The 57,671-nt window shown below is 69.4% G+C and carries 45 protein-coding genes and 3 pseudogenes (1 of these 48 running past the window's edge); 25 read left to right on the forward strand and 23 right to left on the reverse strand.

What is annotated here, in order from left to right:
- The 4 genes and pseudogenes from Adu01nite_RS45265 to Adu01nite_RS45280 all read right to left on the reverse strand — a co-directional run.
- Positions 1-2,799 (reverse strand): annotated as a pseudogene (locus Adu01nite_RS45265) (hypothetical protein); the annotation flags it as partial.
- Positions 2,800-3,112: 313 nt separating this feature from the next.
- A complete protein-coding gene (locus Adu01nite_RS45270) occupies positions 3,113-4,123 on the reverse strand; it encodes an IS3 family transposase (protein ID WP_379138524.1) in 1,011 nt (336 codons plus the stop codon).
- A complete protein-coding gene (locus Adu01nite_RS45275) occupies positions 4,117-4,557 on the reverse strand; it encodes a hypothetical protein (protein WP_203735594.1) in 441 nt (146 codons plus the stop codon). The genes Adu01nite_RS45270 and Adu01nite_RS45275 overlap by 7 nt, the downstream gene beginning before the upstream one ends.
- 27 nt (positions 4,558-4,584) lie before the next feature.
- Entirely contained in the window at positions 4,585-4,974 is a 390-nt protein-coding gene (locus tag Adu01nite_RS45280; protein WP_203735595.1) for a Het-E N-terminal domain-containing protein, read from the reverse strand.
- A gap of 152 nt (positions 4,975-5,126) precedes the next feature.
- Here Adu01nite_RS45280 and Adu01nite_RS45285 point away from each other — a divergent pair, with 152 nt between their 5' ends.
- The gene (locus tag Adu01nite_RS45285) at positions 5,127-5,564 is read left to right on the forward strand and encodes an HNH/ENDO VII family nuclease (RefSeq protein WP_203735596.1); all 438 of its coding nucleotides are present in this window, start codon (positions 5,127-5,129) and stop codon (positions 5,562-5,564) included.
- Complete coding sequence (locus Adu01nite_RS45290) at positions 5,561-6,046, forward strand: SMI1/KNR4 family protein (protein ID WP_203735597.1); 486 nt, start codon at positions 5,561-5,563, stop codon at positions 6,044-6,046. The genes Adu01nite_RS45285 and Adu01nite_RS45290 overlap by 4 nt, the downstream gene beginning before the upstream one ends.
- A gap of 124 nt (positions 6,047-6,170) precedes the next feature.
- On the opposite strand, the pseudogene Adu01nite_RS45295 reads toward Adu01nite_RS45290, so the two are convergent.
- A pseudogene (locus Adu01nite_RS45295) lies at positions 6,171-6,689 on the reverse strand (transposase); the annotation flags it as partial.
- A gap of 318 nt (positions 6,690-7,007) precedes the next feature.
- Between Adu01nite_RS45295 and Adu01nite_RS45300 the strand changes: the two are divergent.
- Entirely contained in the window at positions 7,008-7,439 is a 432-nt protein-coding gene (locus Adu01nite_RS45300) for a hypothetical protein (RefSeq protein WP_203735599.1), read from the forward strand.
- 17 nt (positions 7,440-7,456) lie between these two features.
- Positions 7,457-8,356: a hypothetical protein gene (locus Adu01nite_RS45305; protein WP_203735600.1), complete on the forward strand. Its 900-nt coding sequence runs from the start codon at positions 7,457-7,459 to the stop codon at positions 8,354-8,356.
- A 356-nt stretch (positions 8,357-8,712) separates the two neighbouring features.
- On the opposite strand, the gene Adu01nite_RS49035 is transcribed toward Adu01nite_RS45305, so the two are convergent.
- From Adu01nite_RS49035 to Adu01nite_RS45360, 11 genes are all read right to left on the reverse strand, one after another.
- Positions 8,713-8,964, reverse strand: coding sequence for a ferredoxin (locus Adu01nite_RS49035; RefSeq protein WP_203735601.1), 252 nt, complete (start codon positions 8,962-8,964; stop codon positions 8,713-8,715).
- Positions 8,961-10,274 (reverse strand): NADH-ubiquinone oxidoreductase-F iron-sulfur binding region domain-containing protein, encoded by a 1,314-nt coding sequence (locus Adu01nite_RS45315; protein WP_203735602.1) that lies wholly within the window; start codon positions 10,272-10,274, stop codon positions 8,961-8,963. The genes Adu01nite_RS49035 and Adu01nite_RS45315 overlap by 4 nt, the downstream gene beginning before the upstream one ends.
- Positions 10,271-10,960, reverse strand: a complete 690-nt coding sequence (locus Adu01nite_RS45320; protein ID WP_203735603.1) for a ferric reductase-like transmembrane domain-containing protein — start codon at positions 10,958-10,960, stop codon at positions 10,271-10,273. Before Adu01nite_RS45320 ends, Adu01nite_RS45315 begins: the two co-directional genes overlap by 4 nt.
- A complete protein-coding gene (locus tag Adu01nite_RS45325) occupies positions 10,950-11,909 on the reverse strand; it encodes an FAD:protein FMN transferase (RefSeq protein ID WP_203735604.1) in 960 nt (319 codons plus the stop codon). Before Adu01nite_RS45325 ends, Adu01nite_RS45320 begins: the two co-directional genes overlap by 11 nt.
- Positions 11,906-12,277, reverse strand: a complete 372-nt coding sequence (locus tag Adu01nite_RS45330) for a hypothetical protein (RefSeq protein WP_203735605.1) — start codon at positions 12,275-12,277, stop codon at positions 11,906-11,908. Before Adu01nite_RS45330 ends, Adu01nite_RS45325 begins: the two co-directional genes overlap by 4 nt.
- Complete coding sequence (locus Adu01nite_RS45335; RefSeq protein WP_203735606.1) at positions 12,270-12,680, reverse strand: hypothetical protein; 411 nt, start codon at positions 12,678-12,680, stop codon at positions 12,270-12,272. The genes Adu01nite_RS45330 and Adu01nite_RS45335 overlap by 8 nt, the downstream gene beginning before the upstream one ends.
- Positions 12,681-12,802: 122 nt before the next feature.
- Entirely contained in the window at positions 12,803-13,468 is a 666-nt protein-coding gene (locus Adu01nite_RS45340; RefSeq protein ID WP_203735607.1) for a response regulator transcription factor, read from the reverse strand.
- The gene (locus tag Adu01nite_RS45345) at positions 13,465-14,967 is read right to left on the reverse strand and encodes a sensor histidine kinase (protein WP_203735608.1); all 1,503 of its coding nucleotides are present in this window, start codon (positions 14,965-14,967) and stop codon (positions 13,465-13,467) included. Before Adu01nite_RS45345 ends, Adu01nite_RS45340 begins: the two co-directional genes overlap by 4 nt.
- On the reverse strand, positions 14,964-15,290 hold the full coding sequence (locus Adu01nite_RS45350) for a hypothetical protein (RefSeq protein WP_203735609.1): 327 nt from the start codon (positions 15,288-15,290) through the stop codon (positions 14,964-14,966). Before Adu01nite_RS45350 ends, Adu01nite_RS45345 begins: the two co-directional genes overlap by 4 nt.
- A 331-nt stretch (positions 15,291-15,621) precedes the next feature.
- Entirely contained in the window at positions 15,622-16,692 is a 1,071-nt protein-coding gene (locus Adu01nite_RS45355) for a sensor histidine kinase (protein WP_203735610.1), read from the reverse strand.
- Positions 16,664-17,332 (reverse strand): response regulator transcription factor, encoded by a 669-nt coding sequence (locus Adu01nite_RS45360; RefSeq protein WP_203735611.1) that lies wholly within the window; start codon positions 17,330-17,332, stop codon positions 16,664-16,666. The genes Adu01nite_RS45355 and Adu01nite_RS45360 overlap by 29 nt, the downstream gene beginning before the upstream one ends.
- Before the next feature lie 309 nt (positions 17,333-17,641).
- Between Adu01nite_RS45360 and Adu01nite_RS45365 the strand changes: the two genes are divergently transcribed.
- From Adu01nite_RS45365 to Adu01nite_RS45395, 7 genes are all read left to right on the forward strand, one after another.
- Positions 17,642-22,789, forward strand: a complete 5,148-nt coding sequence (locus Adu01nite_RS45365; RefSeq protein WP_203735612.1) for a hypothetical protein — start codon at positions 17,642-17,644, stop codon at positions 22,787-22,789.
- Between the two features lie 85 nt (positions 22,790-22,874).
- Positions 22,875-24,131, forward strand: a complete 1,257-nt coding sequence (locus Adu01nite_RS45370) for a multicopper oxidase domain-containing protein (RefSeq protein WP_203735613.1) — start codon at positions 22,875-22,877, stop codon at positions 24,129-24,131.
- 11 nt (positions 24,132-24,142) lie between these two features.
- Positions 24,143-25,477, forward strand: coding sequence for a multicopper oxidase domain-containing protein (locus Adu01nite_RS45375; RefSeq protein ID WP_203735614.1), 1,335 nt, complete (start codon positions 24,143-24,145; stop codon positions 25,475-25,477).
- Between the two features lie 20 nt (positions 25,478-25,497).
- Positions 25,498-28,479 carry a multicopper oxidase domain-containing protein gene (locus Adu01nite_RS45380; protein WP_203735615.1) on the forward strand — a complete coding sequence of 994 codons (2,982 nt, stop codon included), beginning with the start codon at positions 25,498-25,500 and terminating at the stop codon, positions 28,477-28,479.
- A gap of 57 nt (positions 28,480-28,536) precedes the next feature.
- Positions 28,537-28,998, forward strand: coding sequence for a hypothetical protein (locus Adu01nite_RS45385; RefSeq protein ID WP_203735616.1), 462 nt, complete (start codon positions 28,537-28,539; stop codon positions 28,996-28,998).
- On the forward strand, positions 28,995-30,773 hold the full coding sequence (locus Adu01nite_RS45390) for a copper resistance CopC/CopD family protein (protein WP_203735617.1): 1,779 nt from the start codon (positions 28,995-28,997) through the stop codon (positions 30,771-30,773). Before Adu01nite_RS45385 ends, Adu01nite_RS45390 begins: the two co-directional genes overlap by 4 nt.
- Before the next feature lie 608 nt (positions 30,774-31,381).
- Entirely contained in the window at positions 31,382-33,541 is a 2,160-nt protein-coding gene (locus tag Adu01nite_RS45395; RefSeq protein ID WP_203735618.1) for a PAS domain-containing sensor histidine kinase, read from the forward strand.
- Positions 33,542-33,669: 128 nt separating this feature from the next.
- On the opposite strand, the gene Adu01nite_RS45400 is transcribed toward Adu01nite_RS45395, so the two are convergent.
- The gene (locus Adu01nite_RS45400) at positions 33,670-34,026 is read right to left on the reverse strand and encodes a hypothetical protein (protein ID WP_203735619.1); all 357 of its coding nucleotides are present in this window, start codon (positions 34,024-34,026) and stop codon (positions 33,670-33,672) included.
- A 139-nt stretch (positions 34,027-34,165) separates the two neighbouring features.
- Here Adu01nite_RS45400 and Adu01nite_RS45405 point away from each other — a divergent pair.
- The 8 genes and pseudogenes from Adu01nite_RS45405 to Adu01nite_RS45435 all read left to right on the forward strand — a co-directional run.
- Positions 34,166-34,600 (forward strand): annotated as a pseudogene (locus Adu01nite_RS45405) (beta-L-arabinofuranosidase domain-containing protein); the annotation flags it as partial.
- Between the two features lie 555 nt (positions 34,601-35,155).
- Complete coding sequence (locus tag Adu01nite_RS45410; protein ID WP_203735620.1) at positions 35,156-36,742, forward strand: tetratricopeptide repeat-containing diguanylate cyclase; 1,587 nt, start codon at positions 35,156-35,158, stop codon at positions 36,740-36,742.
- Between the two features lie 147 nt (positions 36,743-36,889).
- Complete coding sequence (locus tag Adu01nite_RS49210; protein WP_379132838.1) at positions 36,890-37,150, forward strand: NADPH-dependent FMN reductase family protein; 261 nt, start codon at positions 36,890-36,892, stop codon at positions 37,148-37,150.
- Between the two features lie 371 nt (positions 37,151-37,521).
- Positions 37,522-38,586 (forward strand): FIST signal transduction protein, encoded by a 1,065-nt coding sequence (locus Adu01nite_RS45415; protein WP_203735621.1) that lies wholly within the window; start codon positions 37,522-37,524, stop codon positions 38,584-38,586.
- 51 nt (positions 38,587-38,637) lie between these two features.
- A complete protein-coding gene (locus Adu01nite_RS45420; RefSeq protein ID WP_203735622.1) occupies positions 38,638-40,083 on the forward strand; it encodes a GGDEF domain-containing protein in 1,446 nt (481 codons plus the stop codon).
- A 147-nt stretch (positions 40,084-40,230) separates the two neighbouring features.
- The gene (locus Adu01nite_RS45425; protein ID WP_203735623.1) at positions 40,231-41,475 is read left to right on the forward strand and encodes a fibronectin type III domain-containing protein; all 1,245 of its coding nucleotides are present in this window, start codon (positions 40,231-40,233) and stop codon (positions 41,473-41,475) included.
- Between the two features lie 120 nt (positions 41,476-41,595).
- Positions 41,596-43,620, forward strand: coding sequence for a S53 family peptidase (locus Adu01nite_RS45430; RefSeq protein WP_203735624.1), 2,025 nt, complete (start codon positions 41,596-41,598; stop codon positions 43,618-43,620).
- A 197-nt stretch (positions 43,621-43,817) separates the two neighbouring features.
- Positions 43,818-44,288 (forward strand): SRPBCC family protein, encoded by a 471-nt coding sequence (locus Adu01nite_RS45435; RefSeq protein ID WP_203735625.1) that lies wholly within the window; start codon positions 43,818-43,820, stop codon positions 44,286-44,288.
- 669 nt (positions 44,289-44,957) lie between these two features.
- On the opposite strand, the gene Adu01nite_RS45440 is transcribed toward Adu01nite_RS45435, so the two are convergent.
- Positions 44,958-45,404, reverse strand: a complete 447-nt coding sequence (locus Adu01nite_RS45440) for an Hsp20/alpha crystallin family protein (RefSeq protein ID WP_203735626.1) — start codon at positions 45,402-45,404, stop codon at positions 44,958-44,960.
- Between the two features lie 128 nt (positions 45,405-45,532).
- Here Adu01nite_RS45440 and Adu01nite_RS45445 point away from each other — a divergent pair, with 128 nt between their 5' ends.
- A complete protein-coding gene (locus Adu01nite_RS45445; protein ID WP_203735627.1) occupies positions 45,533-46,039 on the forward strand; it encodes a hypothetical protein in 507 nt (168 codons plus the stop codon).
- Here the strand turns inward: Adu01nite_RS45445 and Adu01nite_RS45450 are convergent.
- The 3 genes from Adu01nite_RS45450 to Adu01nite_RS45460 all read right to left on the reverse strand — a co-directional run bounded on the left by Adu01nite_RS45450 (position 45,978) and on the right by Adu01nite_RS45460 (position 49,632).
- Entirely contained in the window at positions 45,978-48,035 is a 2,058-nt protein-coding gene (locus tag Adu01nite_RS45450) for a hypothetical protein (protein ID WP_203735628.1), read from the reverse strand. The two genes, Adu01nite_RS45445 and Adu01nite_RS45450, sit on opposite strands and share 62 nt — an antisense overlap.
- 3 nt (positions 48,036-48,038) lie before the next feature.
- Positions 48,039-48,653: a TetR/AcrR family transcriptional regulator gene (locus Adu01nite_RS45455; protein WP_203735629.1), complete on the reverse strand. Its 615-nt coding sequence runs from the start codon at positions 48,651-48,653 to the stop codon at positions 48,039-48,041.
- A 223-nt stretch (positions 48,654-48,876) separates the two neighbouring features.
- Positions 48,877-49,632 (reverse strand): thioesterase II family protein, encoded by a 756-nt coding sequence (locus tag Adu01nite_RS45460; protein ID WP_203735630.1) that lies wholly within the window; start codon positions 49,630-49,632, stop codon positions 48,877-48,879.
- Between the two features lie 174 nt (positions 49,633-49,806).
- Here Adu01nite_RS45460 and Adu01nite_RS45465 point away from each other — a divergent pair, with 174 nt between their 5' ends.
- From Adu01nite_RS45465 to Adu01nite_RS45480, 4 genes are read left to right on the forward strand one after another with little or no spacing between them, the layout of a single operon-like run.
- Positions 49,807-50,946, forward strand: a complete 1,140-nt coding sequence (locus Adu01nite_RS45465; protein WP_203735631.1) for an acyl-CoA dehydrogenase family protein — start codon at positions 49,807-49,809, stop codon at positions 50,944-50,946.
- 24 nt (positions 50,947-50,970) lie between these two features.
- Positions 50,971-52,017 carry a ketoacyl-ACP synthase III family protein gene (locus Adu01nite_RS45470; RefSeq protein WP_203735632.1) on the forward strand — a complete coding sequence of 349 codons (1,047 nt, stop codon included), beginning with the start codon at positions 50,971-50,973 and terminating at the stop codon, positions 52,015-52,017.
- The gene (locus Adu01nite_RS45475; RefSeq protein WP_203735633.1) at positions 52,002-53,510 is read left to right on the forward strand and encodes an amino acid adenylation domain-containing protein; all 1,509 of its coding nucleotides are present in this window, start codon (positions 52,002-52,004) and stop codon (positions 53,508-53,510) included. Before Adu01nite_RS45470 ends, Adu01nite_RS45475 begins: the two co-directional genes overlap by 16 nt.
- Positions 53,507-53,785, forward strand: coding sequence for an acyl carrier protein (locus tag Adu01nite_RS45480; protein WP_203735634.1), 279 nt, complete (start codon positions 53,507-53,509; stop codon positions 53,783-53,785). Before Adu01nite_RS45475 ends, Adu01nite_RS45480 begins: the two co-directional genes overlap by 4 nt.
- A gap of 45 nt (positions 53,786-53,830) precedes the next feature.
- On the opposite strand, the gene Adu01nite_RS45485 is transcribed toward Adu01nite_RS45480, so the two are convergent.
- Together Adu01nite_RS45485 and Adu01nite_RS45490 are read right to left on the reverse strand one after the other, a co-directional pair.
- Entirely contained in the window at positions 53,831-54,319 is a 489-nt protein-coding gene (locus tag Adu01nite_RS45485) for a nuclear transport factor 2 family protein (protein ID WP_203735635.1), read from the reverse strand.
- Positions 54,306-54,782: a nuclear transport factor 2 family protein gene (locus Adu01nite_RS45490; RefSeq protein ID WP_203735636.1), complete on the reverse strand. Its 477-nt coding sequence runs from the start codon at positions 54,780-54,782 to the stop codon at positions 54,306-54,308. Before Adu01nite_RS45490 ends, Adu01nite_RS45485 begins: the two co-directional genes overlap by 14 nt.
- Positions 54,783-55,072: 290 nt before the next feature.
- On the opposite strand from Adu01nite_RS45490, the gene Adu01nite_RS45495 reads away from it, so the two are divergent.
- Positions 55,073-57,671: part of a type I polyketide synthase coding region (locus tag Adu01nite_RS45495; protein ID WP_203735637.1), annotated on the forward strand (this coding region is incomplete at its 3' end). 5,643 nt of the annotated region lie beyond the right edge of the window; the window shows 2,599 of its 8,242 annotated nt.

Below are 57,671 nucleotides of genomic sequence, written 5' to 3' on the forward strand. Positions count from 1 at the left end.
ATCGAGCGCCACGTCGCGTTCACCTGATTGGGTCACCGAGATGGCGAGGTCGATCTGCGCCTCTGCGCGGACATCCGGTCCTTTGATCAGTTGCGCGGCCGTGGCGGCCGCGTGGTGGGCGCCGGCCCGGGTGGACGCTCGGACGAACGCGGCCAGTTTGAAGTCGGACCGCAACCACTCGGGGATGGCCTGGTAAGCCTCCACGGCTCGGTTGGCCACGGCCTGGGCACGTTCGGTGTCGCCGGCCTCGACAAGCACGGACAGCAGAGGGACCAGCAGCGCGACTCGTCCGGCGGGATCACCGGCGGATCGAACGACTGCCTCGGCGCGCTCCGCGAGTTCGGTCGCGGTTTGAAGGTCACCGCGCTTGGCCAGGCGATAACCCCAAGCGGCGAGCGCGGAGGCGTGACTTGCGCGGTCCTGGATGGCGTTCACAAGGTCGGCGATCTGCTCGTCGGCGTTCGGGCCTGTGAGGGTTCCGACGATTCTGCCGAGGGCCGAGTCTCTGCCCGATGAGCCGGAGAAGGATCCCAGCAGTGCACGGGCATGCTCAAGGTCACCGGCTCCGGCGGCGACTTTGACTAGGTCGAGGAGAGCGGTGTCGCGATGCGACGGGGCCGCGACTGCATCTGTGACCGCTAATGCACGTTCTCTGTCGCCTGCCGTGTACCAAGCCGCCGCAGTGGGACCTACCAGTCTGATCTGTTGCTCGAGCGTGATCTGATGATCGTCCAACGCCGCATTGAGTGTCATCTCGGCGATCTGTGCGAGCTTCGCCAGGTCACTTTGGTCGAGGATCTCTGCGAGTCGTGGAGCGATACTCGTCAACTTGTCGATGCGGTTGAGTCGGTTTTCCAACGCCGATGCTTCTTTGGCAGCGAGCGCGGCGAACCGTTTGGCCCGATCGCCGTCTCCCGAGTCGTCGGCCTCCTCCGCGAGAAACGCGAGAGCGATGGGCCGGTCGTTACCTTTCGGGATGTTGTCGACCTCAGTCTCCGCCCGGCTGGCCAGCCGGGCGGCCAAGCCGGCGTTGCCAGCCCGGGCGGCCATCTTCATTAGCACAGCGAACACTTGCGCCCGCCAGTAAGGCATGGGAACTTGTTCGGCCAACGCCTCGGCCTGTGCGAGGTCCTCGCCGCGGATCGCTGCCGCGATAGCGACCTCACCGTATGCTCGGGCTTGCCAGAAGGGTTGCTGCGCTGTCTGCGTGAGGTTGATGGCCCGGTCGTAGTCGCCGCCTTCGGCGATCTTGCGCACTACCGCACAGATTGCCTTGTCCGGCTCTTCGGCGGCCACGTATAGGCGTGATGGGATCATGGCAACCAGCACCTCGGCCCGCAAATGATGCCCAGCGGCGGCCACCTCGGGTGCCAGCAGAATCAGCGCGACTGCGCGGCGGTTGCCGTCCTCGGGGATCGAACGGATCAGTGCCTCGGCCCGGTCGAGGTTGCCGACGGCGGCCCACAGCCTCGGAAGGCTCAGTGGCATCTTCGCGTTGCGTTCCTCGAGGTCCGCTCGGTGCAGCGCAAGCTGGCACATCGCCGGGAGGTCTGGTTCTGTGAAGGCGAGCAGTGCCTCCTGTGCCTGGACGGTCTCGTCGAGTGCAACTGCGTCGCCGCCTGTGTGGTCGAGCATGCGGTCGTGGCGGTCGGCATCGGTGGCGTACCGCACCATACGCGCGACGTCGCTGTGCGTTATCCGGAAGTATCCGCGCAGGAGGTAGTCCGGTGTCCCGGCCGGCCAGCCCAGTCGGCGGTAATGCTCGGCCCATTCGTGCAGGCGTTGTTGATAGTCGTGCAGGCGAGTCCCGAGCAACCTCGTCGCGGTTGGGTGCAGGTCCTCGTGAGCGAGTACGTAGGTGGCGTCGACGCGTCTGAAGGTCCGGCCGGTGAAGCTGGACAGGTGATCCGTGACGAGCCATTCCTCTTCGTTGATCAGTTCTGTCAGATCGCGTATCGATAAACCACTCCCGGCGGCTGCCACGAAGCCGAGGATGTCGCGCTCGACGCCGCCGGTGGTGACAATCCGCTTCAAATCCCGCTCGGCATCGGCGCGAACGATGTCAGCGTCCGCCGACTGCTGGAGATCCCAGATTCGGCAACTGGCACGTAAGGGATGATCATCAGGGACGTCTTGCGGGAGTGGCGGATCGGGCCGGCTCGACACCACAATTTTCAATTGGGATGGCGGCCGACGAGGTAGGGTTCCCGCGATGCTGTAGGAATCGGGTGCCACGGTCACGCCGCGATCTTCGTCGAGCCCGTCCACGAGCAGAACGAGCCGTTCACCGGACTGCCGACATGCTGCCGCCGCCGCGGACAGCATCCCAGTCAGGTGTGCCTCCTGCGTCGAGTCGGTGAGACCAGGCGGGAGGCCTCGATACTCGAGTAGTTCGGCAAGCTGCATCAGGACGTTGTCGATGAACGCCTTTCGGTCGTTTTGTCGGTGGTGCCGTGCCGTGATGAAGAAGGACACGACCTTGATGCCGGGCGGCGGATGCAGGGCGAACCACGACAATAGTGCCGATTTGCCCGCCCACGCTGATGCGCGCCACCACCCGTAGGCGTGCTCCGCATCATTGGCGCAGAATGCGGCCAAGTCGGCCAATTCGGCGTCGCGGCCGATCAACGTCGAGGGAGCGATTTGTCGTACTTGTTCTAGGTACGAGGAACGAACGACCGGCGGTGTATAACCGAAGCGGTTGAGCTGCACGTTGTTTGAACCAACCTGCAGGCCCTGCGCGCCACTGGCATTAAGCCAAGTCGTCCCGCTGTCTGTCGCTTCGAGTGCATCATCCATCTTCTGAATGAAGGTAGCCGATAGGCTGGCCTGATCTCCACGTCCGCGTCGCTATGGCGCGCGGCCGGCCGTGGCTCGTTCTGCTCGGTATCTGTGCTGGCCCGAGCGAGGCGGCCGACTGCGGCACGATACCGATCCGGCGGGCGGATGACATCGAGGTTCCTCGGCGAAGTAGTTGTACTGGCTGCCGTAACTGCCAGCGAACACACCCCACGCCCTGCCGGCAACGACGCCGGTCCGAGTCGAAGTCAGGAGAAGGTGTTGTGCTGGGTGTTGTGGTCACCGACCTGGACGCCCTTCGGTATTTGTCAAGTCAAATTGAGACGGTTTGTGCCTGAGTTGTTGGCTGGTTGATCCAGGCCTGCTCCGGGAGTTGGGGTGCGTGGGGCCGGCGGGTGAACCGGGCGGGGTGTTGCGTGTAGGCGGCGTCCAAAGTGGTCTGGCGGTGTTTGCGGATCTGGTCGGCGGTGCCGTAGTGCACCGACGCCGGGGTGTGCCAGCCGATCCCGGAGTGGCGGTGTTCGTGGTTGTAGGCGGTGAAGAATGTGTCGCAGAAGGCGCGGGCGTCGGCGATAGATCCGAACCGGTCTGGGAAGTCGGGCATGTATTTCATTGTTTTGAATTGGGCTTCGGAGTACGGGTTGTCGTTCGACGTTCTCGGCCGGGAATGCGACCGTAGGACACCGAGGTCGACCAGCATCTCTGACACCGGTTTCGAGGTCATGGCGCCGCCGCGGTCAGCGTGGATGGTATGCGGCTCGATTCCGTTGCCGGTAACCGCCGTGGCCAGGAAATCGCGGGCGACGATCGCGTCCTCGGCTGCGGCGACCAGCCAGCCGGTCACGTAACGCGAGTAAATATCGATAATGACATAGCATTTGAACCAGACGCCTTTCACCGGGCCTTTCAACGCGGTGATGTCCCACGACCACACCTGCGACGGGCCGGTCGCTACCAGCTCCGGACGGACCCGCGGCGGGTGCGTGGCCTGCCGGCGACGTTCCCGGCTCTGCCCCGCCGCCCGCGCTATCCGATACATCGTGGACATCGAGCACCAGTACCGGCCCGCATCGAGCTCCCGCGCCCAGACCTGCGGGATCGCCAGATCGGCGTAGGCGGGCGCGTTGAGCACGGCCAGGACCTGCACACGTTCCGCAGAACTCAAGGTCTGCGGTGGCGGGGTCCGCGGCAGCCACGGCCCGTGCCGCGGCCCGACCGGTTTCACCCGCCGGTAGTAGGTCGCCCGCGACGTTCCGGTCAGCGTGCACGCCCGCTGCACCGATATTTCGGCCACGCGTAAGTCCTCGAACGCTGTGCTCAGGATTTCTTCGGCGGATTCTGATCGTCCGCGCTCCCGGACAGTTCCTCCAAGAGCGCGTGTGCTTTTCCCATGATGTCCAAGGCCATGCGGGTCTTCTTCAAATCCGCCTGTAACTTCTCGTTCTGCCGACGCAGCCGCTCCAACTCCAGCTGCTCACTGCTCTTCTTCCTGGCCCGCCCGGGCCCGGATGCTCCGGAACCTGTCTCCCACCCGTCAGGCTTCCCGAGCAGGCCGGCATCACGCGCCCGCGCCCATTCGATGATGTGGGACGAATACAGGCCCTCCCGCCGCAGCATTGAGCCTTTCTCCCCATTCGGGGTGCTCTCGTACTCGGCAACCATCGCGAGTTTGTACGCCGGGCTGAACGCACGACGCGACGGCTTCGGCGCCGGATCAGACCCGCCCGCCGACGACTGCTTGCCAGATGAAGTGGACACGCTCACCAGGATCTCCGATCCCCGCCCTCAAGCCAGCACCCCACTCACACGAGGTGTCTCAAACGATCTTGGCGGAGAGGGCTTCGCCTCCCGCACGTCGACGTGGTAGCTAACAGCCGACGACCTCGCCAGGTCGGACAGCTCCAACAGCCGGTAGGCGGCTGCAATGATGTGCTCGTCGCGGTCGGCGCCGATCGCGGTCAGAGCGTCACCGATCTGAGTCAGCCAAACGCCGGGCTCTGCCCCCTCCTGATCGGCCTCCAACGCCTGCAACACCGCGCGGTCACCGCCGAGGCGACGTTTGAGTAGATCCTTCAACCCGGTGTAGGCGTCTTTCACAGCCGCCGAAGCCGTATCCGTCATGCCGGCACCTGCGCCAGCAGCCAGTGCCGTCGTGATCACGTCCACCGTCGACATGGTCCGCTCCCGCTCATCGATGAAGTCTCATTTTGGCTGACCCACACCAGCCGATCACGGGCGAGAATTTCTCATGTTCGGCGTCACTCCCGAGATGATCTCAGGGCGGAGGGCCATCGGCCGACCACAACGATGGCGACCGCCAGAGCCAGGTGTGGTGGGAAGAGGACGGATGCACCGTCCTCGGCCTCAAGCGCTACGGCAACCAACTGCCTTCAGCAACCGCCTGGGACTGCGGGGATAGCTTCTGGTCGCGAACCGAATACAATGGCCAGCGAATTTATCAGCGAGACGATCTGGTGAATCCCTCCTACTTTTCTCCAGTCGACAAATATGGGCGGAGCAACCTCAAAAGAATGCAGCAAGGGTTGGCGCCGATTGGTCCGGATGGTAAGCCGCTGAATCTACATCACATGCTTCAGACGCAGGACGGGCCTATCGCCGAGGTGACGCATTCGATGCACTTTGGGAGCTATAATCAGCTGCATTGGAAGGCGGGTACCAAGATCCCCAGCGGCATAGATCGAGATGCCTTCAATGCATGGAAATCCCAATACTGGAAAGACAGAGCGGCAGGATTTGGCGGATGACAACTGCGATCGAGGCCAGTGAAGGTCTGATAGAACTGGTTCGCGGCAACGACGACATCGCGAGCCATGCAGATGGCTGCGACATAGAGACAGTAGCCGCCGCTGAGCGGGAATTGGGCGTCGCATTTCCTCCATCGTACCGGCGGATGATCGAAGAGTTCGGAACCTGGGATATTGCTGGCGAAGAGTTCCTCGGCGTGTATCAGACGCCTGCCTTTGGGCAGAAATTGCTGGGTTCCGTAACTGAGACCATGGATGCTCGCGGTCAGTATGGAATGCCATTTGAATTGATTGTAGTTATGTTCGACGGAATGGGTGGATTGGTAGTCCTGGACGCCTCAAAAGCTGATCAGGAGGGCGAGTATCCGGTCCTTGTGTGGAATCCTGGTATCGCGGACCGTCAAAGCATGGAGAGGCTCGGTGATAATTTTGGATCCTTCGCTCTGCTTCTGTGCCAACGAGCCTTGACTCGTTGGCGATAAGCTAGTTGAGGTCGAAATTGAGCTTTAACTATGCACCGAATTCTCAGTGGCTGAACGCCCGTCGGTGACCTCAGCATCGATCCACCGACGCGGTTGAGGCCGAACGTTGGTGAATGGTGGCGGTGTCCAGGACCCGTTGGCGGGCAACGGCTGCCGCGTCGGCGTGGCCGTAGTGGACCGAGGCCGGGGTGTGCAGGCCGATGCCGGTGTGGTGATGTTCGTGGTTGTACCAGGTGAAGAACGTGTCGCAGAACGCGCGGGCGTCTTGGATCGAGCCGAACCGGCCCGGGAACGACGGGTGGTACTTCACCGTTTTGAACGCCGCTTCGGAGTACGGGTTGTCGTTGGAGACGTGCGGGCGCGAATGCGAACGCAGCACATGCAGGTCAGCGATCAGGTCAGCGACTTTCTTCGAGGTCATCGACGTGCCCTGGTCGGCGTGCACGACCTGCGGGACGCCGTGGACCGCGAACACGCCGGTGATGAAGTCCTCGGCCAGTGCCGCGGACTCGGTCGTAGCGACCTTGTATCCGACGATGTACCGGCTGAAGATGTCGATCATCACGTAGGCGTCGTAGTAGACACCCCGAGTAGGGCCGGGCAGTTTCGTGATGTCCGTGCGCCACGAGCGCAGAGAGCGAGGTAGTCGATGTTGACGTAGGAGACCTCGGTCGATGCGTGCTGCGCAGATGATGAAGGATTTGGCCCTTCGGAGCCGCCCTGCGGGGGGAGGCTTCAAACCGCCTCGTGCTGCGTTGGTTGATGACCGTCGTGGTGAGCGTCGAGGAAAAGGCGTACTTGATGCGTCAGGTAGGGATCGAGAAGGTGAGCGCAAGCGAATCGCTGCTGACGTGTCGTTAACTAAAATAAATGGCCCAGAACTACAGAATATTTGACCCCAAAATGTCTCATTTGACTTGACAGATACCGGGGCAGCGACTCTTTGACCGGGGAGCTGGCAATGAAGATTGAGAATCTGCTGGCTGGTGTTCAGAGTCAGGCCTGGGCAGTGTTGCTGAGAGACTGGGACCGGTGGTTGCGCGCCGGGAATCATCCGGAGACCACTCGGTACAACTATGTGCTCGCTGCTTCGCAGCTGACTGAGTCTACGCGGCCAGCGCTGAACGTTTCGTACTGTCTCTCGATGCTGGGCGGCCTGGCGGTCTCCATGCCCATCCGCGCCAGCAGCGCGTCCAGGAAGCCCCGGGACGGGCACACGTTCACGCTCGACCTCGAACCGAGTGACAAGCTCACCGATCTGTCCGTACGGGCGACCGGCAAGCGCGCCCATCTCCTCTCAGAGTTGTTCGGCCAAGCCGGCGCTGGGCGCACACGGCCGATGAGCCTGGCCAGGATGGGCTGGCTCCGGCCGGCGCCCCGGCCGCGACGATAACCATTACAGTCGCATTCGTGAGCGCAGATCAGGGTCTTGTCCGGGTGTCCGATTCGTTCGGCGTACGCCGTACCCGAGCCGGATCGATCCTCGCGGATGACGGGACAAACTATCAGGTCAAGTGGGATGACACCGATGAGGAAGAGCTTGTCCCACGGGGCGCCGGCGTTCACGTCGCGACGAGGGGTTCGCTGCGTTTCCTGGCTCTGTCCGACTCCCGGCTGTTCCACGCCGTCTTCGCCCAAGAGCCCCTCGCGGTGGTTCTCCACCTGTTGGCCGAGTCGTCCGTCCCGCTGAAGGTGCGAGAGATCCGGGAGCGTCTGGCCGAGCTCGGTCTCCGGAACGAGACCTGGGCCCGGCACGGGCCCCGCGCGCTGGCGGTTCTGCCCAAGTGGCCAAATGTCGTCCGACGGCAGAAGGGCGACACTCTGGCCTACGCCTGGGTGGGGGACGACCTTCCCGAACTCCCGTCAGAGGCCGAGCCTGACCCGGAGCCGGCACCTACGCCCGCGCCTGTGTCGAAGCCCTCTCCTTCTCCCGCCAAGCCGATCGCGGCTGCGACACCGGCCGAACCGGCGGTGCCGTCCGCCGAGCGCCTTCGGCGCCAGATGAGCGCCGCGCGGAACCTCGGCGAGGTCGCTCGCCTGCTCACGCTCCCGAGAGAGTTCGTGGCTGAGTTGTCACCGGAGGTGGTCGCCTCCGCGCTCCGCCGGGTCGCCGCTGAGGATCGGCTGGTCGCGGGCTGGCTCGACGCCCTGACCGCCTCCGGGCCGATCGGTGCGCTGACCGAGGAACTGGCGACGGCCCGGGCGGCGAACGCCGCACTCCAGGGCCGGGTCGATGAGCTGGAGGAGTGGTGGACGGCCCTTGAGCAGAGCACCGATCCGGGCGCCGCAATCCGTCAGCCGGGTAGCTGAGGAGCTTCTGGTGCGCCGGCTCGGAAGTGCGCAGGTAGGGCGATCCGCACCGCCTTGTATCTTCCCTCGCTAGAACACGAGCCTTCTCCCTGAGGCAGATACCTCTGCGGAGATGCGCACCGGCTGAGGCCCGGAACGTTCTATCCGGTGTTAAGCACCGCAGGCGCGGCAAAGAAGGATTCCCAAACTCGCCCGCCTGCGGGGCGGCGAGATCCTGTCACGGTCCGGTAGCGCGTCGACGGAATTCGAGTAAAGGAGGTTCCTGAGAATCGTCAAAACGCGATCAAGCCCTGATACGGATCGACGGAAAGTACCTTTTCGAAAGGAGATCTTGTCGCGGGGGAGCGCTGTGGGCTTCAGTGTGTTTTGTCCACGTGCAATGCCCGCCGGGGGCATCCGGCCGCGGCGGCCCGCGCGGCTCGCAGTTCGGCGCGTTCAGTGAGGTTGGCCCGCACGATGGGGAAGCCCCAGCTGTCGAGCTCGATCAAGTCCGGGGCCAGGTGGGCGCACATCGCGACGCCGTCGCAGGCTGTCGGGTCCACTCGCAGCACAGCGCTGCCCGGGAGCCCGGAGGTGGCAGCGCCGGTGGGGCGTTGAGGCCGGTTCATCGGATCTCCGGCACTGGCAGGACCGCCTGGCTGCCCGGGTGCAGGCACCGGTCGCGGCGGAGATGTTCGTGGACGTCTGCGGCGAAGACGTGGAGCGCCGTCGACGCGATCCGGGTGGCGCCGTCCGGCAGGCCGCAGGCTCCCCGGCCGTCGATTTCGCCGGTCAGCCTCCGGATGCGGTCCCCGTCGTGCCGGCGTGACCGGCCGGTGGCGAGCCGGGTCATCGTGTCAGCCAGTTCGCGGGTGCCGAAGACGCACGGCCCGCATTGCCCGGCGCTCGAGCGGGCCAGGTAGTCGAGGGCGGACGCGGTTTCGGCTACCCCGCAGGCGTCCCGTGGCAGGGGCACGATGATCCCGGCGCCCAGGGACGGGGTGTCGGCCGGGACCGGCCCGTGGCCGTCGAGGTGTCCGATCGGACAGCCTCCGATCGCCGTCCAGGTGGCCCAGCCGCCGCCGTAGCCGCCGAGCAGGACGGCCTGCGGCGGCTGAGCGGACGGTCCGCCGAGGACGCCGCTGACCTGGAGGATCCGGGCGACGGTGGCGTTCGGCGGGGGTTCGAGTACGGTGAGCAGGCCGCCGGCGGCGACGGTCACCATCGGTCCGGGCTGCGGCGCGACGGGCCCGGTCCGGGCGAGCAGGGCGACCCGCGCCAGGGTTTCCACGTTCTGTACGAGGGTGGGCCGCCCGTACAGTCCGGCGCGGGCGGCCGGGACCCGCTGGAACGCCGGGAGCACCGGGCCGCCGGCCAGGCCGCTGATGACGGCGCTGGATTCCCCGGTCAGGTAGTGGTCCGGTCCGGCCAGCACGTGGACGGGCGGCTCGATCAGGCCGGCGGCACGCCGTTCGGCCAGAGCGCGGCCGATCGCGTGTCGGGTGGCGTGTGCGGTCTCGTGCAGCCACACGACGGCGCCGGTGGCGTCCATTGTCTCGGCGGCCGTCGCCAGGCCATCCAGAACCAGGTGCGGCCGGTGCTGGAGCAGGGCGGCGTCCTTGGCGCTTGCCGGTTCACCCTCGGCGCCGTTGGCCACGACGTATCCGCGGCCGCCGGCGGCAAGTGCGGTGCGCCATTTGGCCGCGGCCGGGAAGCGCGCTCCGCCGCGTCCGGTCAGTTGGATCGCGTCCATCGCGGTGATCAGGCTGCGGCCGGATCGGCGGGGCCGGGCGCCGTAGCGGGCCAGGTGCTCGGCCAGGCCGTCCGGTTGTGGGCCGCTGAGCAGCCGGCGGTCGGCGGCGCGGTAGCGGATGGCGCCGTCGAGCAGGGGGATCGGGCGTGGCGGGGCCTCGTCGGCCAGGCGGGTGGCGGCGCTCACGGGCGGCCTCCGGCGGTGGGTCGGCGTGCCGGGAGTTGGCGCATGCGGTCGGCCCGGCTGGTCGCCGCGTATCGGGTGGTCGCCAGTATGAGCAGGGCAGCCGCGGTGAGCAGGTACAGGGCGCGGAGGGCGGTGGTGTCGCTGCCGGCGAGGACACCGTGCAGCCAGACGAGAATGAAACAGCCGACGGCGGCGCGGTGCAGCGGCCACCAGAACCGCCGGGTGATCCGGCCCGCGAGGGCGGCGGTCAGCCCGGCGATCAGCCCGCACCAGCCGCCGACCACCCCCAGGGTCACCGACGCGGGCCGGTACTGCGAGGCCATCGGAAGCACGGCACCCCACCAGCCGACCTTGGCGTACGGGTCGGTGGCCAGCACCACCACGTGCAGCACAAGGAAAGCCAGGGTGAAAGCGGCCAGCCCGGCGTGCAGGCGTAGCCGCGCGGCCGGTCCCGGGCGGCGCCAGCGCACACTCCACGGGTGCGCCAGCAGCGTTCCCGTCCCGACCAGCGCCACGAGCAGCAGGTAGGCCCCGAGGCCCGAGGCCCGCCCGAGGATCCACGGGGCGTTGCGGTCGCCGGCGACGGCGGTGACCGCGCGGGCCACCAGCCACGCGGCCAGTCCCGCGCTGCCGGTGATCAGGGCGACGTCGACCGCCAGGGGGCGGCCCGGCGACTCAGCCCGCATCCGTTGCCTCCCAGATCACGTACGGCTGCATCTGTTGGCTTGCCGTGATCCGGTGCTGGTCGTCGACCCAGAGTGCGGGCAGACGGCGTTGCCGGGCGAGCGCGGCGATCCGCCCACGTCCGGCGATGAGCAGCGATTTGCTCCACACCTCGGCCCGGACCGGGTCGGGGTCCAGGACGGTCACCGACAGCAGCCCGCCCTCGGCGCTGCGTCCGGTACGCGGGTCGATCAGGTGATGCACCGGGCGCCCGTCCACCAGCCACGAGCGGACGCGCAGCGACGAGGTGGCGCATCCCGTATCGCGCAGCCGCACGACCGCGACCGGCTGGTCGCCGCCGGCCGGGTCCTCGACGCCGATCCGCCAGCCGTCACCGTCCGGTCCGACGCCGCTGACGTGGCAGTCACCACCGGCCTCGATCAGGTGGGAGCCACCGGCGTCGGCCAGTAACTCGGCTGCCAGGCGGACGGCGAGTCCCTTGCCGATCCCGCCGAGGTCGATGCGGGCCGCGCCAAGACGTATCGATCGGTGCGCCGGGTCGAAGCCGGGACGCCACGACGTGACCGGTACGGTGACCGGCCCACCCGACCCGGTCACCGCCACCCGGCCGGACCGGAAGGGCAGCGTCCGGTCGTAGCCCAGAGCCACCAGGGTGTCCAGGACCCGCGGGTCGAACAGGCCACCCGTCTCCTGGTGCGCCCGGGCGGCCTCCGCGACGGCCAGATAACACTCCTCGGGCACCTGATGCCAGGCGGTCCGGTCGGCGTTCGCCCGCATCAGCGGGCTGTCCGGGTCGAACCGGGTGCAGGCCGCCTCGACCCGTGCGAACACCTCCCTCGCAACGGCCAGGGCCGCGGTGCTGTCCGGGCCACCCTCCACGACCCGCATCGTGACCTTGGACGCCATGGCGGAGAACGTGGTGGTGTGGACCGGCTCCGCGGCGGCGGTCACGACGCACCGGTGGTGGCCTGGACCGGCGGGGGTGTAGTCCGGGCCGGCTTCCGGGCGGCCGGCTTGGAAGTTCGCGCGGGGCTGGGCCGCCGCGCCGTCGTCGCGGCGGACGGCTTCGGCAGCCCGTCCAGCTCCTCACGCAACGATGCGACCTGGTCGCGCAGCTGTGCCACCTCCCGTATCCGGCGCTGCTGCTCGGCGTCCGCGGTGCTGGGGCGGGTGGACGGCACCCCGGCCGTTGTGGTCGTCGTCTTGCCCGGCTCGTGCGCGGTTGCCCACGTGACGGCCCCGGCGAGCAGTGCGGCGGCGGTCGGCGCGAGCAGCGCCACCCCGGTGAGCTGCGTCCGCCGGGCCCCCGGGTCAGTCATCGCCGCCCTCGTCCTCGTCCTCGTGGCGGTCGTCCCCGTCCTGCTCGTCCCCGCCGGAGCCGCTGGCCCCGGTGGTCGCGTCGGTCGGCGGCGCGGTCGTCGTGGCTCTGGCGGCCGGGCTGGTCGTGGGATCTTCGGTGGCGTCGTTCCGAGCCCGCTGGCCGGCCAGGCGGGCGGCCTTCGCCCGGTCCGCGATCTCCGACCGGAGGTCCTTTGCCTCGGCGCGCAGTTGCCGCGCGGTGGCGTCCAGGTCCTCGCCGTCCGTGGTGGGCTCGTTGTCGGAAACGGCGGTGACGCCGCCGAGCGGCGGGGCGCTGCGCTGAGAGGCGAGTGCGAATCCCGCGCCGGTCAGCAGGGTCGCCGCGGCGGCGACCGCCGCGCCGGTCCGGTGCGTACGTCTCATCGCCGGCTCCTTCGGTCTCACGGGCGGGCCTGGTGCCCGCCGGGTGAGAACGATCCTGGCGCCCGCGGATGAGGCCGGCCGGTGCCCGGCGATGAGAGGGTTCTCATCAACGGGCTGTGCGGTCACCCCTCGGTCAGCCGATAGCCGACGCCCCGCACCGCTTCGATCCGTGCGGAACCCAGCTTGCGCCGTAGGTAGCGGACGTACACGTCGACGACGTTCGAGCCGGGGTCGAAGTCGTAGCCCCACACCCGGCTCAGCAGCTGTTCCCGGCTGAGCACCTGTCCGGGGTGTCGCAGCAGCGTCTCCAGCAGGTGGTACTCCCGCGTGGAGAGGTCCACCTCGTGCCCGTTCACGGCCGCCCGCCGGGTGGTCAGGTCCAGGGCGAGGTCGCCGTAACGCAGCACGGTGGCCTCGACCGCGGGGTGCTCGGCGCGCAGGCGCAGCCGGATCCGGGCGACCAGTTCGTCGAAGCGGAACGGCTTGGCGATGTAGTCGTCGGCACCGCCCTGCAGCCCGGCGACCGTGTCGTTGAGGCCGGACCGGGCGGTCAGGATGATCACCGGGATCCGGCCGCCGGCCTGCCGCAGCCGCCGCAGCACAGCGAACCCGTCCAGCAGCGGCAGGCCGATGTCGAGCAGCAGCAGGTCGTGGCCGCCGGACATGGCGGCCTCGTAAGCGGCCGGGCCATCGGTCACCACGGTCACCGTGAAACCGGCCGCCCGCAGGCCTTTGTCGATGAAGGACGAGATCCGCTGCTCATCCTCCGCCAGCAGGATGCGGTTCACCGGTGGGACCACTCGTCGGGATACGGGACGGACGGCTCGGCCGGGAGGTACCGGCCGCCGGGCCGCCGGGTGGGGCCGGGTGTACGGGACACCACCCGCAGCGGCAGCATGAGGCTGAACCGCGCGCCGGGGCCGCCCTGGTCGAGGGCGACGCGGCCGTCGTGCGCGGCGGCGATCCCGGCCACGATGGACAGTCCGAGCCCGGATCCCTCGGTGCCCCGCGCCGCGCGGGCCCGCTGGAAGCGTTCGAAGATCCGTTCGACGTCTTCCTCGGGCACCCCGGGGCCACTGTCACGGACCCAGAGCAGCACCCCGCCGGGGGCCTGCATCCCGCCGAACGCGATGACGTCCTGTGCTCCGGTGTGCTTCACCGCGTTGTGGGCCAGTTGCAGCAGTGCTTGGGTGAGCCGTTGGGCGTCGGCGAGCACCACGATCGGCGGCGTGGCGTCCAGCACCCACCGGCGGTCGGCGAGCGCCTGCGCCTTGTCGAGCGCCTCGCGCAGCAGCCGATCCAGGTCGACGGGGGCCATCCGGACGAAGTCCGGCCGCTGAGACTGCGCGAGCAGGACGAGATCGTCGACCAGCCGTGCCATCCGGTCCAACTCGTCGGTGACGATGTCGCGGGTGGCCGCCACCTCGGCCGGGTCGCCCACGTCGAGCACGTCGAGATGCCCACGCACGATCGTCAGCGGGGTGCGCAACTCGTGGCCGGCATCGTCGAGGAACTGCTGCTGGGTGTCGAACGCCCATTCCAGCCGGTCGAGCATCCGGTTCACCGTCACGGTCAGCTCGGTCACGTCGTCCCGGCTGGTGACCGGGATCCGTGCCGTGAGGTCGGTGTGCGAGATCCGGTCGGCCGCGGTGCGCAGCAGCCGCAGCGGGCGCAGCAGCCGCCCGGCCACCAGCCAACCGCCCACGCCGATCAGGACCAGCGCGCCGGCGGACAGCGCCGCGTACTGCCAGGCGCTCTGCGCCAGCTGGGCGTACGCCGGGCGCAGGCTCGTGGCGACCGCCAAGACACCACGTTGTGGCCGCCCGGCGACGCGCAGTTGGACGACCGCGTACCGGATCGTCCCGGCTGAGGTGGTGGTGGCCTGCCGGATCCGGGTGGGCTCGCCGGGCGGCAACGCCGCGACGGCTGCGATCAGCCCGGACTCCTTCTCCAGCGGGAACGGCCGCTCGCCCCGGGTGACGTAGGCGGGCACGCCGTCCACCATGCCGAGCAGCACCTGCTCGTCCATCGGCACCTGCTCGCGCAGCGCCGAGCGCAGCAGCGACCGGACATCGGTGGCACCCTCCCCGCTGAGCCGCTGGATGTGCGTGTGGAACTCGTCGACCTCGGTCCGCAGGTCGGCGTCGATGGCCGTGATCTGCTGCCGGTGCGCCACGAGCAGCGACGTCGCGCCGGTGACCAGCATCCCCAGGCCCGCCAGCACCAGCACGGTGGCCAGGATCCGGACACGTACACCGACGGTGGGCCGCCACCCGGCGCCGGTCAATCGTCGCCCTCATCGTGCTGGTCGTCGTCACTCTCAACCGGGCGAGCCCATTCCGGGTCGACGGTCTCCGGCGCGGCAGTGGCCCGGCTACGGGAGGCGGAGGGCGACGAGAAGCTGGGAATGGGTGCGGAATCCGACGGATCCGGCTGGCCGACGGTACGGGTGGGGCTGGAGGTCGGCTGCCCAGCGGTGCGGGGCGTCACGACCAGCGCCGGGCCGATGACCGGGCCGGGCGGCACGGCGGAGGCGGCCACGGCCCACCAGACGCCACCGACGGTGGCCAGGAGAGCCGCTCCGGCCCCGGCAAGCACTTTCCAGCCCATCTCGCGATCCTGAGTCCCGGCGACACGCGCCTCAGTGAGACACGGATGAGAACTTTCTCATCCGGCGCGGCGCGGAACCGCCACGCTGCCCACGGTAACCGCGTGGCCAGCCGGCACAAGGGCCGCACGCCAGGCCCGCAGTCAAGAGTGCGGTTGACCTCGATGAGCGCTGAACCGGAAGCCAGGCTCCTCGGATCGTGCGGCAAGGAAATGACTCACTTGTCATGGAAGGCGTCAGTAGGCAACAGGGACCTCCACCCGCCCTGGCGGCCAGGTCCGCCGCCAGGGCCGCGAGGCCGTGCTCTCGGCGGTGGTGGGCGGGCCTGACCGTTCAGGCTGCCGGATCGGCGACGGTCAGATCGGCCGGCGCCGCGGCGGTGTCCAGACCGGGACCGGCCGCCGGGACGGCGAGAGTGACAACGGTGCCGGCGCCAACAGTGCTGTGGATGTGCAGTTCGCCGCCGAGCGCTTTGAGCACCGAGCGGACGATGGCCATGCCGAGGCCGGTGCCGGTGTGCCCGATCGGCCGGCCGGACGACAGCGCCGCGACCTGCTCGGCGGTCATGCCGGTGCCGCTGTCGGCGATCTCGATCTGCCAGCCGGCCGGCTCCCTGGTGCCGGTCAGCGCGATCCGGTCACCTGGGCCGGTGAACTTCAAGGCGTTTTCGATCAGGCAGTCGATGGCTGCTTCCAAACGCTCGGCGTTGATGACGGCAAGGCCCACATCGGAGCTCGCGTACCACTGCCGGTCGGCGGACGGGCGCCAGCGGCGGGCTATGCGCTCGACTGCGCGGTCGACGTCGCCCGGGCGCAGCGGGTGCGGCTCCTCCACCTGCATCAGCGTCACGACACGCTGGGTGATGCGGGCCAGCTTGTCCAGCTCGTCGAGGACCACGTCGGTGTCCTCCCTCGTCACCGGGTCCGGATGCGCGTCCCGAACCAGTTCGGTGTAACCGCGGGCAACGGTGATGGGCGTACGCAGCTCGTGTGAGGCGAGCCGCAGCAGCAGTTGCTGGAGTTCCAGCCGCCGTTGTTCCATCTCGGCGAGCCGCTGCACCTCGGCGACCGCCAGGTTGCGACGGCGGACGTGCCACACCATGACGCCGAAGACCGCCATCATCAGTGGGACCTCGGAGGTTTCCTCCCAGCCGATCTGCCCGGAAGCGGCATGGTGGACCATGATGAACCCGGTCACGCCCGCCACCGCCACCAGGGCGAACACCATCTCCCCGGTGCTCCACCGGGTAAAGCCGTAGACCAGGGCCAGGGCGATCCAGATGAAATGGAACGGCACGGTCTCCTTGCCCGGCGCGATCCACATCAGCAGGGACCACAGCGCGGCGGCGGCCGCCCAGCCGCCGATCAGCAGCCGGTTAATGCTGGGCGACGCGATAGCCGACATTGCGTATCGTCTCTATCCGGTCGGGGCGATCGAGCTTGGCGCGCAGGCGTCGCACGCAGACGTCCACCACGTTGCTGCCGGGGTTGAAGGTGATGCCCCAGACATCGGAGAGCAGCTCGCCGCGGCTGCACACCTGGCCGCTGCGGCTGAGCAGATGCTGCAACAGCAGGAACTCGCGGAAGGACAGGTCGACCTGCCGGTCTCCGATCGCGGCGCGACGCGTCCGTAGGTCGAGCACGACCGCGCCCGCGCGCAGCCAGCGCATCGCCGAGCCGGGTGCCGGGGCGCGCAGCCGGGCGCGGACCCGGGCCCGCAGCTCGGCGATAGCGAACGGTTTGCCCAGGAAATCGGCGGCTCCGGCCTCGAGGACGCCGACCCGGGCGCCGATCTCCGGGACGGCCGAGAGCACGAGCACTCGCTGGTCCGGCTTGGCCTCGACGAGGCGTTCGAGGACCTGGGCGCCGGGTAGGCCGGGTAGCATCAGGTCGAGGATGACCAGATCGAATTTGCCGGTCAGGGCGTCCTGGAGGCCGGTGTCGCCGCGAGCCCGGCACTCGACGAGATAGCCGTCGTCCTGAAGGGACCGGCACACCAGCCTGGCTATCCGGTCGTCATCCTCGATGATGAGCACCCGATCCATGACGCCCCCGTTGACCCTTGGTGCCGGTGCGATTACTGATTTCATTAGAGTCTCCGAAGAGTCCAAGGGTCCACATCGGATGCGACGAGCGCGGCGCTTGGTGGATTTGGTCCCGAATGTCCGGCGGAACGGATGATCCCGGCCACGGCCGGTCGGCCCCCACGGAGGGGACCTCCGGCGGATGCGTCCCCGAGATGACGGCCGGATGACAGCTCTGTCATCAACGCGGACGCTGACCCTCCGGACCCCCACGATTCCCCACATCGGCCAGTTCGGCCGGCTCGTGAGATTCATCAAGGGGGATACCGCATGATGCGTCGCCGCTCCCCGCGAGTGTGGACCGCCGCCGCCGTTGTCGGGCTCCTGCCGATGACCTGGTGTTTCGGGTCAGCCGTGGCTCCGGCCGCCGCTGCCGCGCCGCCGGACGGCAGCGCGTCCCTGCGGGTCGAAAGCGCCCGGACGGTCGGTGCCGCGCCCGAGATCCAGAAGGGCGATCCGATTACGGCGTACCACTGGCTGATCACCGCCGACGACGTGGGCAACCCGCACGACGCGGTGGTGAACTGTCTGCCGTCGCGGGCGGGGGTGGCCAGTACCCCCGACTTCGCGGACCGGTGCCAGTGGCCGTCGATCCGCTACACGCCGGGCGCGGTCCCGATCGTCGCGCAGGGGGACGAGACCGATCTGAGTGCCAGCAAGGCGCTGGGTGCGCTGCCGGTCGGCAAATATCTGATCTCGGTGACCGCTGATGGCTACAAGATCGACGGCTCGCACTTCACGGTCGCCGGCGGTGAGCAGACCGACGTGACGGTCGCCATGCAGCCGTACCCGCTCCCGCTGGGCACCGTGCGGCTGCGGGTCTTCAACGACTCGATCCCGGTCGACGGCACGTACGAGGTCGGGGCCGAACGGGGGCTGCCCGGCTTCACCGCCCACCTGGCCGACGTTCTCGGCGAAGTCACCGTCGACTACTACGGCAACCCGCTGTGCACCAAGTACGTGCACAATGCCCCGGACGCGACCCACCCCGCCGGGTCGATCGTCTTCGAGAACGGCAAGCCGAAGATCGCGGCCGGCTCGACCGGCAAATGTGTCTCGAACGCCAGCGGTGACATCACGATCGAGAATCTCGGCCCTGACCGGTACGCCTCCCAGGTCGTGCCACCGACCGGCGAGACCTGGGCACAGACCACCACTCTCGAGGGCAACTGGGACTGGGACGTCTGGGTGCAGGAGGGTGACACCGGCTACGACACCGAACAGACCATCGGTGGCGAACGAGTGCCCTATGTGGACTTCGGCTTCGTGACGCCCAAGGCGCTGCCGACCGGCCCTGCTACGGGTGAGATCGTCGGCACGGCGGTGGTCGGACGGACGTACGTCGGCGGTCAGGGCGGAGTGACGCTGCCGAACGCGGGTGTGGCCGGCGCGAACATCGCCGGCCCGGTCGCCCGCCCGTGGGTGGCGCTGAGCGCCCTGGGCAACAACGACCAGATGGCCTACCTGGCCCGCGGTGGCGCCGACGGCACCTTCGACATCAAGAACGTGCCGGACGGCGATTACCAGCTGACGATCTGGGACGCGCCGCAGGAGCTGATCCTCGACTCGTTCAACGTGACCGTGCGGGGTGGCAACAAGGTCGACGTCGGCAACAAGATCCTGGTCGGCTGGTTCACCGAGATCCGCGGATCGGTTTACCTCGACCGGAACGGCAACGGCAAGCGCGACGCGGGTGAGACTGGTGTGCCGCGGTTCGGTGTCGCGGTGAAGGAGCGCGACAACGCGGTGATGGACCAGGGCACCAACCTGGTCAGCACCGACAACGACGGTAAGTACGACATCAAGCAGACCTACCCGATGAGTAAGTGGCTGGTGCTGGAAGCGTTCAACACCCGCTTCAAGACGACCGGGATCACCTATCAGGCCGACAACGAGCCGGCGCCGACGACGTTGATGGGCGCCGCGGTCGACCTGAACTTCCTGCCGATCATCGGCCTGGCCGGGACCGTCGACTGGGGCGTTCAGCCGTACAGCGGCGCCGACAACGGCGGCATCGCGGGCACGGTCACCTACGACACCACCCGCAACGAACTGGACGCCGCGAACGCGGTCACCGAGAGCTACCAGCCGGGCGTGCCGAACGTCCCGGTGCACCTTTACGCGGTGGCCCGCGACGACAACGGCGACCCGATCATCAACCCCGACGGCTCCGTCCAGCACGGCCCGGAGCTCAACGACGCGTACACCTCGGAGACCTGGAAGGCGGGCCGGGGCTGCACCGCCCGGATGTTCGACGGCCGGCCGCTGACCGACCAGAACGCACTGCCGGACTTCGGCACCGCCGCGAACCAGCGGTGTGTCGAGGCGCCGATGATGGGCGTGCAGTTCGCGCCGTCGGAGAACGACCCGGCCGGCTTCGGCCAGGACGTCAACGGCAACTACGCGTTCAGCGACTCCAAGCTGAACCTCTACCCGCCGGGCAACCCGAAGAACCCCGGCCCGAATCACGACCTCGCCCTCTACGCCCCACTGCCGGACGGGACGACCCAGCAACTGGTCCCCGACGACTACCTGGTCAAGGTCGAGATCCCGGCCGACCCGGTGGACGGCAAGCCGATGTACCAGGTGACCCGGGAGGAGGACGTGAACGTCTTCGACGGCGACTCGTACCTTCCGCAGGAGAACTTCCCGCCGTCGCCCGCCGAGGCGTCCGCCCCGCCGGACGGCGCCCAGCCGCAACCCGACCCGGGCCCCGACCCGTCGCAGGGCAACGGCATCGTCAGCGGTTGTGCCGGCGCCAACCACACCGTGCACGTCACCGACCTGGCGTTCGTCGCCGGCGGCGGCAGCCCGTTCGAGGGCCGGCCGAAGCCGCTCTGCGACACCAAGCTGGTCGAGGTGCGCGCCGGCCAGACTTCGGCGCCGAACTTCAACCTGTTCACCCAGGTCCCACTGCCCACCCACTTCTGGGGGCTGACGATCAACGACCTGGCGCTGTCGCACGACAAACGCAGCATCGAGTACGGCGAGGCCGACGGCCTACCCAACGTCCCGATGGGCATCTACGACTTCGCCGGCAACCTCAAGGACACCGTCGACACCGACTTCAACGGCTTCTACGAGGCGATCGAGCCGTCGACCGGCACCTACAACTGCCCCCTGCCCGCCGGACCGTGCCCGAACATGTACCGCTTCGTCGGCAACGACCCGGGGCAGCCGGGACACTTCAACCGCAACTACAACAGCCGATTCCGTACGATCGCCACGAACTTCCAGGCGTGGCCTGGAGTCTTCACCGTGACCGACACGGCGCCCACTCAGGTCGCGGCGACGGCGGTGGCACCGGGCAGCACCCAGATCGACCCGGTGCAGTGCGACCCGGCCGCGGACGTACCCCAACTGTTCTCCGTCTCCAAGCCGTACCTGCGACCGGCCGACACCGGCGCGGCCCGGCGGATCACGATCAGTGGAAGCGGCTTCGGCACCGCCACCGGGACGGTCCGGGTGACCGGGATGCTCGGGGCGATCGGCGCCACGGTGAATTCGTGGACCGACCGGGAGATCCAGGTGACACTGGGCGCCTCGGCGCTGCCGACGGCGGCGAACCTGACCGTCACCACGGGGGTGGGCAAGCAGACGATCAACGGGCTGACGATGCAGTTCCTCGGTTCCGGCGCCGGCCCCCTGCTGGGCACCTTCCTGAACCCGAGACTGCGGCAGGTCAACCCACCGGCGGGCGCCGTCTCGCCCGGCGAGAAGACCTACACCACCGTCCAGGCCGCGCTGAACGACGCGGCGGCGGGCAACGGCACCCAAGTCACGGTGGTCGTAGTCTGGCCCGGCACGCCGGCCACGGACAACCCGGCCGGCGTCTACTACGAGAACGTGGTGATCCACTCCACGGCCCGGTTGCAGGGGGTCGGACCCGGCGGGCAGTACGCCGACGGCACGACGGTCGCCGGTTCGGTGCTTGACGGGCGCGGGTTCGGCATCGACAACGCCAGCGGCATCGCCTGGCTGGCCTTGGTCGGTTCCCTGCCGCACTCGGGTCCTGCCGCTGTCCCCGACGGCGCCGTGGTCACGGTGCTGGCCCGGGCGAACCAGTTCAACATCGCCAATGCCCCGACGATCGACGGCCTGCGGATCACCGGTGGCAACCAGTCCGACTTCGCGACCAACCTCAACGACGTCACCGGTGGCACCAGGACGCCGTACGGGGCCCCGGGGGCGGCCGTGACCCAGGGCGGCGGCGTCTACCTGCACGCCGACGCGCACTACACCCAGGTCACGAACAACGTCATCGCCGGCAACAGCGGCTCCTACGGCGGCGCGGTGCGGGTCGGTACTCCGTACACCGACACCCACAACGACAACGTGACGATCGCCCGGAACCAGATCCGGGACAACGGCGGCACGAACCTGGCCGGCGGCATCGGGATCTTCGCCGGCAGCACCGGCTACTCGGTGGACCACAACAGCATCTGCGGCAACTTCTCCGCCGAGTACGGCGGCGGCGTCTCGCACTACGGCCTGTCCGACAACGGCCGGATCGCCGCCAACCGGATCTACCTCAACCAGTCGTACGACGAGGCCGGCGGCATCATGATCGCCGGAGAGCTGCCGTCCGATCCGACCAAGCTGTCCGCCGGTTCCGGCCGGGTGACCATCGACGCGAACACGGTTCAGGCGAACCTGTCCAACGACGACGGTGGCGGACTGCGGTTCCTGTCGGCGGGCAACTTCACCGAGACCGTCACCAACAACGTCCTGGCCGGCAACATCTCCACCCATGAAGGCGGCGGGGTGGCCCTGGACGACACTCCGGACGTGCGGCTCGTCAACAACACGGTGATGGACAACATCACCACGGCGACCGCGGTGACCAGCAACGGCCAGCCCGCTCCGGCAGGTCTGTCCACAGCTGAGAACAGCGCGCAGTTGCAGGCCACCCTGCCCGCGTCGGCACCGCACTTCAGCTCACCCAAGATGTTCAACAACGTGTTCTGGAACAACCGGGCGGGCAGTTGGAACGGGCTTCGGGTAGCCGGCATCGACGCGGCCGGCGCACCGGCCGGCGAACCGCTGAACCTCTGGGACATGGGCTCCCCGGACGGCCTCGGCCCGCTGACGCCAACTAACTCGGTGCTGCAGACCACCACCGGCACGACGCCGAGCGTCACCAACAAGACGGTCGACCCGCAGGTGTTGGCGTCGTTCCCGACGAGCGTGCTGATCGAGACGTCGCGCACCTTCCCGTCGTTCCGGCAGGCGGTGATCGTCATCCAGCCGGTGGCCGGCACCAATATGGGCGACTACCACCTGGCGGCCGGCTCACCGGCGAACAACGCCGGGTCCGGCAGCCGGAACTTCCCGCCGCTGGTGCGCGCGCCCGGCTCGGACATCGACGGCAACACCCGCAGCGTCACCCAGCCGGACATCGGCGCTGACGAGCGATAGCGCATGGCGAGTCCGGGTGGCGGCGACCACTGCCACCCGGACTCCCGGCCCGCCGTTCTTCGATCTCATATCCGAGGAGACAACCGTGTCCGAACGTGGATCACTGAGCCGGTTGAGCCGGCGTTCCCTGCTGGCGGGTCTGACCGGCGCGGCCGGCGCGGCCCTGCTGCTGCCCCGCGGCTCCGCCGGCCGCCCGCAGGCCCGGCGGCTGGTCGCCGCCGTGCCCGACCCGGTGCAGGAGATCCACCTCGCCGGCACCGACGGCTGGGTCTCGATGCCCCCGAACTCACCGGCCATCGCCCCGTTCTGGCCGGACTCGCTCGCCCCGACCGGCAGCAACCTGTACGTCTTCGGCTTCCGCGACGTTACCGGGATGAACGCCGTCGACGTCACCGCCCAGCGGGGCAAGGCCCAGATCTCGGCGCCGATGCTGACCTTCGACCAGGAGACCGACATCAAGATCACGCTGTCGAACCTGGGACTGGCTCAGCGGCCCGATCTGGTCGACGGTCACACCGTGCATTGGCACGGTTTCCGCAACGCCATCCCGCTCTTCGACGGGGTGCCGGAGCTGTCCATCGCGGTGCCGATCGGCCGCGACTTCACCTACTTCTACCGGCCGCACGACCCGGGCACGTACATGTACCACTGCCACTTCGAGGACGTCGAACACGTACAGATGGGCATGACCGGGATGCTCTTCGTCCGGCCCGTGCAGAACAAGGGCACCTCGTCGTTGCCGGCCGGCAAGTACGCCTACAACTGCGGCGACGGCTCCTCCCGGTACGACCGGGAGTTCGCGTTCATGATGACCGAGATCTGGGCCGAGGCGCACTACCGCGACGCGCACATCCAGGTCAGCGACTGGACCGACTACAAACCGACGTTCTTCGCCCTTAACGGCCGGGCCTATCCGGACACGATGGCCTCGAACGGCGATCCGAACAGCGCGGCCGCGGGCCGGCTTCGCTACCAGCCGATCTCGTCGCTGGTGACGTGCAACAGCGGCGACCGGGTGCTGCTGCGCCTGGCCAATCTCGGCTACCAGGACCACGTCATGACCGTCGACGGCATCGACCTGACGGTGATCGGCAAGGACGCGGCGTTGTTGCGGGGCCGGGATGGCTCCAGCGAGTACACCGTCACCAATACCGTCGAGATCGGGCCCGGCGAGAGCCGCGACGTGCTCTTCACCGCTCCGGCACCCGGCACGTATCTGCTCTACGACCGCGACTACCTGGCACTGACCAACGGCTCGGGCAGCGGCTACGGCGGCCAGATGACCGAGATCCGGGTATCGCCCAGTGGCACCTTGCCCGCCCAGACGGGCCCGAACGCATGAGGAGGCCAGCCGTGCTCGGCACCCTTGTCACCGCCCTGTCCCGCCTGCGTCCGGCACCGCCGCGGCTGCGCCGGACCGCCCCGCTGTTCCTGGTCGCCGCGATCGTCGCCGTCCTGATCCTGCCGGCGCCGCAGAGCCGGGCCGCGACGCCCGAGGCCGGGCTGGAGTGTGAGGTCTCGGCCAGCAACAGCTTCTCGCTGACCGCCGCCGGCGGCTACATCTCCACCCCGGACGGCAACTCGATCTTCATGTGGAGTTTCGGTAACTCCGGCGGCGTGTTCCAGCTGCCCGGGCCGACCCTGTGCGTGGAGTCCGGCGCCAAGGTGACCGTCGCGCTGCACAATGCGCTGCCCGAGCCGACGTCGATCATCTTCCCCGGCCAGCCGCAGGTGCTCGCGGGCGGCCAGCCGGCGCAACCGGAGAACGACGCGACCGGCAACCTCACCTCGCTGACCACCACAGCGGCGCCGAACGGCGGCTCGACGACCTATACCTTCACCGCGGGAGCGCCGGGGACCTACCTCTATCAGTCCGGTACCGACGTGCAGAAACAGCAGCAGATGGGCCTGTTCGGGGCGCTGGTCGTGCGGCCCAAGGGCCATCCCGACCAGGAGAACGAGCGGGCGGACTCGTTGTTCGACCCGGCGCGCGAATACCTCTACATGCTCAGCGAGGTCGACCCGGACGCGCATCTGGCCGTCGAACGCGGCCGCGGCTACGACTGGACGAAGTACAAGGCCCGCTACTTCATGATCAACGGCCGGAGCATGCCGGACACGATCGCCCCGAACCGGGCCGCCTGGCTTCCGAACCAGCCGTACGGGTCGTTGATCCACATCCGGCCGTACGACGCGGCCACCAACCCCAGGAGCGCGCTGATCCGTTACCTCAACGCCGGGGTGACCAGCTATCCGTTCCACCCGCACGGCAGTGACGAGCAACTGATCGCGCGCGACGGGCACCCGGCCCAGGGCCCGGCCGGGCAGGACCTGTCGTACTCGAACTTCCTCATCGACGTGGCGCCCGGCCAGACCGTCGACACGCTGATGACCTGGCGGGACTCCGAGCACTGGGACCCGGTGACCAACCCGATCCCGGTCCAGCTGCCACAACTGCAGGACCAGGTCGTCGGCCCCGGCACGGAGACCTGGTTCAGCGAGAACCCCTACCTCGGGTACACCGGCGGCCAGTTGCCGCCCGGCGTGGTGCAGAACAACCAGTGCGGCGAGTACTACCACGTCGCGCACAGTCACGCCCTCGAGCAGTCCACCAATTACGGCGCGAGCTTCGGCGGGATGATGACTCTCATCCGCATCGATCCTCCCGTCGGCTGTCCCGCCCCGTGACGACGAAGGGATCACCACCGATGAAGCCGCCCTCCGGGTTGCGTGGCTCGGCCCTCGTCGCCGTCTGCCTGCTCATCCCGCTCTCACCTGCTGCGGCACACGCCGCCCCGCCCGCCCGGATCCCCGTCACGTTCGCGGCGGCGCCGCAGCGGCTCGGACCGCCAGGCCCACCCGCCGGAGTGCTGCGCCAGACCGGATGCACGATCACCGGCTCCACCGCCGTGTGCGACCTGTGGGCCAAGAACGGCCAACTGGTTCTACCCGGCGCCGCCGCGCCCGTGCCGATCTGGGGTTTCGCCTCCACCTCGGACGCTCCGGCCGGCACCCCCGGCCCGGTGCTGGTCGTCGACCAGGACGACACGGTGACCGTCACCGTCCACAACGGTCTCGGCACCGCACTGTCGCTGGCCGTGCCGGCGATGACCGGACTGGCCCCGGACCACACCGGCGCAGCCGCGGGCGGCAGCAAGACGTACACCTTCAAGGCCGGCCGGCCCGGCACCTACCTCTACGAGGCCGGGCACACCGAGAACGGCGCCCGGCAGGCGATGATGGGCCTGACCGGCGCACTGGTGGTCCGCGCGCCGGATGCCGCCGGCAAACCGAGCGCGTACGGCGACGCCGCGTCCACCTACGACGACGAGGCCGTGCTGGTGCTCAGCGAGGTCGACCCGGCCTTCAACGGCGCCGCCGACCCGCTCTCCACCGACCTGCGCACCTACCGGCCGAAATACCGACTGATCAACGGCAAGGCGTTCCCGGAGACCGACCCGGTCGCCACCGATGTCGGTCGCAAGGTGCTGCTGCGCTACGTCAACGGGGGCGTACTCGCCCACCCGATGACCGTGCTCGGCGTCGACCAGTCCGTGGTGGGCCAGAACTCCCGGCCGACCGCCTACCCGGAGGGCGCGGTCACGCTGCCGCTTCCGCCGGGGGAAAGCGCCGACGCGATCACCGCGCTGCCGGGCGGCCCGGACGGCCGCCGGTTCATGCTCTTCGAATCGGGCAGCCTGCTCAACAACGCCGGCCAGAAGGTCGGCCCGACCCAGATCGGAGTCAGCCCGCAGCAGGCCTTCGGCGGGATGATGACCTACCTCGACACGAACCCGCTGCCGGTCAGCGGCGACCACGTCGGCCCCACGGCGGCAAAGGTGTCGGCCGCACCCAGTCCGGTCTCGGTGACCACCCCGGTAACGGTGACGGCCGACTTCTCCGACGTCGCTACCGGCAACTCCGCCATCGACCGGGCCGAGGTCGTCGTCGACGACCTGAGCGTCGCCGAAGGAACCGGCATCGCGTTCACCGCCGGCGCGTTCGGGGCATCGAGCGTCACCGGTGCAACGGCAACCCTGGGCACCGCTGACCTGACCAGACTCAGCCAGGGCCGGCACACGTTGTGGGTGCGCGCCCACGACGCCGCCGGCAACTGGGGCGCGGTCGACTCGGTCACGATCAACCTGTCGGTCACCGGAGCGTCTACCACCGGACTCACCGTGTCGCCCAACCCGGTCGGCGGGATCGTCGATCTGGCGGTCAGCGCCACCGGCGACGACTCCGCGCTCGGCGGCACCGTCTCCGCAGCCGAGTACTTCGTCGACGCGGCCGGGGCCAACGGGTCCGGTCAGGCGCTCACCCTGAACGCCCCCGGTACCGCGATCAGCGCCGAGAGCGGGACTGTTCCCGCGGCGGTCGTCGGGGCCCTGTCCGAGGGCCGGCACACGATCCTGGTCCACACCCTGGACTCGCTGGGCCTGTGGGGTCCGCCGGCCACCATCGACCTGATCGTCGACCGGACCGGGCCGACATTGCTCAGCGGCGCCGTCCTGCCGGCCACCACGAACGGGACCAACGGCTCGCCGGCGGACCCGACCGATCTGCGAATCAACGCGGCCTTCACCGACACCACCGCCGGTGGTGTGCACGGCGGCATCGCCGTGGCCGAGGGCTTCATCGACACGGCCGGGGCGGACGGTTCGGGATTCACCTTCGTGGCCCTGGACGGCTCGTTCGGCCAACCGACCGAGAACACCTACGCACTGGTGCCGCTCAGCGAGCTGACCCGGCTGGCCGACGGGGCACACCAGATTCTGGTGCACTCGCGGGACACCGCGGGCAACTGGGGACCGCTGACCGGGCTGACCTTCACGGTGGACCGCACCGGCCCGGTTGTGACGGCGAATGCCACCGCAGCAGCTGGCGTGGTGACCCTGAACGCCACCGCCACCGATGCGCTGTCCGGGATCGCCAAGGCCGAGTTCTTCGAGGGCGCCGACCCGGGCGCGGGCTTCGCCCAGCCGATGACCGTCGTCACCCCGACGACCTTCCGGGCGACGGTTGCCGGCCTGGCCAACGGTGCGCACACGTTCGCGGTACGGGCTCAGGACGCGGCCGGCAACTGGGGGCCGGTCGGCACGGCGACGGTGACGGTGACCGGTTCGGCGCTGATCTTCGCCAACAACTTCGATACCGGCGCCTGGTCGCAACAGGTGGGCACGGTCCGGGTGGCTCCGGCGGCAGCGTTCGGCAACTCACCGGCACTGACCGTCACCGGCCGGGTGGCCTCCTACGTGGCTGACAACACGCCGGCGAACGAGGCGGCCCTGCACGTCCAGTTCGGCTTTGCCGCCGGCACGTACAACACCAACGGCGCGATCGTGGACATCTTCCAGGGCCGCAACGCCGCCGGGGCGGCGGTCGTGAACGTGCAGTACCGGCGCACCGCCGCGAACGGCAGCCAGCTGCGCACCGGCCTGCTGAACTCGGCCGGCACCTGGGTCTACTCAGGCTGGGCGGCGGTTCCGGTGACGGCCGCCACCGTCACGGTCGACTGGAAGTCGGCCACCGCCGGCTCGGCCGTCCTGACGATCAACGGCGCCGCGTCCGGCACCGCCAGCGGCAACACGTCCAACCGCAAGATCGAGTCGGCTGCCCTGGGCGTGATCGTCTCGACCGGCGCCACCACCGGTGCCGGCGCGATCGACAACTACACCTCCACCCGCTGACCGCCGCGCCTGGTGCGGGGCCCGGATCGGGCCCCGCACCAGGAGAAGGAGACTGCGATGAACCTTTCGATTCGCCGGGGACCGATGCTGTACCGGACAACCGTCGTACTGCTGACCCTGCTGTTCGCCGCCGCCGTGATCGGTCGGCTCGCCACCGGCGCGTCCGCCCGCGATCCCTACCGTGTCCCGCAGGACGGCCAGATGGAGAGCACTCTGGGCGTGCGTTTCACTCAGGCGGCACTGGTCGGGGACGACGGTCTGGTGGAGATCAGCTACGTGGTGCTCGACACCCAGCGGGCGTCGAGGTTCCAGAACGACGTGCAACACCCGCCGGTGCTGCGTAACGAGAGGACCGGCAAGACCGCCTGGCGGGCCGCCCTGATGAAGCAGGGTCATGAACTGCGGCCCGGTCAGACCTACTACATCCTCTATCTGAACAACCAGAACGCGATCAAACGCGGCGACAAGCTGGAGATCGGCACGACGGCGCGCAAACTGGCGCACGTCCCGGTGCGATGACGACTCGCCGGCGCCGCGCCGCCGTGGTCCTGCTGGCCGCGCTGGCCGGCGTCCTCGGCGCGCTGGCCGGGCCGGCCGGCCCGGCCAGCGCGCACGCCTACCTGACGAACAGCTCACCGGCCGACGGCACGGTCCTCGCATCGGCACCAGACATGATCGTGCTCAGCTTCACCGAACAGGTGGAGCTGCGGGCCACACACATCGACCTCGCCGACGGCAGCAACCGGCATTACGTGCCCACATCGCTGACGATGCGCCGGCCCGACGGCGAGGATGCCGACTCCGAGGCGCCGGCCGACATCGTCGTGGGCCTGCCCCGGCTGCCCGCCGACGTCTACCACCTGACCTGGCGGACGCTGTCCAGCGACGACCTGCACATCACCAGCGGCAACCTGGTCTTCGGGGTACAGCACCAGGTCGGGCCCGCCGCCGGTCCGCCCGGTCCGGCCGGACCGGCACCGGTGGAGACCGTCCTGCGTACGGCCGGTCTGCTGGGCCTGCTGGTCCTTCTGGGCGGTTCGGCGCTGGCCGGACTGGCCGGCCGTGCCGCCGGCCTGCGCCGGCGGCTGCTGCGCGTCGCGGTGGCCGGTGGCGTGCTCGCGCTGGTCGCCGCGCCCGCGCTTCTGATCACCCAGGTGTACGCCGGAACCGGCGGCCTGCCACTGGCCGAGCTGAGCCCGCGCTGGATCGGCTACGAACTCGGCCTGGCGGTACTGCTGGCCGCCGTGCTGATGGCCCGCACCCGGAGCCGCCCGGCGGTCGCGGTCGGCGTTGCGGCTGCGCTGTCGACCGCCTATTCGGGGGCGCTGCTCGGGCACACCGCGAGCGGGTCGGCGACCGTCATGGCCGCGAGCGTGATCCACGTGCTGGCCGCGGGCGGCTGGGCCGGCAGTGTCCTGGCCGCTGTACTCGCCCTGGCCCTGCCGGGAACGACGCGGTCCGCGGACGCCGGCCTGCTGCTGCGAGCGTTCGGCAAGCTGGCGGCGGTCTGCGTGACCCTGCTCGCGGTGACCGGTCTGTTGATGGCCGGGCACGTGGTGGCCACGGTCGGCGCGTTGCTCACCTCTCCGTACGGTGGACTGCTCGTCGCCAAGCTGATCCTCGCCGCCGGCGCGGGACTGCTCGGCCTGCGCACCGCCGGTCGGTTGCGCAGCCACCGCGGCGTACCAGCCTGGGGCCTGATCGGCGAAGGCATCGCGCTGCTCGGCGTGCTGGCGCTGGCCGCGGCGCTGGCCTCGGCCGGACCGGCCCGCGGTCCCCGCTACGAATCCGTCGCGGTCGCGACAACTCCCCAGGTCAGTGGTCAAGTGGCAGACCTGGTCGACGCTGTGGTGATCCGCCCCAACCGGCCCGGCCGCAACGTCCTGTCGGTGACGCTCAACGAGACCCGTCGCCCGGCCCTCGCACCGATCGGCGGCGTGTCGGTCGTCCTGCTGGCGCCGGACGGCCGCGAGGTCGTGCGGCCGGTCACGCGCACCGGCGACGGGTTGTGGACGGTGACTACCGACGACATCGACACGCCTGGCACCTGGCACGTGTCGGTGACGGTGCTGCGCCCCGGCCTGCCCGCAGCGACCGACGTGCATACCTGGGGCGTCGCCGGCGGGCCGCCACCGGTGGCCCCCGCGGTCCCGCTCGAGCCGGTCACGACGGTGTTGGCCGTCCTGGTGGCGCTGGGCGCCATGACCGGCGCAGTGCTGCTCACCCGTCGGCGGCGGTCGGCGGCCGAACCCGCGATGGCCGCCACCGAGGTCGAGATGGCGTTGTCCGCCTGATGAGACCGGCGGCCCGGCACCACCCCAGCCCCCACGGTGCGGTGCCGGGCCGCTGCTCGGGCTACTGGCGGGGGCGGCGAGCGCCGGCGCCGAGAAGCGCGGCGTCCTGACCCACCACGCTGATCATCGTCTCTACACGGCCTGGGTGCTGGCCATTGTGGCTGGCCAGCGCCTTGGGGAGCTGCTGGGGGCTCAAGTGGGAGAAAGATCGATCTGGAGGGACGCGCGGTCGCGGTGCATTGGCAGCGCACCACCACGTCTCGTAACGGCGTCATCGAGACGCCGTTGTCGTAGGCGGCGTCGATGTGCTCGGTGTCCAGGGCGTCGCCGAGGAACAACTGCCGGGAGAGCGCGCCGAGGGGGCGTTCAGTCAGCTGCGCGACTGCTTGCTTGCCCAGATCGATCGGGCGGCGCTCGGCGCGCACGGTCAGCACGTTGCGCGAGCGGACATTACGGTGCTCTGGTAGCGAGACGCCGAGCTTTGCGAGTTCCTGTGGCCCGGCCCGGGGTGGTTGCCGTGTGCTCCTGCCCGGCGTGCGCGCGGTGGATGCCTTGGCATGCTTGCGATGATCGCGTTATCGGAACTCGTGTTCGTATAGCCTGAACATATGACCGAATCGCCTGGTTATGTCTGGGCGATGGATTTCGACGCCACTGACACCCGGGTGAACTTCCAGACGCTGTTCGAATCAGCGCCCGGACTGTACCTGGTGCTGGATCCCGAGCTGCGGATCGTCGCTGTCAGCGACAACTACCTGCGTGCCACCATGACCAAACGCCACGAAATCCTCGGACGGAACCTGTTCGAGGTGTTCCCGGACAACCCCGACGACCCGGAGGCCACCGGTGTGGCGAACCTGCAGGCCTCGCTCGGGCGGGTCATCCGCCGGCAGGTGCCCGACACGATGGCGGTGCAGAAGTACGACGTGGCCCGGCCGGACGGGGGCGGGTTCGAGGTGCGCTACTGGAGCCCGCGCAACACCCCGGTCCTCGGCCACGACGGGCAGCTCACCCACATCATCCACCAAGTCGAGGACGTCACCGAGCTGGTGATGCTCCAGCAGCAGGACGACCGTGCCCAGCAGCAGACCGCCGAGCTACAGGCACGGACCGAGCGCATGCAGGCCGAGATCCTGCGACGCTCCGACGAGTTGCACCAGGCCAACCGGTTCCTCGCCACCCTATTGGACAACCTGGACGTGGGCGTCGCCGCCATGAATGCGCAAGGTGAATGGACTGTTTTCAACCAGGCACTGCGTGAGCTGTACGACGTCCCGGAGGACTGGGCCCCGCAGCTGGTCGCGCAACGGCTCGCCGACCTGACCTTCAAACCGGACGGCGCCCCGTTGCCTCTGGAGGAAAGTCCGCTGATGCGGGCACTGCGCGGCGAGCACGTACGCGCCGCGGACGTGCTTGTCCAGGCTCCCGACCAGCACGAGCGGACCTTCGTCGCCCACGCCCAGCCGATCACCACCAGCGACGGGCGGCGGCTCGGGGCGGTGGCGGCGCTGCACGACGTCACCGCAATGCGCCGCGCCGAACGTTTCCGCGCCTGCGAACAGCAGGTGACGCGGATCCTCTCCACCGCACCCACCGTCGAGGACGCCGCTCCGGACGTGCTGCAAGCGGTGGCCGACACGCTGGGCTGGCCGCACGCCGAGCTGTGGCTCATCGACTCCCTCAACGACACCCTGCACCTGGTCGCCGCGTACAGCGCCCCGCGATCACGACTCGACGGCCCGGTGGGCGGCACCGTCGACAAGGGCGTCGGTATCACCGGCACCGTCTGGGCCACCGGGCAACCGCTGTGGGTGCCGGACATCACCGCCAGCGCGCACCTGGCGACCGAGGAGTCCCTGGCCCGGGCACAAGCCTGCGACCATCTAGGCATCCGCACGGTGTTGGCTGTCCCGGTGCGCGACGGTGACACCGTGCTGGGTGTGCTCACCTGTTACGCCGACACCCCCGAGCACGACCAGGATCTGCTCGCGATGCTCCTGGGCAGCATCGCCTCTCAGATCGGGCTGTTCGTGGCGACCCGCCGGGCCGCCGACCTCCGGGGGCAGCTGAGCCGGACCCGGGACGACTTCCTCACCCTCGTCGGCCACAAGCTGCGCACCCCGTTGGCCATCATCGCCAGCAACGCCTCCCTGCTCACCGACGAGCCCCATGCCGCGGCCGACGACGTCCGGCTGATGCTCCAGACCATCAACCGCAACGCCGGCTCGCTGTGCGACCTGGTCGACGACCTTCTCGAGCTGGCCGGGCTGGAGTCCGGCCATCTGGCGCTCACCGTCACCGCGCTCGACCTCGCCGACGTCGTCGCCGCCGCGATCGTCGCCGCCGGCCCGGCCGCCGCCGCCAACGCCGTACGCCTGCACACCGACCTGCCCGACCACCTTGCGATGCACGGCGACGCCGCCCGGCTGCGGCAACTGGTGGACAACCTGATCTCCAACGCCATCAAGTACAGCCCCGGCGGAGGGGATGTCCACCTTCACCTACGCGACGAGGCCGGCGTCGCCGAGCTACGCGTCAGCGACCGTGGCATCGGCATCCCGTCGGCCGACCACCACCAACTCTTCGGCCGCTTCTACCGGGCCAGCAACGTCGCCCACCAGGGAATCCCCGGCACCGGTCTCGGGCTCGCCCTGGCCCGCACCATCGCCGAGCTGCACCACGGCACCATCACCCTCGACACCGCCCACCAGCCCGGCACCAGCCTGCTGCTTCGCCTCCCCGGCCACACGGCCACCCCCAAGCGGTGACGACGACCCTTTGGTCGTGCTGACTTGCATCGCCGCTTCTGTACTTTGTCGCAGGCAGCCGGCAACTGCGTTTCGCTTGCTACGGCACACCGATGCCTGACTCAATTTTCCCGTTGGCCAAGCGCCGTTTACTGCTGAGGGTTGCCCCTCTCAGCCGTGCAGACGACCATGATTTCTTCGCCCGTGATGGTGGCCTCCGGCATGGTCGGCGGCCACGGCATCGCGGCGACGAACCAGACCGGGCCCGCGTCGAAGTCGAGCCGGAGGGCCGCGTGCAGCTCCAGTACGGGCGGCATTCCGCGTTCCCGGCGGATTTCGGTCGTCTGGTCGCTCAGCTTCACCGCGGTCCAGTGCAGGGTGGCCTCGATGATTGTGGAGCCGATTCGGCCGGCCCAGGGGCTCTCGGCGTCCAGGTCCGGGCCGTTGCGGCCAGGGCCGGTCTCGTCGACGAAGAGGTAGCGTTTGTGGACATTGACTCTCGTCACTCAGCCGAGCGTGCGACAACTGTCTTGAGAAGTGTGCACGGGATTTTGCCGGGTTAGCGAAACCGTTTTCTCCAGATGCTTTTACATCATTATCTAAAGGTTCTATCTGAAAAACCGTCATGGAAAGAAGGGAAGGCTCTTCACCCCGCTGCGACCGGGCGGGCGCCGCGGCGTCGGCCCGGCCTGGGGCGGTGGTACCTGGTCCACCGACTACAACAGCTTCTGGTGCTGCCAGGGCACCGGCATCGAGACCAACACCAAGCTGACGGACTCGATCTACTTCTACAACGGCACCACCCTGACGGTGAACCTGTACGTCCCGTCCGCGCTTACCTGGACCCAGCGGGGGATCACGGTCACCCAGTCCACGACATATCCGGTCGGCGACACCACCACGCTGACCCTGTCCGGGGCGATGAGCGGCTCGTGGAGCATCCGGCTGCGCATCCCGTCCTGGACCAGCAACCCGGTGATCAGCGTCAATGGCGCCGTGCAGAGCGTCACCGCGACGCCGGGCAGCTATGCGACCGTGACTCGTACCTGGGCGCGTGGTGACGCTCTCGCGGCGGCGTTGTCGGGTGGCGGGTCGGCCGCGTTCGAGCTTGCCGCCGGCAACGAGGTCCACTCCGCCCGCTGCGGTCGGCGTCGCAGTGGCCTCGGACAGCCGGAAGGAGAAGCTCGATGGCGCGTCGGCGCTGTTGACGAGCACGTCCTCCTTGACCCGGTCGGTCGCCACGTGCTCGACCAGGTCGACCCGCGGCCAGGCGCCGGCGTGTTTCGACCAGGTCCACTAGATCTTGCCGGCGAGGCTGCATGCGGCGAACCGGATCGACTGGACCAGGGTGGCGATGGACGGCATGGGTGGTCATCGGTTTCGCGAATAGGTCGCCCCCATGGTGGAACCATCGACAGTCGCCGCCGGTGACAGCCCTACGGATCTCGTTCAAGTTCGCGCCGACGACGGTGTGGTCAGGACGATGCCGGCGCTGGTGTCCAGCAAGTGCACCTGACGTCCGCGTTCGCCACACGCGCCGCCCAGGGCCTGTCGTCAACCCGATGATCCAGCCCGATGTGCTCCCGGCTGAACAGAGCATTGCGCACACCATCGAACTGACTACGCTCAGCGGTCGTGGATGGACACGCGATCGGACTGTCCTCAGCCGTCAGTGCCATGGAGGAGTCCTTCGTCCTCGACCAGCAGGCGGCCGCGGTGCTCGCCGCTGAGGCGGAGGAGACCGGCCGGGCCGTGAGGAACGTCGAACTGGAGTTGCGGGGCCAGGCGCTGGTCGCCGACGTTCTGCTTCGTCAAGCCGAGACCACGGGAGAGGCCACCCGAATCCTGCGGACTTTGGAGTACCGTGCGGCCGAGCATCAGCTGATCATGTTGCAGGCCCGTGTCCACCGGCTGCTCTCCCGGGTCGCCGCGAACATGGGCGACTATGCCGACCAACTCGATCACGCGCTGCGCGGGCTCCAATTGCTGCCGGCCCACGCGAGTCCGCGCATCCGGATCATGCATCTCATGGCGCTCGCCGAGGCGCTCTTCCGTACTCGGTCCACCGAGTCGGCGGTACGGCGTTACCAGGAGGCCGAGCAGGTTGCCCTGGCCGCCGGCGACACTTTGTTCTGCTCCTATGTCGTCAACGACATGGCGTATTGCCTCTACGCGGCCGGCCAGGCGCAACGCGCCGAATCGGCGATGATTCGGCTACTCGCACTCCTGGAGAGCGAGGGCAGCCAGCCGCTCCCGGCGATGCTCGACACGCTGGCCCGCATCCAGCTCGCCCAACGCCACACCGAGGACGCGATCCAGACCGCGAAACGGCTGGTTGCCTGCAATCAGAGCGACACGGACTATCCGGAAGGGCCGGCCGAGGCCGCGCTCACTATGGCAGCCGCGTACCACCAAGCGGGCGCACTGACGGACGCGCAGACGGCCCTGGACCGGGCGCGGGAACTCTCAGCCGGACCCGAACTGGCCAGGGTCCAGGCCAACGTGCTGCGCGAACAGGCGGAACTGCACGCCACCAGCGGCGACTTCCCGGCCGCGTTCGCCGCCTACAAGGCGTACCACGAGGCCAGCGAGCAACTCAGTTCCCGCGAACGGGAAGCGCAGGCCCGGATCCGGCATGCCGCCTTCGAGACCGCGGAGGCCCGGCGGGACGCCGAGAACTTCCGTGAGCAGTCACTGCGCGACGCGCTCACTGGCCTGCGCAACCGCCGGCACGTCGACGCCCAGTTGCCGGCGCTGCTCACCACCGCCACCGCCGCCCAGCCGCTGGCGGTCGCGATCGTGGACGTCGACCACTTTAAACGGATCAACGACACCTGGTCGCACGAGATCGGCGACCAGGTGCTGATCGCGATCGCTGGCCTACTAGGACCGGCTGTGCCGGCCGAAGGGGTCGGCGTCGGCGGCTTCACCGCCCGCCTCGGCGGCGAGGAGTTCCTCGTCGTGATCGCAGGCTTGGCCGAAGCCGACGTGCTGGACCGGCTCGAGAAGCTGCGCCTTGCGGTGGAGTGCTATCCCTGGCAGTTGCTCACCGGGGACCTTCCCGTGACCGTCAGCATCGGAGTGGCCGGCGGGTGGCATCCGGCCCGATCAACCGACGTCCTCGGCGACGCCGACCGCAACCTGTACGCCGCGAAGCGGAGCGGTCGTAACCGTCTTTGTGGGCAGCTGACCCGCACGACCGTGCGCTCGACCACGGACTGACCAAACCCGCGGGCCGCGGCGGCAATACACCCGGAGCCACTTTCGTCGTGAAGGTGCAGGTCACGGGTAGCGCGGGAGGCTGATGTCCAGGTACGGCGACAGGATCCTGCTGGGCAGCCCGATGGGAACGTCCGGGCCCCGAGGATCATGACAACTCTCGTTTCCGGGCTCAACTTCAACGGCAAAACCATCCACCCCATCACGACGTACGCCATGAGCGGTCTGGGAAACACCGAGCGCGACTATGCCGCCTCCTGCCCCGGAGCGAAGCTCGGGAAGTTCTCGCCGTCCGCGGCGAGGAGGTCGCCGACGCCGAGCCGGCCGGCGAAGCCTGGCTGCGCCGCATCGGCTTGCTTACTCGCTGATCAGGAGCCGGGCCGAGCCGCGGCGTTGTTGTCAGTGACCTGATCCCGCCGATTCACTTCCAAAACCGTACAAACCTCGTTATACGTCTGAAAAATTGTAAATTAATTATAGGTACTATCAAAGCCGCAGAGGTACCTGCGGGGGATCACCCGTCGTCGCCGGTGCACTGGTGCACGCCAACGCGTCTCCGACGGCGGATTGTTGGGGTTTCATTGATTCCGGCGCCGACCGGCCGATGTTAGATCGAGAGCCCCACCCGGTCAGCCGTGAGAACAGGAAGCAGCGAGATGCATGATGGCGACGAGCGTCGGCGTCTAGGGCACGGCAGCAGCATCGCCACCGACGCGGACAAGGCCGCACGAGAGTGTGTTCAGGAGGCGCTCGGCGGCCGGAATCCGGAGTCAGCGGATCTGATGGTCGTCTTCCCGTCTGTGGAGTACGACCCGCACGTGTTCTTCAGTGCGGCGGCGGACGCGGCGGCACCGGCACAGGTGGTCGGGTGCAGCTCGCACGCCGGGTTCGTCTCGGGCAACTCCGGCGCGATGGACGCGGTGGCGATTTACCTCCCGGCGGACGACCTAAGCTTCGGCATCGCGGCGGTGGCACCCATTGGCACGGCCGTTTTCGCGTGCGCCCAGGAGGTCACCACCCGGGCGCGCGAACGTGCCGGGGATCAGGGAGACCACGCGGTCCTGCTTGTGTTGTCGGACGGCCTGGCGGGCGACCAACGAGAGATCGTCCGGGGTAGCTACTCCGTGACCGGCGCTACAGTTCCGCTCGTGGGTGCGGCCGCCTCCGACGACCTCTCCATGTCGGGTACGTATCAGTTCGCCGAGGGCGAGGTGATGTCGAATGGTCTGATCGCGGTTTGGATCAACGCTCCGTACCCGCTAGGTATCGGAGTCGAGCACGGCTGGCACCCGATCGGCGAGCCCATGGTGGTGACCCGGGCCGAAGGAAACGTCATCCACGAGCTGGACGGCCGCCCGGCCGCAGAGGTCTATCTCTTTCAGCGCAGCACCGACCCTGCTCCGGCCCAGAACTACGGGTCCCCGGAACGCACGTTCGCGGCGGACACCTTCAACCATCCTCTTGGACTGGCGAACGCATCCGGCCGATTGGACGGTCGGCATATTCTCGGCCGGACCGATGAGGGCGCCCTGATCATGTTCGGTCACGTGAGCGAGCAGTCGGTCGTACAAGTGATGGCCGGTGACGCCGACGATCTCGTGCGAGCCGCCGGACGGGCCGCGGCCCAGGCTGCCGAGCAGCTCGACCGGCCGTCCCGCGGCGCTCTGATCTTCAGCTGCACGGGCCGCATCGCCCCGCTCGGCGCGCAGGTGGCCGCGGAGACCGCGGCCATCAGCGCCGGACTCGGTGACGTTCCGGTCGCCGGCTTCTTCACCTTCGGTGAATTCGCCCGAGTGACCGGCTCAACCGGCTTCCACAACGCAACAGTGGTCGTCCTGGCCGTTTGAGCGATGATAGGTGCAGAAATGCGGACGGTGCCCGACAGTGAGGTAGAACGCTTGACCGAGGAGGTCAGCCGGCTGCGCAGCGAGTTGGCCGCCTCCCGAGCCGCCTCGACCCGAGCACTCGCCCGGGCGACCCGCCTGGCTCAGTTGGTCAGTGCACTCGGTCAGCGTACCGACGTCACCGACATCCTCGAACGCGCGGTGTGCGAGGTGGCCGAGCAGTTCGGCGCCGACATCGTCGCCGTCTTCACCCCGGCCCGCGACGGCGTTCTCACTGCGGCGCAATGGGGCTTCGCGGCCCGCGACCTTCCGGCCGGCGCTCTAACCCATCTGGCGCCGACCGGACAGTTGTCGGCTGCGGCCCCGGTCAAAGCCGGGCCGATAGCTGATTTCGTCCTGCCACCGTGGCTGCTCGCCAGCCGCCCCCGGCACGTCGCATGGAGTCTCTTGACTGCCCGCGAAGAGCACCTGGGGTATTTGCTGCTATTGCGGCGCGGCGATACTCCGTTCGAATCGGCTGAGGTACAGGAATTGGCCTCGGTCGGCAGCCGCATCGCTCTTGCCGTCGACAACGCCCGTCTGTACGTAAGATCGCAGGAGCAATTGCGCCGCCTGCAGCAACTGCACAACGCCACGGCTGCGCTCGCCGTCGTTGTCGACGTCGATCAGGCGGTACGCGACATCGCCGAGATGCTCGTCGCCGCCGGGCCGGTGGAGGGGGCCGCCATCTACCTGACCGGTCCGGAAGGCGACGTCCTGGCCGCCCGCGCCGGCACCATCGACGACTGCCCGTCGGTCCTCGAGGCGGACGAGCCAGTCGAGCTCCCCGACACGATGCTCTTCGATCTCGGCATTGACGGGTCGAGCCTGGGGCGGCTGCTCCTGATCGGCGCTCACGCCGATACCGTCGAGCAAAGGTCCTTTCTGGAACACCTTGCCGATGTCGGTGCGCTCGTGTTGGAGCGGGCCACGCTGTTCGCCCGGATCCGCGCGCAGGCCGAGACGGACGTGCTGACCAGCCTGCCGAACCGGTGGCTGTTCATGGATCGGTTGTCGGCCGCGGTGGCGCGGTGCCGGCAACACTCGACCGACCTCGCGGTGTTCTTCATCGATCTCGACGGCTTCAAACAGATCAACGATCGGTACGGGCACGACGCGGGCGACCAATTGCTGGTTCAGACGGCGCAACGTTTGTCCGGGTCGGTCGGCGCGGCGGCAACGACGGCTCGGCTCGGCGGGGACGAGTTCGTCGTTCTCCTGGAGGGCTGCACCGCGGACCACGCCGAAGCGTACGTCGCACCGAATATCCAACGCGCGCTCGATACACCTTCCCGGCTGCAGCTGGTCGACGGCGTCGTGCAGGTGAGGGGTGGGGGCAGTATCGGCATCGGCACCGCCGAAGCGACCGGATACGACGTGTCGGCGTTGATGCGGGCCGCGGACGCGGCTATGTACGCCGCGAAACAGGCGCGTCGCAGGCTCTCGCTCGCCGCCGGCTGAGGGATCATCCGGGACGGCTCCCGGCTCTACTGCGGCGGACCTGCTCCGCTGCTCGACGCGGTCCGAACGGCTCTGCACCGCACGACCACATCGCGAGCTGCGGCAGCGACGAGCTGACGACGGGCCGCCGAGCTACCCGGTCGCCGGGTGTGGTGGAACCACGATGGCAGATGGCAACGGCAATGTCGTCAGTCAGGTCGCCTCGGTCGCCCCTACCAACCCGACATGCTGCTGGTCGGCCTCGGATTCAACGACATGGGCTGGTTCGTCAGCGGCCCGGACGGCACGCTCGCCAGCATGAAGACCCTTGTCGACGAGGCCCGTGCGGCCAACCCGGCGGTCAAATTCGCGCTGGCCAACGTTCCTCAGCGTACCTTCATCGGGGGGCGCGACGACTTGCCGGTCAACACCGACGCTTACAACGGCATGCTGGCCAGGGCGATCCCGACCTGGAGCACCGCCCGATCGCCGGTGGCACTTGTCGACTGGCGCGGCAACTACAGTTGCGAGACGGGCGGCTGCCCGGCCGGTTACGACGGCCTGCACCCCAACGCCCTCGGCGAGTACCAGATCGCGCAGGCCTTCGAGCGGACCCTGCACGACAGCTACGGCCTCGGCGCCTCCGTGCCCGCTGTCCCCGCCCAGATCCCGGCACGACCGACCCCCGCTGCGTACCCGATCAATGCCGAGACCGTTCCCGGTGGCATCAAGGTGACCTGGATTCCAGTGTTCGGGGCACTCGGCTACGACGTCCGGTCACGGCTGCAGGGCCAGTCCACCTGGACCGAATCCCACGTGGGGACGAATGGCAAATACACCACCTGGACCAGTAACGGCCAGGTGTGGGAATACCAGGTCCGTACCAACAACGGTGACAATCTCAAGTCGGATGTCGATGTCTCCTGGGGTGCCGCGACCGGCGCCTACACCGACACGATCGATCGATACGAGCTCATCGTCTGGGACCGGGACACCCCCGGCGCGTTCATCGGCGGCACCGCGGTGAAGAGCAGATCGGTGCACTTTGACGGGCTGATCCCCGGCCACCGCTACGACGTGTGGGTGGCGACCTGGAACGCCGCAGGCGGGGGACTGCCCGGTGGCGCCCGTCCAGTCACCATCGGTGCCGGGACTCCACCCGCACCGAGCAACTTGAGCGTCGTCTCGACCGACCCCACCACGGTCCAACTGAGCTGGAGCGGTTCGAGCGTGGCAGCCGGGTACCGGGTGTGGGTTCGCAATGTCAACAACGGTAGCCAAGCCACGGCCGACGAGAACATCATCCGGGGCACCACCAACGGCATCACCTATCTCTGCGTCACCGCGGTCAACGGGACAGCCGAGTCCGGAAAATCCAACTGCGTGCTTGCACCACGACCCGCAGGTAGCTGACCACCGCCCTGCGCATACCCGGTGGCGACGCGATGTCTCCGAGTCCCCGGGCATCCGTATCGCGATCGGCTGATCGTCACGGCCGGGCCACAGATGACCAACGGCAGGCGTCATAGGAGCATGACTTCGAAACAGCTGTGGCGCGGACTGCTCGTCAGCCTCGCGGCCACCGCCCTGATGGGATCGGCAGGTGTCGCGTTTGCCGGTACGCCAACCGAGGGGCGCGTCATCCTGCCCTCCCCGGTGAGCGAACCGCCGACCGGCGAGTCCATGACGGCCGATCCGAGCACCGAGCTGCACATGCGCGTGTTCCTCGCCGGCCGGGACGGCGCCGGGCGCGTCCGCACCGCGTTGGCCGTCTCCGATCCGGACAGTCCCCTCTATGCCGACTTCCTGACCCCGGCGCAGTACCGGCTCCGCTTCGGAGCCACCCAGGAGCAGGCCGCTCAGGTGCGGGACTGGCTCACCGGCCAGGGCATGACCGTCACCGTCAGCACCGAGCACTACCTGGCGGTGGATGCCACGGTGGGGCAGGCGGCGACCGCGTTCGGCACCGAGTTCCGGGCCTACCACATGGGGACAGGCAAGGAGTCCTACTGGCAGATCGTGCCGGTCGGTGACGTGTCGGTGCCGGCCGGCATCGGCCGGGCCGTCGCCGCCGTCAACGGCCTGACCGCCTTCGCCTGGGGTGCGTCGGCACCGAGGTCGGACAGCCGGTCGACCGGCAGCCGGCAGGCGCTGGAGGTCCCGCCGGCGCAGTCGGCCCGGACCGCGGCCGTTGGAGACGACACGTACCCGTGTTCGCACTACTGGGGCGAACACCGGGTGAGCATTCCCATGGCGTACGGCCGGACCGCCGCACCCACGGAGATTTGCGGGTACACGCCCACCCAGATGCGCCAGGCCTATGGCGTGCAGGGCAGCCCGTACACGGGAAAGGGCGCGAGTGTGGCGATCGTGCTGGACGGACGCTCGCCCACCATGGAGGCCGACGCGAACAGGTTCTTCGCGGCGCACGGGGTCGCCGGGTTCAAACCGGGTCAGTACACCGAGAACCTTCCGCCCGATTTTGACTGCTCGGAGTGGCCTGACGGTGACAACCCGGAGGAGGCGCTGGACGTGGAGACCGTGCACATGATCGCGCCGGACGCCGAGGTCGTGTTCGTGAGCGCCGGTTGTGCCTACGGCGAGTACGACTTCCTCGACGCGCACACCCGCGTGGTTGACGACCACCTGGCCGACGTGGTCAGCAACTCGTGGCCGGGCATCGAGTCGGACACCTCACCCGCCATGATCACCGCCTGGGAGCTGATCCTGCAGCAGGGCGCGATCGAGGGGATCGGGATGAACTTCGCTTCCGGCGACTACGGCGACGGCAGCGACGACAGCCTTGGTAAGGCCAAGGTGCCGTTCCCTACCTCCGACCCGTGGGCTACCGGTGTCGGTGGCACGAGCCTGGCGATCGGGGCCGGCGGCAAGGTACTGGGCGAATGGGGCTGGGGTGACACGGTCACGGCGATCACCGATTCCGGGTACGCGGTGACCCCGCCGGGCACGTTCCTGATGGGTTCCGGCGGCGGGCTCAGCACGAAGATCGCCCAGCCGGCCTATCAGCGCGGCGTGGTTCCGGAAACGCTGGCTACTGCGGGCGGCACGGTCCCGGCGCGCCGGGTGGTGCCGGACGTGTCCGCCGATGCCGGGGCGTTCTGGCTGGTCGGCTACACCGCGCCGGGTGAGCCTGCGCCGGTCGAGCCGGGCGATCCCGGCCCGTCCGACACCGACCCCGCTCCCGGTCCGCCGGTCTACGCCGAGCGGCCGGTGGGCGGTGGCACGAGTGGGTCGTCGCCGTTGCTGGCCGCGCTCGAGGCGGACGCGAAGCAGGCCACCGGCCATGCTCTCGGCTTCGTCAACCCCGCCCTGTATCGACTGGCCGGCACCCGCGCTGTACACGACATCCTCCCGGTGAATCCGCACGACCCGCCGATCACGGCGGGCATCAAGTACTGCACCGGTGACGCCGACGCGGAACCGTGCCTGACCACGCTCGGCGCGAACCTGGGCCTCACCGTGACCCCCGGCTTCGACGACGTGACCGGCATCGGAACCCCGACCAATTCCTTCATCACGGCGTTCCGCCGCTTCTGACCGACCGTGGGCCGGGGGAGAGACGCCCGCCCGGCCCACGTCGGCCGACTGCCATGGCTGCGGCTCGTCGCCACAATCCGGCCGCACCAGTCGGACGGATTCCAGTGGCTTTGCCGCGCCCTGAGGAGAGGATGAGTGTTCTCGTGGGGTTGGTGCGAGATGATCGTCTGCAGGCTAGCCGGCAAAGGGAGTCGACGATGGCGCGTTTCACGGTCGTGCAAGAGGTCGGCGCACCGGCTGGCGTTGTCTGGGCTGCTCTGGTCGACTGGCCGCGGCATGGCCGGTGGGCGCCGCTGACCGTGGTGCGTACCGTGACGCCACGCCCGGACGGTGTCGGTGCCAAGTTCGTGGCGCGTACGGGGGTAGGCCCGCTGGCCTTCGACGACCCGATGACGGTGACGCTGTGGCAGCGGCCGACCGGTGACGGTTCCGCCGATGAGCCGGGGCGGTGCGAGGTGGCCAAATCAGGTCGTGTGGTGCACGGCCGGGCCTGGTTCTCGGTGCAGCCGTTGCCAGGTTCCCGAAGCCGGGTGGTGTGGGACGAGGACGTGACGGTGTCCCCGCGCCGGATCATGCGCTTCGCCGGCCCTCTGCTGTCGGCCGCGGGCCGGCTGGGTTTCACGGCAACGTTGCGCGCGTTCGCCAAGGACGTTGAGCAGGGCCGGTAGCCCCTTACGACAGAGGGTGCCGGTAGTGGGGGAGGACCATGGCCAGTTGCCGGCTGAGGTAGCGGCCGGGCAGATCAGCCAGCACGGTGCGGGCTGGGTCTGGGGCAGCGGCCAAGGGCGGGTGACCGTCCGCTTCGAAGGCCCAAGCACACCACCCGGCCCCGTGCTCACCTTCGCGGTCGACGACCCGGCGCTGCACCCCGCCGAACCTCCCGACTGGAGCATGCCTCCCCCGAGCACGGCGGCCGCTCGTGCTGCGGTGCTGCCCGGCTGGCGGACGCATGCGGTGGGCCACGAAAGTGGGCTTGTCGTTGTGCCGCCCTCCCGGGGCCGGTGTGGTGAACCGGTCCCGGGAGGGCGGGCGGTGGAGGAGGGTGTGGGGTCGGGGTGCGGGCCGCCGGTTATGGATCTTCGGGTGCCGGCGGGGCTGCGGATGGGGCGGGTGGCGTCGGGGCGTGGGCGGCTGGTTGAAGCCGGCGGCGATGAGCGCCTCGAACTCGGCGCGGACCAGGTCGGGGTCGTTGCTGATGAGTTCGGCGAACGCTTCGTCGAAGCCGTGGTCCCATTCCGGGGACAAGGCTGTGCCCGCGCGTGCCACAAGGTTGCTGGTCATGCCGATCACCACGTGCCGCATCCATTCTTGCTGCCGGCCTGGGCGAACCGCCCAGGTCAGCCGGTAATCACCTTCTGCTCGGACTGCTGCGCGCCGGTCACGGCGATCTTGCGGGGCTTGGCGCTCTCCGCGATCGGGATGCGCAGTATCAGCACACCGTTGTCGTAGGCGGCGTCGATGTGCTCGGTGTCCAGGGCGTCGCCGAGGAACAGTTGCCGGGAGAACACTCCGAGAGGGCGCTCGTTGAGCTGCGTGGTGGCTTGCTCGCCCAGGTTGATCGGGCGGCGTTCGGCCCGCACGGTCAGCACGTCGCGTTCCACGTCGATGTCGATCGCGTCGGCGTCGACCCCCGGCAGGTCGAACGCGATCACGAACTCCTCGCCGTTGCGGAACGCGTCGGCCGGCATCGCCGTCGGACGTGACCAGGTCCCGGTCGCAGGAACCCCGAAAAGCTGCTGGGTGAGCCGGTTGACCTCGGTGAAGGGCTCGCTGCGCATCAACATATTCCCACCTCCTGCGGTCTCGTTCTGGCAGTCAATGCGCGATACCGTCTTTCTAACACGTCATCGCCACGATGACAAGCACTTCGTCATCGGAAGGATGACGGATGCGGGAGACGAAAGGGCGAGACATGCCTGACGACGACGCCGCCTCCGGCGCGAACCCGCCGCCGGCGGGCCGGGACCTGGCCGCGGTCGTCACGGCGCTCGCCGCCACCGCGCACGCCGTACGGCACCCCAGCGCCGCGGTGCCTGCGGTGAGCACCGCCGCACTGCTCGAAACGCTGGTTCTGTTGCGGTGGGCGCAGACCGAGCCGGCCGGCCTCGAGCCGGTCCTGATCGCGGCCGCCCGCACGGCCGGGGTCTCCTGGCAAGCCCTCGCGCCCGTGCTCGGGGTGGCCAGCCGTCAAGCCGCCGAACGCCGTTACCTGCGCGGCACCGTCGGCCCCACGCCACATTCGGGCGCCACTCGCGACGACCACGTCCAAGCCGTCCGTGACCAGCGCGCCGCCGACCGCGCCGTCGCGGCCTGGGCCAACGACAACACCGCATTCCCGGTTCACGGTAACGATGCGTTCAGCGTTGCCAGGCGATCGATTTCTCCCACATCCGCACGTACGCCTCGGCTCCGCTCATGAACTCACGCTTGAGTTCGGCGCCGTCGGAGCCGGCGTACCGGAGCACGTCCGTGATCCAGTCGGCGTAGAGGCCGTACTGGGCGACCCCGTCGGTGTTCAGATCCCAGGTGCGCTGACCGAATACCTGTTTGCCGAACACCGCGCCGTTCGGCGCCGTGAACGGGTATGCGAGCGGCTTGGTCCCCGCATCGAGCCGGGCGCCCGGCTGTTCGGCCAAGCCGTTGACGTCCGACCCGAGGCCGTACGTAGTCAGCACGCTCGGGTCGGCGGCCGCGCGGTTGGCACGCCATTCGGAGAGGAAGTCAGGCAGGTCGTTGCCGGCGTCCGACGCCGAGTAGGCGTAGCCGGCGACGAAACCACCGTCCTTGGCGACCCGGGCCGTCATCGATCGGTCCGACCAGCTGTGTACCGCGGCCAGGCCGTTGTAGCCGGCCTTCTCGGCCATGTCGAGCACGGCCCCGGCGGTCTTGACCCCCATGTGGTCGATGTGGATGATCATGCCGCGGTCCATCATCCGGTTGATCAGGTACGCGCCGAGGGTGGTGAGGCCACGGGTGTTGCAGATCTTGCCGGTCGGATAGACCGGCACCACCGTGCCCGGCGGCAGCCCGGTGACCGAGGTGAGCAGCGCGGCGATGGCATCGCTGGTGATCGGCTGCTCGTTGTCGGACGGGCCGTCGCAGCTGGTCGCCGTCCACCAGTGCCCGGTGCTGAGAAGGTTGCCGACGTTGACGGCCGCGCCGGTCGTGCCCGAGTCGAAGCGGGTGCCGCCGAACGCGTTGTCGAACTTGTGCACCGGGTAGATGCCGCTCACGCCGATCGCCTGGAGCTCGTCGAGACCGGTGTCGATGTCGGCCTCGTCGCACTGCGCCACGCCGTTGATCTCCCGGCAACCGAACAGCTCGGAGTTCTCCACGCCGATGGTCACGGCGAGTTTGCCCTGCGCGGCGATCGTGCGGACCTGCTCCGGGGTGGTCGCGATCCGGAACCAGCCCTTGCCGGGGCCGCCGTTCTGCGCGTCGATGTAGTCCTGCATCTCGTACAGCAGGGCTGCCTGAGCCCGGATCTGCTCCATCTCGTCGCAGCTGGTGACCCGGGTCGGATACAGCTCGCAGATGACCCGGTTGGCGACCAGCAGGGTGTTGAACACTCGCAACCCGCTCTGCCAGGCTCGCTGAATGCCGACGTAGTAGGACTGCTCGTGCAGCATGCTCGTGGTGGTCGGCCAGTCGGTGAAGGTCGGCCAACCGTCGTCCCCGCCGAACAGATCCGTGCCGCCGATGACCGCCTCGAACAGGGCCCCGGCCCCGGCCGCGTGCGAGGGGCAGCCGGCCAGCGCCACCTGGATGCCGCCCTCGGCGAACGGATCGCCACACATCAACTCGCCGCCGAAGCCCGCCTTGGCGACCGGGTGTGCGTGGGCGTCGATGAAGCCGTTGAGCGTGCCGTCGTTGTTCACGGCGGGCGCGGTCGCCGCGCTCACCAACCCGGTACCCGCCTCGTACGGCTGGTAGCAGCCGGCCGCGGGGACCAGCGTGAACGAGGCGTCGGAGGTGGTGAGCTGCCCGGAGACGCTGCCGATCAGCTGGCCGGTGAGCGTCGACCGCATCCGGTATCCGGCCGGGCCCAGCGCGATCGTCCAGTCGGCGCGATCGCCGTAGGACGTGCCGGCCCACACGTACGAGAGGGTGCTCAGATAGAGGATGCCGCCGGTGGTGTCGTACAGGCGGTAGCGGCCGAGCTGGGTGGCCTCGAACGAGATCGGCTCGGCGGTGTCGCTCGTGCCGCGGGTCCCGTAACCGACGCTCGCCTTCTGGATGTAGTTGGCGGAGCCGGCGGTCGTACCGGTCGTGGTCACGCGCAGCTGGTAACACCCGCCGTCGAGATCGACCGCGGACGTCTCGGTGCCGGCCGCGCCGGCGCTGAGCGGTGCGATGACGAGGGCGAGGAGGGTGGTTATGGCGAGCGCCGCAGCGCCCTGGGTTCGGATTCGCATGGTTCAGCTCCAGGTGGGGGATGAGGCGGGCCGGGCGTGGGCGGCGAAGGCCACGGCGACGAAGGCCGCGGTGCGCCGGGCGGCGGCGGTGTCGTGGTCGGCGAGCCAGCCGATGGTGATGCCGTCGACGACGGCGATCAGGGTGCGCGCGAGTTCGTCGAGCGGAGACGCCCACCGGGTCCCGGTGAGGACGGCCGCGTACTGCAGCAGCCCCGCGGCGGTCTCGAAGTAGGTCTGCCACTGGCTGCGCATCAGACCGTCCGCGCTCTGGCGCCGGGCGAACAGCCCGAGTTCCAGCAGGGCGAGTTCCCGCTCCGGCTCGGCAACCAGAAGATCGATGTACGCGTTCAGGCCGCTGAGGATCGCCGCCTCGACGGAGGTCGCGTCGATCGAGGCGGCCTCGGCCACCAACCGTTCGTCGTCCGTCACCGTCTCGATTACGGCGCGCATGAGTTCGTCGTGGCTGCCGAAGATGTAGTGAAAGGCGCCGAGCGGCATATCGGCCTCAGCAACGACCGCCCGTGTGGTCGCCTTGGCGACACCGCTGCGAGCGATCACCCGGATGGCGGCAGCGACAAGTTCGTCCCGGCGTTGCCCGGGCGGAATCCGGCGAATCATCGGTACCTTCCGCCTCGAGCCACGGCTGGGTTGGACAAGTGACCAACTCAGTATGTGGAGGCGCCCTGACCCCGCCAGCCGGAAATCGAAGTAGTTATATAGATGAGACTCACTGCCTGCGTCGAGGCAGCCGCAGCAGGCCGGATGACACGCCCGCCGCCTGAGCGACGTCGCGCACGCCACGCCGGTGACGCGGCGAACGTAAGCGGCGGAGGGCGGTGGGTCAGCGCGCGTTCAGGTGGGAGAGCACCGTCGCGGTGACGTTGGAGCGCTCGGCGTCGAGGTAGAAGTGGCCGCCCGGGAAGACATGCAGGGCGAACTGGCCGGTGGTGTGCCGACGCCAGCCGTCGGTCTCCTCGACGGTCGTGCGTGGGTCGGCGTCACCGGTCAGCGCCACGATCGGGGTGCGCACGGAGGCGCCGTCGTCCGGCTCGTACGTCTCGATCGCTCGGTAGTCGGCGCGCAGCGCCGGGAGGATCATCTGCAGGAGTTCCTCGTCGTCGATCAGCCGATCGTCGGTGCCGTTGAGCCGGCGCAGCTCGGCGAGCAGTTCCTTGTCGCCGCCCTGGTGGACCGTCTCGTGCCGGACGGCCGAGGGCGCCCGGCGGCCGGAGACGAACAGGATCTGCACCGGGGACTCCGCCTGCTGCTCCAGACGGCGCGTCACCTCGAAGGCGAGCACGGCACCCATGCTGTGGCCGAAGAACGCCAGCGGCTGTCCCACATGCGGCCGCAACGCCGCCGCGATGCCGTCGGCCAGCTCGCCGACGGTCTGTGCGCAGGGCTCACCGCGCCGGTCCTGGCGCCCGGGGTACTGCACCGCGAGGGCCTCGACCGTCGGGCCCAGGCCGGCGGACAACGGGAAGTAGTAGCTGGCCGACCCGCCGGCATGCGGGAAGCACACCAGGCGGACCGACGCCGTCGGCGAAGCGTGGTAAAGCCGGATCCAGACGTCTGCCGCGGTCTGTGCTTGAGGCACGCCACACACTCCTTCCAGAGGCTGCTGAGCCTGCACGCTAACCGCAGGCCGGTCCCGGGAATACCCCTATCGGCCGAGGCCGGGGCTAGGGGCTGACGCTCGGCCGTCGGCTACATAACCTGGCTGCGATCCCGCCACTCACGGGCGTGCCGCGATCCCGAAAGGCATTGCCGGATGAATTTCGACCTCACCGCCGCCCAGCGGGGGCGTTACGACGACGTGCTCGCCGCGACCAGGGAGCGGCTGGGGCAGTCGCCCGCCGCACCGGAGCAGCACTTCACCCGGGAGCGGTGGCAGACCGCCGCGGAGATCGGCCTGACCGGGCTGTGCCTGCCGGCCGAATACGGCGGTGGTGGCCTGGGCGCCCTGGACACAGCGCTGTGCCTGGAAGCGTTCGGGCGGGGATGCCCCGACACCGGGCTGGTGTTCGGGGTGGCCGCGCACCTGCTGGCGTGTGCCGTGCCGGTCCGCGACTTCGCCACCGCCGAGGTCCGCGAGCGGGTGCTCGCCGGGATGGCGAGCGGCGCGGTGATCGCTGCGAACGCGATGACCGAGCCCGAGGCGGGCTCGGACGTGGGGCGGCTCGGGACGGTCGCGCAACGCAAGGACGGCGACTTCATCCTGTACGGCGAGAAGTCCTTCGCCAGCAATGCGCCCATGGCCGACGTCTTCGTCACGTACGCGGTCACCGATCCGGCCGCGTCGTTCCTGGGTAACAGTGCCTTCCTGGTCGACCGCGAGCTGGCGGGTGTCGAGGTCGGCCCGGCCTTCGTCAAGATGGGGCTGGGTGGATGCCCGGCCGGGCGGGTGCGGTTCAACCAGTGCGTGGTTCCCGCGACGCACCTGGTGGGCGCCGAGGGGCAGGGCGGCGCGGTGTTCCAGCACTCCATGGGCTGGGAACGGGCCTGCCTGTTCGCCATCTACGTAGGACTGATGGACGAGCAACTGGACCGGTGCGTCGCGCATGCCGGCGGGCGGCGGCAGTTCGGCCGGCGGCTGGGCGAGTTCCAGGCGGTCTCGCACCGGATCGCGGCCATGAAACAGCGGCTGGAAGCGGCCCGGCTGCTGCTCTATCGGGCCTGCTGGCTGCTGGACGAGGGCCGGGACCACACGCTGGCCGCCGCCCTGTCCAAGGTGGCGGTCTCCGAGGCCGCGGTGGCGAACGGGCTGGACGCGGTGCAGGTGTTCGGCGGCGCCGGCTATCTGTCGGAGACCGGCATCGAGCGACAGCTGCGCGATGCCGTCCCCAGCGCGATCTTCTCCGGCACCAACGACATCCAGCGGGAAGTCATCGCTCGGGAGATCGGCCTCTGAGGCCGCAGACGACGGAGGGTGCGCATGCGCGTCAACGATGTCTATATGAACGGGATCGGCGTCTTCCGGCCCGAGGTCATGCCCGTCGAGTCGGCGGTCGAGCAGGGACTGTTCCCCGCCGGCGAGGTGGCCACGCGCGGGCTCACCGGAGCGGCGGTCGCCGGTGATCTGCCGGCCCCGGACATGGCCGTGCGGGCCGCCGAGGACGCCCTCAAGGACAGCGGGCTGGCCACCAGTGATCTTGCCGCGCTGTTCTACGCCTGCGTCTGGCACCAGGGCCCGGACGGCTGGGATCCGCAGCACTACCTGCAGCGGGAGCTGATCGGCGACGGGCCACTGACGGTCGGCATCCGGGAGGGATGCAACGGCATGCTGATCGGCCTGGATCTGGCCGTCGGCATGCTGCGCGCCGACGAGGCGCACACCGCGGCGATGGTGGTCGCGAGCGACAACTTCGGCAGCCCGCTGATCGACCGGTGGAGCCAGGGCGCGGGCTTCACCGTGCTCGGCGACGGGGCGAGCGCGATGGTGCTCAGCAAGCGCGCCGGGTTCGCCCAGGTGCTGTCGAGCTGCACGGCCACCTTCTCGATGATGGAGGAGGCGCATCGGGCGGGGGAGGAGTTGTTCCCGCCGAGTGCGACCCTGGGCCGGGAGCTGAACTTCGGCGCGCGCGCCGAGGCGTACAAGCAGAAGGTCATCGCCGAAGGCCTGGGGTCGAGCATTCTGCTGGGTCACCAGCAGCGCAATCTGCAGTGCCTGGAGCAGTCACTGGCCGAGGCGGAGCTGACGGCCGCCGACATCACCAGGGTGGTGACGCACAACCTCGCTCGCGCGGACGTCACGGCGTACCTGAAGACCCTGGGCTTCGCGCTGGAGCAGTCGACGTGGGACTTCGGTAGCGGCACCGGCCACATGGGAGCCAGCGACTATCTCGTCTCGCTGCACCATCTGCTCTCCAGCGGTCAGCTACAGCCGGGTGACAACGTGCTGTTCTGCGGGTTCTCGCCCGGCATCACCTACAAGTCAACGGTGATCCGGATCCTGGAAGTGCCGGCGTGGGCGCACCGATGAGCCTGCACGAGCTGGTCATCGCGGCCGCGCGGCGCGATCCGGAGGCGCTCGCCGTGGACGGACCGGCCGGCCGGCTGCGGTACGGCGAGCTCGACCGGCAGGCCGACGTGCTGGCGCACCGGCTCGCCGCCGCCGGAGTGGGCCCGGGCGACCGGGTCATCGTCTGGGGTGGCAAGACGCCCGCGATCATCGTGGCCATGCAGGCCGTCCTGCGGCTCGGTGCGGCCTACGTCCCGGCCAACGCGAACACACCACCGGGCCGGACGGCCCTGATGGCCCGAAACTGCGCCGCCCGCGCGGTCTGTGCCGCCGGCGACTTGTTCGGCCGGCTGGCCGACGACCTCGGGCCTGGCACCGCTCGGGTGAATCTCGACGAGCCGCTGGACGCCGGCGATCCCCCGGAGCCGGTAGACCATCCGGTCGCGCCCGACGACCTCGCCTACGTCCTCTACACCTCGGGTTCGACCGGCACGCCCAAGGGCGTGTGCATCACGCACCGCAACGCCCGCGCCTTCGTCGACTGGACCGTCGCCGAGCTGGCGGCCACCCCGGCGGATCGGTTCGCCAACCACGCGTCGTTCACCTTCGACCTGTCGGTGCTGGATCTCTATGCGGCGTTCGCCGTCGGCGCGACGGTCTGCCCGATTCCCGCCGAACTCGCGTACGCGCCGCATGAGCTGGTCGCTCTGCTGCACGACGAGCGGATCACCGTCTGGTACTCGGTTCCGTCCGCGCTGGTCCTGATGATGCGCGACGGCGGCCTGCTCAATACCCCCGCGCCGGATCATCTGCGCGCGGTGCTGTTCGCCGGCGAGCCGATGCCCATCGCGTACGTGCGGAAGCTGGCCGCCTGGACCCGCGCCCGGCTGCTGAACCTCTACGGCCCGACCGAGACCAACGTCTGCACGTTCCATGAGGTCGTCCCGGGCGACCTGCGACGCGACCGCCCGGTGCCGATCGGGCGCGCCACCTGTGGAGACAAGGTCTGGGCGGCTCGCATCGACGGTGCGGTGGCCGGACCGGGCGAGGAGGGGGAGCTGATGGTCGACGGCCCCACCGTCATGCACGGCTACTGGGGTCGGCCGCCGCAGCGTGGCTCCTACCCGACCGGCGACGTGGTGCGAGTGCTCGCGGACGGGTCGTTCGACTATGTCGGACGCAACGACCACATGGTGAAGGTCCGTGGCTACCGGGTCGAGCTGGGCGAGGTCGAGACCGTGCTCGGCAGCCACCCGGACGTCGCCCAGGTCGCGGTCGTCACCGCCGGGGAGGGGCTCGACCAGCGGCTGATCGCCTTCGTGGTGCCGGCGCCGGGCAGCACGGCCGGTGTGATCGCGCTCAAGGCGCACAGCAGCCGGCGTCTCGCCCCCTACATGATTCCCGACGAGGTGCATTTCCGGGCCGAGCTGCCCAGGACGGCCAACGGCAAGGTCGACCGCAGCGCCCTCGTGGGTACCACCAACAGCCAAGTCCCTGAGGAGAGAACACCGTGACACAGCCCTTGTCGCAGGAACAGGTCACCGCGAACCTCATCGCCTTCGTCCGGGAGCGGTTCCTCTCCGGCGACCCGCAAGGGGAGCTGACCGAGACCACGCCGCTGCTGGAATGGGGCATTCTCAACTCGCTCAACACCGCCACCCTGATCGGATACGTACGGGAGGAACTGGGCACCGCGATCCCGCTGTCCAAGGTGACCGCGACGACGTTCCGGGATGTCCGCAGCATCAGCGCGATGCTGTACGAGGCCGGCGAAGCAGCGAGCGCCTGACGGTGCGGCCGGTGGACGCCAGGGGGTATCGCCGGCCCATCTTCCCTAGCGGTCCGCGGCGGACATGCGCGGTGGCACGGCGTCCTCGAGCACGGTGATGTCGGACCTGCCCCAGAACACCCGGACATGCTGCAGGAGCTGCTCGGGGCCGACCCGCATGACGCTGACCAGGCGGAATCGCAGCCGGGCAGCCTCCGGACGCCGCGGCGCCGCGATCAGGCCCGCGGCCGCGAGCCCGGCGCCCATCGGCAGGTAGTCCAGGGTCGCCGTGACCGGCAGCGCGACGTGCCGGCCGTCCTGCGCAGCTGCCGGCACCCCCGGAACCTCGTGCACCCGCGCGGCGATGGCCGTGGCCAGGTGTGTGCGCAACGCGGCCCGCCCGTGGACGGGCGTCCAGCCGACCGGATCTTCGAACCGCACGTCCGGGGCGAACAGCTGGAGGACGCCGTCGACGTCCCCGGAGTTCATCAACCGGCAGTAATCCAGCGCCAGCCGCTTGCGCGTTGCCGCGTCGACCAGCTCACCCGCGGGCATCCGTCGCCTCCATCGGTACGTCGAAGCGGTCGGCGACGGTGATCTCGTCCGTTCCCCAGTACGACTGCATCTCATCGATCAGTCCGTCCGCGCCGACCGCGATCACCATCACGTAGTCGATGCGCAGCACCTTCCCGTGGTCGCCGGCCGGGGCTTCCGGAAGGCCGAGGGCGGTCGTCAGCGGGTTGCCACGGATGTACGGCAGCACGCCGACCACCGGCACGGCCGCATGCCGGCCGTCCAGCGTCGCGACCGGGTCGCCCGGCAACTCGCGCACGCCCGTGGCGATCGCACCGGTAGCGTGCGCCCGCATCGCCTCGTGACCCTGCCGCACACCGGAGCCGACCGGGTCCTCGAAGCGGACGTCCGGCGAATACAGCCGCAGCAACCCGTCGAGATCGCGGGCGTTGATCCGCCGGCAGTGCTCGAGCGCCAGGGCCTTGACGGTCGCTTCGTCGGGCACCGGTCATCCCCTTCTCCGTGCGTCCGGTCGTCGGGTCCGGACCCATTGTCACCGGGATCGGCGATGCCCAGTACCCCTAGGGAAGGGCCTCGCCCCGTGATCGCCGGTTAGGGGTTGGCACCGTCCGGGCCGCTCGACAGGGTCGTAGTAAGGAGCCCGGGTCGGCGCTGTTCGCGGGGGATGGCCGGGCGCTCCGCAGTGGCGCATCCTGCCCACTTGCCAGCCCGGTGCGGTTTTCGCCGGCTGGTGTCACCTACAGCGTCGGCGACTGGAGTGAGGATTTGGGCGCCGTGTCGGCACATGTGACACCGGAAAGCTCGGGGCTCGATGGTGCGGCCGGGGGTGGGCCGGAGGAGCCGGTTGCCATCGTCGGGCTCGCCTGCCGCCTGCCGGGCGCGGCCGACCCGGCCGCGCTGTGGTCGCTGCTGTGCGGCGGCGGCGACGCGGTCACCGACGTGCCCGCCGACCGCTGGGACACCAGCGGCCTGCCGGTGGAGACCACCCGCGGCGGTTTCCTCGACCAGGTGGACCAGTTCGATTCCGCCTTCTTCGGGATCTCGCCGCGCGAGGCCGCGGTCATGGACCCGCAGCAACGCCTGATGCTGGAGCTGTCCTGGGAAGCCCTGGAGGACGCGGCGATCGTGCCGTCGGCCCTCGACGGCCGGCCGGTGAGCGTCTACCTCGGCGCCATCGCCGACGACTACGCACGCCTGTTGCAGAGCTACGGACGCGCCGGCATCACCCAGCACTCGTCGACCGGCATCAACCGCGGCATCATCGCCAACCGCATCTCCTACGCGCTCGGCCTGACCGGACCGAGCCTCACCGTTGACGCGGCCCAGGCATCGTCCCTGGTCGCGGTGCAACTGGCCTGCGAGAGCCTGCGGCGCGGGGAGTCCGCGATCGCCCTCGCCGGCGGCGTCAACCTGATGATCGTCCCGTCCGCCTCGCTGGTCGTCGCGGAATTCGGCGCGCTGTCGCCGGACGGGCGCTGCTACACCTTCGACGCTCGGGCCAACGGCTACGTCCGCGGCGAAGGCGGCGCCGTGGTCGTGCTGAAACCGCTGTCGGCGGCCCTCGCCGACGGCGACCCCGTCTACTGCGTCATTCGCGGCGGTGCGGTCAACAACGACGGCGCCGGCGACAGCCTCACCACGCCGAGCCAGGCGGGGCAGGAGGAGGTGCTGCGCCGGGCGTACGCGCAGGCCGGCGTCGACCCGCCGGCGGTGCAGTACGTCGAACTGCACGGCACCGGGACCCGGCGCGGTGACCCGGTCGAGGCGGCCGCTCTGGGTGCGGTGCTGGGCCGCCCCGGAAGCGCCGCACCGTTGCAGGTCGGGTCGGTGAAGACCAACATCGGCCACCTGGAGGGCGCGTCCGGCATCGCCGGGCTGGTCAAGGTCGCCCTGTCCCTGCGCCACCGCCGGCTGCCGGCGAGCCTGAACTTCGCCACCCCCCACCCGGACATCCCGTTCGACGCGCTCGGGCTGCGGGTGCGGGTGGAGACCGGGCCTTGGCCCGACCCCGAGCGAGCGCTGCTGGCCGGGGTGAGCTCGTTCGGGATGGGCGGCACCAACTGCCACCTGGTGCTCGCCGAGTCGCCCGGCGAGCACCGGGCGACCTTCCCGGACGCCGGAACGAAGCCCCAGGTGCTGCCGTTCGTCGTCGCCGCCCGCACCGCGGAGGCGGTACCGGCCCAGGCCGCCCGGCTGCGAGCCTGGCTGGACAACGAAACGCCGCACCTGTCCGACCTGGCGCACGCCTTGGCCACCACCCGCTCCGCGTTCGAGTACCGTGCGGCGGTCCTCGCCACCGACCGGGCGGAACTGGCCGCCGGGCTGGACTCCCTGGCCGCCGGCGGCCCGGCCGCCGGGACCGTCCGCGGCAGCGTCCTGGACGGCGGCACCGCGTTCCTGTTCACCGGCCAGGGCAGCCAGCGGCTGGGTCTGGGCCAGGAGCTCTACCCGGCGTACGACGGGTACGCCGCCGCTTTTGACGCCGCCTGCGCCGAGCTCGACCGCCACCTGCCACGGCCGTTACGCGACGTCCTCTGGGGATCCGACCCGACGCTGCTGGACAGCACCGGCTGGGCGCAGCCGGCTCTCTTCGCCGTCGAGGTCGCCCTGTACCGGCTGGTCGAGTCGTGGGGGATCCGCCCCGATTACCTCCTCGGCCATTCGATCGGGGAGCTGGCCGCGGCTCACGTGTCCGGCGTGCTGACGCTGCCCGACGCCGCCGCGCTCGTCGCCGCCCGCGGCCGGCTCATGCAGTCGCTGCCGGCCGGCGGCGCGATGGTGGCCGTCGAGGCGAGTGAGGCGGAGGTCGTCGAGCGGTTGGCCGGGCTCGCCGATCGGGTGTCGCTGGCCGCCGTGAACGGTCCGGCCGCGGTCGTGCTCTCCGGCGACGAGCCGGCCGTCCTCGAAGAAGCCGCGTACTGGCGGGCGCAGGGCCGGCGGACCCGGCGGCTGCGGGTCAGCCACGCTTTCCACTCGCACCGCATGGAGCCCATGCTGGACGCGTTCGGTGAGGTGGCCGCGGGGCTGACTTACGCGGCGCCGACCGTGCCGATCGTGTCCAACCTGACCGGCGCGATCACCGAGCCCATCACCGCCGATTACTGGGTCCGCCACGTCCGCGAGGCGGTGCGGTTCCACGACGGCGCCCGCGCATTGCATGCGGCAGGCGTGCGTACCTATCTGGAACTGGGCGCCGACGGGGCGCTCTCGGCCATGGCCCGCACCTGCCTGCCGGCCGAGGCGACCGCGTTCGTGCCGACGCTGCGCGACGGCCGCCCCGAGGTGCGGTCCATGATGAGCGCGCTGGCCCGGGCGCACACCCATGGTGTCGGCGTCGACTGGGACGCCCTGTTCACCGGCACCGCGCCGCGCT

It is taken from the genome of Paractinoplanes durhamensis, from assembly GCF_016862175.1.
GTDB lineage: Bacteria > Actinomycetota > Actinomycetes > Mycobacteriales > Micromonosporaceae > Actinoplanes > Actinoplanes durhamensis.

Bases quoted from the DNA above. Each gene is read 5' to 3' on its own strand.
- Adu01nite_RS45280 (WP_203735595.1), bottom strand. From the start codon at position 4,974: ATGTCGACGGTGGACGTGATCACGACGGCACTGGCTGCTGGCGCAGGT.
- Adu01nite_RS45290 (WP_203735597.1), top strand. From the start codon at position 5,561: ATGACAACTGCGATCGAGGCCAGTGAAGGTCTGATAGAACTGGTTCGC.
- Adu01nite_RS45300 (WP_203735599.1), top strand. From the start codon at position 7,008: ATGAAGATTGAGAATCTGCTGGCTGGTGTTCAGAGTCAGGCCTGGGCA.
- Adu01nite_RS49035 (WP_203735601.1), bottom strand. From the start codon at position 8,964: ATGAACCGGCCTCAACGCCCCACCGGCGCTGCCACCTCCGGGCTCCCG.
- Adu01nite_RS45320 (WP_203735603.1), bottom strand. From the start codon at position 10,960: ATGCGGGCTGAGTCGCCGGGCCGCCCCCTGGCGGTCGACGTCGCCCTG.
- Adu01nite_RS45330 (WP_203735605.1), bottom strand. From the start codon at position 12,277: ATGACTGACCCGGGGGCCCGGCGGACGCAGCTCACCGGGGTGGCGCTG.
- Adu01nite_RS45335 (WP_203735606.1), bottom strand. From the start codon at position 12,680: ATGAGACGTACGCACCGGACCGGCGCGGCGGTCGCCGCCGCGGCGACC.
- Adu01nite_RS45350 (WP_203735609.1), bottom strand. From the start codon at position 15,290: ATGGGCTGGAAAGTGCTTGCCGGGGCCGGAGCGGCTCTCCTGGCCACC.
- Adu01nite_RS45355 (WP_203735610.1), bottom strand. From the start codon at position 16,692: ATGTCGGCTATCGCGTCGCCCAGCATTAACCGGCTGCTGATCGGCGGC.
- Adu01nite_RS45360 (WP_203735611.1), bottom strand. From the start codon at position 17,332: ATGGATCGGGTGCTCATCATCGAGGATGACGACCGGATAGCCAGGCTG.
- Adu01nite_RS45365 (WP_203735612.1), top strand. From the start codon at position 17,642: ATGATGCGTCGCCGCTCCCCGCGAGTGTGGACCGCCGCCGCCGTTGTC.
- Adu01nite_RS45380 (WP_203735615.1), top strand. From the start codon at position 25,498: ATGAAGCCGCCCTCCGGGTTGCGTGGCTCGGCCCTCGTCGCCGTCTGC.
- Adu01nite_RS45385 (WP_203735616.1), top strand. From the start codon at position 28,537: ATGAACCTTTCGATTCGCCGGGGACCGATGCTGTACCGGACAACCGTC.
- Adu01nite_RS45390 (WP_203735617.1), top strand. From the start codon at position 28,995: ATGACGACTCGCCGGCGCCGCGCCGCCGTGGTCCTGCTGGCCGCGCTG.
- Adu01nite_RS45395 (WP_203735618.1), top strand. From the start codon at position 31,382: ATGACCGAATCGCCTGGTTATGTCTGGGCGATGGATTTCGACGCCACT.
- Adu01nite_RS49210 (WP_379132838.1), top strand. From the start codon at position 36,890: ATGACAACTCTCGTTTCCGGGCTCAACTTCAACGGCAAAACCATCCAC.
- Adu01nite_RS45415 (WP_203735621.1), top strand. From the start codon at position 37,522: ATGGTCGTCTTCCCGTCTGTGGAGTACGACCCGCACGTGTTCTTCAGT.
- Adu01nite_RS45430 (WP_203735624.1), top strand. From the start codon at position 41,596: ATGACTTCGAAACAGCTGTGGCGCGGACTGCTCGTCAGCCTCGCGGCC.
- Adu01nite_RS45435 (WP_203735625.1), top strand. From the start codon at position 43,818: ATGGCGCGTTTCACGGTCGTGCAAGAGGTCGGCGCACCGGCTGGCGTT.
- Adu01nite_RS45440 (WP_203735626.1), bottom strand. From the start codon at position 45,404: ATGTTGATGCGCAGCGAGCCCTTCACCGAGGTCAACCGGCTCACCCAG.
- Adu01nite_RS45445 (WP_203735627.1), top strand. From the start codon at position 45,533: ATGCCTGACGACGACGCCGCCTCCGGCGCGAACCCGCCGCCGGCGGGC.
- Adu01nite_RS45450 (WP_203735628.1), bottom strand. From the start codon at position 48,035: ATGCGAATCCGAACCCAGGGCGCTGCGGCGCTCGCCATAACCACCCTC.
- Adu01nite_RS45455 (WP_203735629.1), bottom strand. From the start codon at position 48,653: ATGATTCGCCGGATTCCGCCCGGGCAACGCCGGGACGAACTTGTCGCT.
- Adu01nite_RS45465 (WP_203735631.1), top strand. From the start codon at position 49,807: ATGAATTTCGACCTCACCGCCGCCCAGCGGGGGCGTTACGACGACGTG.
- Adu01nite_RS45470 (WP_203735632.1), top strand. From the start codon at position 50,971: ATGCGCGTCAACGATGTCTATATGAACGGGATCGGCGTCTTCCGGCCC.
- Adu01nite_RS45485 (WP_203735635.1), bottom strand. From the start codon at position 54,319: ATGCCCGCGGGTGAGCTGGTCGACGCGGCAACGCGCAAGCGGCTGGCG.